We start from the raw sequence: 56,210 nt of genomic DNA, 5'->3' as shown, positions 1-56,210 counted from the left end.
ATGCCGCGAGTTCGGTCGAGCGCTCCTGCGCGGCGTGATTATGGCGCTTAGCTCCTCGATTTGCCGGCATGCGGTCTCCAACTCGGTTGCCTGGGCGTCGTAGGCATCGCCAAGTTGCTTATTGAGCGTTTCCGCCTCGGCCCGCTCGGCTTCCCACCCGGCTTGCGCAGCACGCAGCGATTCGTTTGCCGTGTCTTGGGCGGACTGCCACAAGGCGGCCAGCGCCTGGCTATGAAGCTGATGGACAGCATCCGGAACAGTGATCGCTACCGGCGCCGCCTGGGCAGTCTGAGCGCGTCGCCACTGCTTCATCGCGGTAGCGGCATCGTTCATGTTGACCTTGGACGCCTTACGGACCGCATCCACCGTAGGAAAGGAAATTCCCGGCCGGCCTGCTCATAGAGCGAGTCAGCGGCAGTGAAAATGCTGGTCGCGGGTGTCTTTGTTCAGATCCATGTTCGCGGCTCCTTCGGCATCAAATAATGCATAATAGCATCTGCTTATTCTTCTTCTTATTTTTGGCTCTATGTCGTTTCATGTGGAACGGACGTCGGCATACCTCGGCAGCCTGCGCACGCGCTAACCGAGAGAAGCGGCGTCGTGGGGCGTTGAGAGCGCTGTCAAGGGCGGGCGTAGCCCGGCGAAGCGAACCCTTTACTGCGTCCAAAACGCTCAAGGGCTTGGGGCTGGTTGCGGTTTTTCGCGGCCAGCACCCGGAGCCCATCCGGCGGAGGAGAACTTCACCCGCCCTCGGGGGCTAGTGGTGTGGGTGCCCGCAGGGCTCGGCAGAGGGCACCCGCCCCATCGGGGTCGGTTCCACACGAAACGACCTAAACCCTTATTTCTGGTTTACGAGGCTGAGTAGAACGGCGCGTCAGAACTTGGGGAAGAGCAACCCGGTTCACCATCTCGCGCATCCGAGCACAGTGAAATTTTGCGGTACCATCGGATGCGCTATTAACCCAATGGCAACCATGGTCTAATGTTTCGATTGCTTGTGCCAACGGGCTAGTCGACGCCGAATGGCAAATGCAAATCTATCGCCGACTGCAGAGCAAGCGTTTGGCATGTTTATCTTAGTACGTTGCCATTCCATTAAGCGTAAGATGCGTCCATCTGTTTAGGATAACCTCGCCACCTACCATGCTCAGTCCACCCCTCCGCCCCCGCGAACGCGATGCTCTCGTTCAAGCCTTGCGTGCAGGGGTGACCCCCCGGCTTGGTGCGCGGCATATCCAGGTGGGCAGAGACGCCGAGATGATCGCTCTCGACAAGGATCTAGATCGCGTCGCCGACGGCGGATCAGCGTTCCGTCTGGTGATCGGGGAATATGGTTCCGGCAAAACTTTCTTCCTCAATCTCATCCGCGGCGAAGCGATGGGGCGTCAGCTGGTGGTCGCCAACGCCGACCTGAACCCAGGCCGACGCCTGCAAGCCTCCGGTGGTGAAGCCCGAAGCCTGTACGCGGAGTTGATGAAGAACATGGCCACTCGCACCAAGCCCTTGGGCGGAGCGCTAACCACGGTTGTCGAAAAGTTCATCACCACCGCTTTGACTGAGGCACGAAAGACCAAAGTCAAGCCAGAAGACATCATCCACGAGCGGCTGGAAAACCTGACCGAGCTCGTCATGGGCTACGACTTCGCCATGGTAATCGCCGCCTATTGGCGCGCCTACGAACAGGACGATGACACCCTCAAGGCCAGTGCCATTCGTTGGTTGCGCGGCGAATTCAGTGCCAAGACCGACGCCAAGCAGGCCTTGGGCGTGCGTGAAATCATCGGTGATGCCGCGCTCTATGATCAACTCAAACTGCTGGCCCGCTTTTGTCGCTTGGCGGGTTACCAAGGCCTGCTCATCTGCCTTGACGAAATGGTCAATCTTTACAAACTCCCCAATCCAGTATCGCGCAACAACAACTACGAGCAGATTCTTCGTATCCTCAACGACCTGGAGCAAGGCAGCGCCGAGGGCCTCGGCTTCATTCTTGGCGGCACTCCGGAATTCCTCACCGACCCGCGGCGTGGCCTCTACAGCTACCCAGCCCTACAATCCCGCCTCACCGACAATCCTTTTGCACGGAACGGTTTGGTGGATCTCACCGGACCGGTGCTTCGTCTCGCCAATCTCACCCGGGATCAGTTCGTCGCACTGTTGGACAAAGTGAATGGCGTGTATCACAGCGGGCAAGATGATGTCGTGGCGCTTCCTGCCGAAGCGCTATCTGCTTTCATGAGCCATTGTGAGCAACGAATCGGCGATGCCACCTTTCGCACACCCCGCGACACGATCAAGGCGTTCGTTGGATTGCTGGCCGTTCTTGAGCAGAATGAAGCGATCGAGTGGAAGGACTTGGTCAGACAAGTGGAAGTGAAACACGACGAAGATGCTGGTAGCGATTTGAAAACGCTCATCATCTAATCGATTCAGAAGACCGAATCGTTGATTGGTGCGCCTGTTAACGTGGCGACGTAAAAAGACAGATTTCGTAGGGGAGTAGCATGAAACAAGCAGGACTTAACATCAGAAGACCTCAAGGCTGGGGAGAGTACGTCAACTTCCAGTTCACACCCTGGGGCTGAGCGATGCACAGAGCGCACTCTGCTAGTGACCAGATCCAAGGTGAACCTCTTCTACCTGTTGAGCCCCGCTTCGACACCGAGGGTATCGGGGCCGCCTGAACAACCCGATCGCCACCGACATCAATGACCAGATGGACCTCACGACGTGGTGGAGTTGAAGAAGTTGCCTGCTGCCCTTTCTCGAGTATTGTTGCGGGTTGACAATGGGCTCACGGCCTTGGCTACGCACTGGCCACCGAACTACAAAGAGGTAATGACCGAGCGGGCGCACGCTGCCCAGAAGCGGCTCCTTGGTGTGGTTCAAGAGGGGAACTAGTAACCATTGACTTCCCCCGATCGTTGGAAGTTGTGCCCCAACGCCAAAACTCCCAAGATTTCCCACGGAAAAGCACATCCGACACCGGAACAATAAGCCACATCCCTACAATACCCTCTCCCACGCAAGCCTTCGGCAACTTCGTCGACAACGGTGATGGCACGGTCACCGACTTACGCACCGGTTTAATGTGGACTAGGTTCGTGCTAGGACAGACTTGGAGTGGTTGTCAACCATTCGGAACTTGGCGCGACCATTCCTGGAGTGAAGCAGTTGCTATACGTCATTCATTTGCGGGGCATGACGACTGGCGATTGCCGACAGTTGACGAACTTTATGGGATCGTCGAACCAAATCACAGCCCTCCAGTCAATACGTTGGCATTTCCAAGCGTCATGCGCTTTTGTTGTTGGACCATGTCACCTCATGATGGTAATCCGCGAAACGCGTGGGCAGTCGATTTCAAGACTGGAGAACGTGTCTCCAGAGATCGTCGTGAATCTCACTTGATTCGTCTTGTAAGGCGTGGGCAGTCAGTGACGACGTCAGGATTGGTTGAGACGACGCCCTTACTGTTTAGAGGGCAAACCGAACTACCGACGAGGACCGTGATGACGGAGCGGATTGACTCGGTAATAGCCGCGTCAATCGAGAAACACGGAGTACCATTCGCGCTACAAGGTGCTGCCCGTGCCAGCACAATTGGCGGAGAGTTTTTTTTCCGCACCGTAGTTCTGTGTGGGTTGGAATGCGGGCTTTTCAGGCTTCCGGCCACGGAGACCGGAAGTTATCTGTAGCGACGCAAAATGATGTCGGCCCAGACGCACAATCAAGAGGGCTTTCTGACGCAAATTAGTTGAGACGGATAGCGACTCCAGACGCACATTCGGTGATTCTCAAACCACATTACGTGAGACGGACGCACATTGTTGAGACGCTCAACCGTGTTCGCGGCACAGACGGTCACGGCGGCGGGCTCACGAAATCTCGGTACCGAACGTCTGGATGAATTTCGCTTTTCGTACGCGGCTCGGGAGGCTCACCCCCGCCATTTCACAGGTGGGCTCGCCAAGAAAACGGTCGGTTTTCTGGTGGGCAGCAGGCGGCAGCTTTTTGCTCCGACGGGTCACCAGAAAACCCGTTGCTAAAATCAACACAAGATTGCATCCTATGCTCCTTGTTTCCTGACGGAGCGAAGAAGTGCTGCTAATCGGTTACGCCAGGGTATCGAAGTCCGATGGCTCCCAGACGGTAGCTCCGCAGCGCAATGCACTGCTTGTTGCGGGCGTCGACCCCGAGCGCATCTATGAAGACCTGGCTTCAGGGCGCAATGACGCGCGTCCTGGCTTGATCGCTTGCCTCAAGGCACTTCAGCCCGGTAACACGCTCGTCCTCTGGAAATTGGATCGCCTGGGGCGTGATCTTCGACACCTGGTCAACACCGCCGAAGACTTGCGCGTGCGGGGCATCGGCTTGAAGGTGCTGACCGGCGCCGGGGCGCAGATTGACACCACCACCGCCAATGGACGACTGGCCTTCGGCATCTTTGCAGCCTTCGCCGAATTCGAGCGCGAACTGATCGCCGAGCGCACCCAGGCGGGTCTCGCGGCGGCACGTGCTCGTGGGCGCTTGGGTGGGCGTCCGCGCAAGATGGATCGAGCAATGCTGACCATGGCGATGGCAGCCCTGTCGGATCCAAAGGCCGTTACTGCCGACGTCGCCAAGCGCTTGGGCATCACGACGACCACGCTTTACACCTACGTCAACGGTGATGGTTCACCGAAAGCCGCCGGTACTGTTTTGCTGCGCACCGGAACGGGCGACGAATCACCAGACACGGCATTCACTGTTCAGCGGAGCACATAGTGGACGCCGGCGTCGCCGTTCCGATGGAGGCGATCGTGGCCTTGCGCCGCAGATTAGCAGCCTTGCCGATACGACATCCGGAGCGCCTGGCGCTGATGGACTCGATGGCCAACCTGTACGCGGTCTCGCGCGCCACCTTGTATCGCCTTCTGCGTGGCGATCGGCGTCCGAAAGACGCGCACCGGGCAGATCGCGGCAAGCCGCGCATCATGCCGGCGGTGGAAATCGAACATTGGTGCGAGATCGTCGCTGCCCTGAAAGTTCGCACCACCAACAAAAAAGGGCGCTGCCTGTCGAATGCCCGGATTCTCGAACTGCTCGTTGAGTACGGTGTTGAGACGCCGGATGGACTCGAGAAGCTTCCGCCAGGTCGGCTGTCGGAATCCACGCTCAACCGACACCTACGACGGCTGGGCTATGACCGGGATCGCATGACGCGCGAGCCACCGGCCGTGCGCTTCCAGGCCGAATTTGCAAATGCGCTGTGGCACTTCGACATGAGTCCGTCAGACCTGAAGGAGCTGGAAACCCCACCGTGGCTCGATCCGGATCGGCAGGGTGCGCCTATGCTGATGCTGTTCAGTGTCGTCGACGATCGCTCGGGGGTGGCCTACCAGGAATACCGCTGCGTATACGGCGAGGATGTCGAGACGGGGCTGAGGTTTCTGTTCAACGCCATGTCAGCCAAGGAGGAAGCAGGAAATCCGTTGCAGGGCATCCCGAGCGCGATCCAACTGGACAACGGGCCGGTCGGTAAGTCGGCAGTGTTCCGCCGCGTGATGGAGTGCCTTGGCGTCGAGGTCATCCTGCATATGCCGCGCAATAGCGACGGTCGCCGCACCACGGCGCGCAGCAAGGGCAAGGTGGAGCGTCCCTTCCGGACGGTGAAGGAAGCGCACGAGACGCTGTATCACTTTCACAAGCCAGCGACCGAAGCGGAGGCCAATCGCTGGCTCGTCAACTACGTGATCAAGTACAACCATCGGGACCACCGCACCGAAGACCACAGCCGCCAGGAGGACTGGCTTACGCACCTTCCCGCGGATGGGCTACGGGCGATGTGTTCGTGGGAACGATTCTGCACCTTCGCCCGCGAGCCGGAGCGGCGTACCGTGGCGATCGACTGCCGCCTGACCGTCGCGGGCGTGACCTACGAGGTGGATGCCGAATTGGCCGGCGAGGAAGTCATCGTATGGTGGGGTTTGTTCGATCAGGAACTCTTCGCAGAACTGGGGGACGACCGCTACGGCCCGTTTCAGCCGGTCGGCGGGCCGATCCCGATCCATCGCTACCGCAAGCATCGCAAGAGTCGGCGTGAGCATCGTGCCGACCAGGTGGCGCAGTTGGCCGAGAAAATCAGCATCCCACGTGCTGCGGTGAGCGGAGAGAGCGACATTGTGGTGTGCGCCCCGCCGAGCGCCGCGCTCATGCCGCCGGCGAAGCCGTTCAACGGTCCGGACCCTTTCCACGAGCTGACCTTCCCCAATGCGGTAGCGGCTCGGCAGGCCATCGCCGAGGAGTTGCGCTTGCCGCTTGCGAAGCTCGGCGATGAGGACCGCGCCTTCATCACGCAACTACTCGCGGAAACCCTGTCACGGCCCGTCATTATTGCAACCATTCGCACCCGCTTCCCGGCGGGGCGCAAAGGAGGAATCGCCTGATGCTCACCGAAGTCATGCGGCACTACCACCTCAGGCGTCCGCCCGTGGATGTTGGATTCTTCGAAACCGACCATCACCAGCAAATGACTCGCGACCTGATAGCCGCGATCCAGGGAGGGCGTCTGATCGCGCTGACCGCCGTGATCGGCTCCGGCAAGACCGCGCTCGCGCGGCGCCTGCGCGACAGCCTCGATAAGGAGGGGCGCGTGATCGTGTCGCGCTCCTTGACCCTGGACAAGGCCAAAATCACCGTCCCCTTGCTGATTGCCGCACTGTTCTACGATCTGTCGACGGAGAAGACGGTCACGATATCGAGCCAGTCGGAGCGGCGCGAGCGGGATCTGCAAGAGCTATTCCGCAAGGTCAAGAAACCCGTCGCGCTGTTCGTCGATGACGCGCACGACCTGCACCCGAAAACCCTGACCGCCTTGAAACGCTTGCTTGAGCTGGTCGTGGACGGCGGCGGGCAGTTGGCGATCGTTCTGATCGGGCATCCCAAGCTCAAGAACGACCTGCGCCGCCCCAAGATGGAGGAGGTGGGAGATCGGACCACCATCTTCGAGTTTGGGGGTCTGCGCGACCGGCAGCGCGACTACATCGACTGGGCGATGAAAGCCTCGCTCGAAGAGGGCGTCGAGCCGGGCACAGTGCTGACCGACGACGCGGCCACCCTCCTGGCTGCAAGGCTCAAAACCCCGCTGCAGATCGGGCGGCACCTGGTGCGCGCTTTCGAAGCAGGCTTTGAAGCCGGTGTGAAACCAATCGACGCCGCCATCGTTGAGACGGTGCTGTCGAGGCGCATTGATGATCTGGAACCCCAACTGACGCGGCACGGGTACGACGTGCGCGCTTTATGCGAACAGTTCGAAGCGAAGCCGGTGGAGATCCGCGAACTGCTGCGCGGCACGCTGAATCCGCAGCGATCGACGGAACTAATCGAGGAGATGCGGGCAGTGGGACTGCCGCTGTGACCCTCCGCACCGCGAACGCGATTGAGCGTCTCAACAATGTGCGTCCGTCTCACGTAATGTGGTTTGAGAATCACCGAATGTGCGTCTGGAGTCGCTATCCGTCTCAACTAATTTGCGTCAGAAAGCCCCCTTGATTGTGCGTCTGGGCCGACATCATTTTGCGTCGCTACAGTTATCCAAATTCGGACCCAGAGATTAAGGCATTTCTCTCTTTGGTTTCGGAGAAGTCAAGCTCACTACGCAAAGCAGCTAGCAAGTACGTCCGTTATGCTTGGCTTGCCGCGCGTAACGGCCATATGGTTGAGCGGTGCACCACAGTTCTGGAGTTGGAACGGGCTGCGCAGCCCATGTCTGATCGGCTGTGCTCGATAGAGCAACCCATCAGCAGGTCAGCGAAGGAGCAAGCCGCTGACGACGAGCTGCTCGAATCAAGTTCGCGAGATTCGCAACAAAACATCGCAACGAAAGGCGGACGGATTACGCTCGCGTCTAGCGGGGCAGTTGCCCCTGAGCCTATATTCCTCCAAGTTGGCTTCGATCACGCGCAATCTGTTGTTCGCACCGCGGTAGAACTCCTGACAAGGCATCCGGAGCAATTCCCCCATGAGATGAGCGAACTCCGTGCCTTATTGGGCACGACGGGCAATGAACCGCTTGAGCCCACTACTCAGCCGGAACTGTGCTTGAACGAAGCGACTCCAACCAGCGCAGCCACACCAGCAATTAGAGTTGCTCGGTGGTTGGTGGACTTGGACTCGATCAGCGTCGCAGAATTCCGCTCCAAGCTCCTACCACTCGATTTGCTTCCTGCGGCCGTGATTGACGAAATCAATGAAAGAGCACTCGATTTGACCGGAGAGATCGCACTGGACCACATCGACGACGCCGTAGTGGTTTGCAGAAAGACGCTAACTGAATTAATACGCGCAGCGGAATAGCGCGTTCGTCGCCCCAAAACGTGGCCGTCACCGACTCGCCTGCGCTCAGTCTCCTTGCTCCACCACTACAGCGCTGGCTGTGGGAACAGGGCTGGTCTGGCTTGCGACCCGCGCAGGCGGAGGCGTTCGCTCCTATTCTCGAAGGTCGGCAGGATGTGGTGATTGCCGCCGCCACGGCCTCCGGAAAGACCGAAGCTGCTTTCCTGCCGCTACTCACGCGCTTGTGGAATTCCGACGGCCAAGGCGTGGTGCTGTATGTGGCGCCGATGAAGGCACTCATCAACGATCAGTACGAACGCCTGAGCCTCTTGTGCGAGCGTCTGGACTTGCCCGTGTATCCCTGGCATGGCGACATCGGGGAAGCACCACGGAAGCGCTTTGTGGTTGAGCCTCGTGGTGTGGTGTTGATTACGCCGGAGTCGCTGGAGTCCCTCTTCTTCCGTCGGGGTGCCGAACTGCGGCACTTGTTCGGCCTGCTGGAAGCGGTAGTTGTCGACGAACTGCATGGTTTCATTGGTTGCGAGCGTGGTCGGCAACTGCAATCCCTGCTACATCGCCTGGAGGAAGCCTTGGGGCGGCGGGTGCAGCGAATTGGTTTGTCTGCCACGCTGGGCGACATGGGTATGGCCGCGGATTTTCTCCGCCTGGGTGAAGCAGACGACATTTGCCTGATCGTCAGCGAAGCCGAAACAAAATCCCTACGGCTGCTGGTGACGGCCGTGACTCAACCACCGGACGGGAGCAACGCAGCCGACGCCGCCCACACCACGATCGCGGCGAGCCTGTTCAAGCGGCTGCGGGACGCCAATTACCTGATCTTTCCCAACAGCACGGGCATGGCCTTGACGCTCTCCGGAACTGACCCGTCTTTGCTCACCAAAGCTGACCCATCAAGCGTGACCCATTGAGCCCTGGTTGAGGTCCGCAGCGGCTCCCCGGAGCCGAACTTCGTAACTCCCCAAGCTTGGTTCGGCAGGCCACGCCCGTTGGCAACGCGGCAGCGCGCGTCGCTCCGCCTGCCCGACCTTCTGATCGCGCGGTCGAGCCCCTTCGCCAAGCTCGCCGCGTCAGTGCAGTCCGACCGCCGCCAGGTTGCGGTCAGGCCTCGCCAGATCTCCGGCAGCGCGACAGGAAGCCCGGCCAGGCCCATTCTTCCCGCACGACGTCGTGTGGGGAGAAACCGTCATGGAATTCCGACAGTGCGAGGCGTGTCATCAGCCGTTTCGGCCGCGTCCGCAGAACCCCGACCAATGCTTCTGTTCGGCCGCCGCCTGCCAGCGCGAACGGCGACGGCGTTGGCAGGCGGCCAAGCGGCAGAACGATCCCGACTATCGCGATAACCAGAAGCGTGCGCAGAAGGCCTGGGCGGAGCGTCACCCCGACTACTGGCGGGCGTATCGAGAGCAGCATCCGGAGTACGTCGCACGCAATCGGGCTCGGCAGCGGGAACGCGCGCCCACCCCGGCCGGCGTTGCAAAGATGGACGCGTCAAAGCCGGAAATCCCGCTGCGCTCAGGCACTTACCGTTTGTCACCGGTGGTGGACGCGTCGTTTGCAAAGATGGACGCGTGGATGGTCGAAATCACCGTTATTTCAGCCGCTTGCGCCTCGCCCTGAGGCCCCTGCCGCGGCTTGCAAAGAGAGGACTCGATCGCCTTGCGGCGGTCGCCTCGCTAGGCTGGATGCCATAGGAGGTCAAGCGCATGGATCACACGGCCGCTACGGCTCAGACTCTGGATTTGCACCGCCTGGAGTTGCGCTACGCCGATCTTCGCGTGCTGGATACGGCGGCGATCACGCGTCTGGCCCAATCGATCGCGGTCAATGGCCAGCTCGTCCCGTGCATCGCGGTCGCCGGCGAGGGCAACTCGGCGATCCTGCTCGACGGCTATCGACGCGTCGCCGCGTTACGGCAACTCGGCCGGGATACGGCCGAGGTCGAATGCTGGGACGGCGATCCGGTGCAAGGCCTGCTGGGCGTGTTGGCACGAACCCGCAGCCGCGCGTTTGCGCCGATCGAAGAAGCGCTGCTGCTGCGCGAACTGATCGCCAGCGGCCCCCTGAGCCAGCATGAAATCGCCCGCCGCTGCGGCCGCGACGTGAGCTGGGTCAGTCGCCGCCTGCAACTGGTGACGGTCCTCTCGGATGCGGTGTTGACGGCGGTACGCCAGGGAAAGGTCTCGACCTGGGCGGCGGTGCGGATTCTCGGCCCGTTGGCGCGCGCCAACAGCGCCCACGCCGAACAACTACTGGCCAGCCTGCGCACGACGCCGCTGACGACCCGGCAGCTGGCGACCTGGTTCGCGCACTATCAAGGCGCTTCGCGGACGGTGCGCGAGCGGATGGTCGAGGCCCCACAGCTGTTGCTCAATTCGCTGACCGCCAAAGCCGACGAGAAGAGCGCCGAGAGCCTGCGCGAGGGTCCGGAAGGCGAAGTCCTGGCCGACATCCGCATTCTCGACGCGGTGGGCGCCCGCTTGACTCGGCGGTTGTTCGCCCTGGCGCCCTCGCCAGCGGAGCTGCCGCCCGCCGTCACCGCCGCGGTCGGCGCTTTGCAATTGGCGCTGGCGTCTCTTCAGTGCCACCTGAGGAAGGTATGCCCCGATGAAATCGCCCGAAATTCATCAAGCCGTGCTGACATTGCATCAGCAAGGTCTGGCGCTGCGCGAGATCAGCCGGCTCTTGAAGCTCTCGCGTAACACCGTTCGCCGTATCCTGCGGTATCCGGCGGCTTCCCCGCCCGATACCGCAGAGGGCGCTCGGCCAGCCGCGTGCCCGGCGCCTGTCGCGTGCCCAGCGCCGGTTCGGCTTTGGCTGGTCTCGGCCTTCGAGCGCGCGCGCGGCAATGGGGTGCGGATCCAGGAGATGCTGGCCGCGGAGCTGGACCTTCGTCCGGGCTACAGCACGCTGACCCGCTGGATCCGCGATGCCGATCTGCGCACGCCGCCGAAACGCGCCGGCGAGTATTACTTCGCCCCAGGCCAGGAGATGCAGCACGACACCTCGCCGCATCGCGTGATCCTGGCCGGCAAGCCGCTGACGGCGCAATGCGCCTCACTGATCCTGGCGTATTCGCGGCGGCTCTTCGTTCAGTACTTTCCGCGTTTCACGCGTTTCGAAGCCAAGCAGTTCCTGCTCGAAGCTGTCCGTTTCATGGCCGGCAGCTGCCCGACCTGCGTCATCGACAATACCAGCGTGATCGTCGTCGCCGGGGCCGGCGACGAGGCCGTGTTCGCACCCGAGATGGTCGCTCTGGCGCGCACGCTGGGCTTCGCTTTCCGCGCGCACGCGGTGAACAAACCCGATCGCAAGGAGTGTGCTGCATATTGCACCTCATGCGGTATGTGCGGGGAAACTTCCCTCGCGGGTGGTTGATTTGCCTGTGGTTTTGCCTTGATGTTGATGCTTGATCGGCGTGTCAGAATCAGGCAGTTCGAAGAGGTAGCCGCCCCTGTCGTCATACTTGTGCGCTTTGAGCAGGCCGGCGCGGCGCCAGTATTTGAGGGTGTCCGAACAGATGTCGAGACGCTGTGCCATTTCATGCAGGGTCAGCAAGCCACGTGTCTGCAGGCGATCATGACGACTGGGGAGCGCATAGGCCATTCGGATGTGACGAACCATCAGGCGATGCAAGGGTTTGCCCTCGCCCGAGAGCAAGCCCTGGCCGTTGAGCAAGGCGGCGATTTCGCCGTCGGTATGATCTTCCAGGAGTCGGTCAATCTCGGCCACCACCTTGGCCGGTGTCTGGCGCAGCAGCCAGGCCGGCTTGGGCGGGGGAAGGTGTAGCGTGTGCGTCGCACCGCCGTGAAAGCGCACTTGCGCCCGGACCCCGCTCTCCTTGAGCAAGGTGACATCGGCAATCAGCAGGCGAGCCATGCGTTTGCGCTCCCGGTCAGCCGTATGGGGATCGTTCCACAGTCGCGGGAAGTCTTTCGCCAGCGCCAGGATGGCGGCGCGCTGCTGGTCGTCGAGCCCGGTCTCGCTCTCGCGCTGTTTGTCGTAGTGCTCCTGGGCCGCCGTCTGGTTGCGCAGCGCCTGGTTCCATTCCGCTTCCAGCGAGTCGGCGACCAGGCGGTTGTCGGGATCGCAGCGCATATACCGGCGGCGTGCCAGATCGGACTCGTAGCGTGCCCGTTCAACGGCTTGACGGCGCAAGCGGTCGCTTTCCTCGGAGCGACTCTCCAGTTCCTTCTGCACGGCCAGCGCCACCTCCAGGGTGACCGGGGTCACCGCCTCCACCAGCAAGCGGCCGATGGCCGCGTCGAGTTCGCCGCCCACGATCTGCTGACAGATAGGTTCGGCATGCGCGACACCGTGGTGCTGACAGAGATAATCCGGCACGCGCCGTGCGCCTTGCAGGTGATAGCGCACGGTCATGCGATCACCACACTTGGCGCAGATCAGCAATCCCTGTAGCAGCGCCGGCCCTTCACGCGGCGGGCCCCGATCACGCCCCGCGGCCGGCCCCTGGGTATTGTCACGCAGGATCTGGAGGTTCTGCTCGTACTCGTCCCAGGTGATGTACCCGGGGTGGGCGTCACGAATCAGCGCGATCCATTCTTCCGTCGGCAGCCGTTGATGCTGGCAAGAACCGTCGGGCCGTTTGCGTACGCGCGTGCGTCCAAAGCAAAAGGCGCCGGTATAACGCGGATGATGCAGAAGCCATAGCGCGCGCGAGTGTTCGAGATCAGTCCACAACAGCTCGCCGGTTTGGGGGCCGCGGTAAATCCGGTGCGGGAAGCTCAGCCCTTCGGCACGAAAGGCCTTGACCGTCGCCGTCGCCGAGCCGGTGCGCCGAAACGTCCGGAAGAACTGGCGCAGGCTTTCCTGAACACGGACATCGGGATCCAGACGGACGCGCCCGGCCGGATCGTAGTCAAAGCCAATCGGCAAGCGCATCTCCAGTTCGCCACGGCGTGCCTTGTTGAGGATGCCGCCGCGTAACCGGGCCCGCAAGACGTGCAGCTCGGCTTCGCTCATCGTTCCCTTCAGACCGAGCAGCAAGCGATCATTGAAGTGCGCCGGGTCGTACACCCCGTCCTCGTCCAGGATCAGCGTGTCGGCCAGCGCACAGATTTCCAGGAGGCGGTGCCAGTCGGTCGAATTGCGCGCCAGACGCGACACTTCCAGGCCCATGACGATTCCCGCCCGCCCCAGACCGACCTCGCTGACCAGATGCTGGAAACCTTCGCGATCCACTGCACTCGCGCCCGATTGCCCGAGATCAGAATCGATGACGATGACTTGATCGAGACGCCACCCCAGCGCCACGGCCCGCTCGCGCAAAGCATACTGGCGCTTGGTACTCTCGGTATTCTCGAGGACCTGGCGCAGTGTCGACTGGCGCACGTAGAGATAGGCATTTCTCTTGAGGTGTCGTGCCTGCACTTTCGCGTGTGTCTCACCCATCATGGCTGGCTCTCCCTTGCCATCGCCAGCGTCATGTTGGCGACGAGATGAATCAGGTTCTGCTCGATCCCCGCCGGTAAGCGCGACTCACTTGGCGAGGCGGCGGGGATCGGACGCGGGGCGGTCTCGTCCGCGCCGCGCATCCAGGCCGCCATCCCTTTGAACATCAGCAGCGCGCGCCCGTGCACACCGCGCCCGCACAACTCGACCACGTCTTGCCGCAAGGACTCGTAACGCTCGGCCAGCGTGTGGCCACCGATCACCGTAGCGGCTTTCATGGGTGTTTTTTTTTGCTCCGGGCCAGAGCCCGTTCCACGGTCCGCCGATGGACGGCCAGCCCGAAGTGCTGCGCGATCCTCTCGACCAGAACCTGGGCCTCCAGGCCTTCTTCCTGGGTGCGTGCCGTTTCGATGAAGGCCATCACCTCGGCGGTGATCTTGTGCGGTCCGTGCGGTCCCCGTTTAGCCGGCAGCAGCCCCGCCAGACCGGCCCGTTCGAAATCTGCCTGGACCTTGTAGAAAGTCGGCCGGGAGACCCCGAAGCGCGTCGCGATGTCGGCAATGCTCTGACCCTCGGTGCGTACCCGACGCAGCATCTCGTAACGCACCTGCACCAAATCCCGCGCATCGAAGAAATCGCTGCCGATGAAGGCGGCATCCTGCACGTCCTGCGCATGCGGATTCACGGTGCCGCTCTCTGCCAGCGCAAGGAGCTTGAGGTCGGGTTTGAAGGAGTGGGCCATGTGTAATTTAAATTATGTCAAACATTGCACGACGTCAAGGGATATTTGTGAGAATCTGACGATAACCCAAGGATTATTATCCACTATATGCCCGCCAATACGCCTTCTAGAGGCCGGACCACGAGCCTGGCCTCGTCAAACAAGGCATAATTGTCTTTACATCGACGGCATTATTTACTTGACACTTTCCGCGACCGCGGACGCGCCCTGAGGGCACCCTTGGCCTCGTTCTGGCGGGCAATCAGCGCCACGAGGTGCAAGAGGTGGTCGACGCGGAAGTGCGAGCGTCCGGCCGACACCCTCTCGAACGGATCTGGCGCAACCGCGTTGGTCCAGGCGGCCGTCAGGCGGCGTACCCGGCCACTGTCATCGTGAAAGTAGACGCGCTCCTCGCCCCAGGCATTGCGCCGCTCGATCAGAACGAACTCGCGTCCGAAGAGGGGGTGGAAGGGATGGGTGACCTGAAAGACTTCTTGCCCATCGACTGCATCACGTGCAGTCGGCTGCTCATTTGAAGGGGAGGATTGAAAGACCTTTTTCCTGGATCGAAGGCAATTTCCTGGCCGGCCGGACGTTCCGCGATTTCGCCGACCTGAACGCGCAGGTGCTGGCCTGGTGCGAGAACGTCGCCAATGCCAAACCGAAGCGCGCTCTGGGGGTGGCGCCAAGCGCCGCCTACGCCGTCGAGAGGCCTTGCCTGCAGCCGCTGCCGGCGGTGCTGCCGCCGGTCTATCAAGTCGTCGAGCGGGTGGTCGATCTGCAGGGCTTCGTGTCGCTTGAGACGAATCGCTATTCGGTGCCCGAGCGCTGGGTGGGCAAGGCGCTGAGCGTCTATCTGTATGCCACCGAGGTCAGGGTCTGCCGGGGTGAGCAACTGCTCGCCGTGCATGCCCGCCTGCTTGGCGTGCGCGATACGAAGCAGAAGCTCCCCGGGCATCACCCGACCCCGCAGCCGCGGCCGCGCACGCCGCCTCGCGAGGCGACATTGTTGCAGGGGCACGACCCGCTGCTCGATGCGTATGTCGCCGCGCTGGTCCGGCAGGCGCATGGCCGGGGGGTGCGACCGCTGCGCCGCTTGCTGGACTTCAAGCGGACCTATCCGAAGGAGCCTTTGCTGGCAGCCGTGGCACAGGCGCTGCAGTTCGGTCTGTTCGACATGGGTCGCCTGGAGCACATGATCCTGCAGCAGGTGGCGGGGGATTTCTTCAATCTCGACGATGGAGGTGATGATGCGTGAGCGTCTGAAGGCTTTGCTTGGGCAGATGCGCTGGTCGGGGATGGCGGCGGTGCTCGATGCGGAACTCGATTTGGCCGAGCGCCAGGGGACGCCGGTTCCGGAGGTGCTCTTCCGTCTGCTCGGCGCGGAAGACGCGGCCCGACGTGAGAAGAGTCTGGCTTATCGCCTGAGCCAGGCGCATTTGCCTTGGCCGTGGACCTTGCAGTCGTTTCCGTTTGCGCGGCAGCCGAGCGTGAACAAGGCGCAGGTGATGACGCTGGCCGGACTGGAATTCCTGCGCCGGGGCGAGAACGTGTTGTTGATCGGTCCGCCGGGGACCGGCAAGTCCGGGATCGCGCTGGGATTGCTCCGTGAAGCGTGTCTGAACGGTTATCGCGCACGCTTCTTCAACGCGCAGGCTTTGCTCGACGCCTTGTATGCCTCGCTTGCCGATCGCTCGACGGTGGGCCTGCTCAACCAGTTGTGCCGCATGCCGCTGATCGCCATCGATGAACTGGGCTACCTCAACCTGAAGCCGGAACAGGTCAACGCCTTCTTCCGCCTGATGGATCAGCGCTATAGCCTGGGGCTGTCAACGCTGATCACGACGAATCTCGATCTGCCCGACTGGTACGAGCTGTTTCAGAGGAAGCCGCTCGTCGATGCGCTGCTCGACCGACTTCAGCATCGTTGCATCATCCTGCGCTTGAGCGGACCTTCTCTGCGCAGCGAGCCAGGAAGCGCCCCGACGATCGCGACGGCGGCCTCGGTAGCGGCGGCGAAAGGCTCGGCGTCGAGGAGCATCGCCCCAACGAACGAGTCCGCGGCGTCCTGAAGGCGCGGCGGCGTGTGCACTGGATCGCTCGCCGGCGGCTGAGCTGCTCGCCCGCTCGCGCCCTGACCGCCGCCGGGAGGGTCACCATAATCAGTAGCTGAAACGGCGATCGGCGCGAATTCGATCCACGCAAACACCCGTCTCCAGGGCAGTAAGCCCGATACTGCCGCGCTTACTGCCACCCCTCAGTCTCGCGCCCCTCCGCGGCGTCAAGGGAGGCTTCGCCAGGCTGCAAAAAGCCGCAGCCTGCCCTTGACCCAGCTCCGAGGCCTCCCTGCCGCACGCGCCAAGCGCATCCATTTACCGTCAAAAAAATCCCCGTCGGACGGAGCGTGTCGCCGCGCCGCCGCGCCGCCACAAAACCTCATTCGATCACAGCCGGCATCGCGCAGATGGCCGACTCCTGCGCATCTCCTGGATCCGTTCTAGTGAGCGAAAAAGGGTCAGGTTTCGTGAGCGTCGAGGCGCTGGCGATTGTCACCAGCCTCCTGGTGGCCCTGCTGTTGCACCGCAAAATGGGTCAGCACGGAATCGAGGACGAGAAAGCATTGCGCAAGCAGGACCGGCGCCAGACCTCCGCGACCGACGGAACCGATCGCCCCGACTGGAGCACCCCGGTATTCCGCTACACCTCGAAGGTGAGCCGCCAGGTCCTGCGCTTCTTCAAGCACTGTTTTCACAAACCGGCCTCGCAGGCGCTTTATGAGGCCCAGCTGCGGCCATTGTTATTGGCATACCTATGAGGCAACCGGACACCGTTGCTCGAAAAGCTTGGGCCGAGGAGTCTGGATTACCGTGAAAGAACACCCTCCTGAAGGCGAGCGAATCTCTGGCACTTGATGCCATTGAGAGCAACAGGCGGGAAGAGTAGCTCAGGCGGCAGCGGGGATAAAACCGTGCTTCTTGAGCATCTTCAACCAGCGAGGGGCGTTGCGTGCAACAGATAGGGCTTCGAAGTCGGTTGCCGAGTCCCGGTAGTGCGTCTGTCGGCTGATCAACAGGAAGACCGTTTTGAGAATCTTGTGGGCGATGGCGACGATGGCGCGCTTATGCCCTCGTCGCAAGCGAAGCGCCTCGAACTTGGACTTGAAAGCACATCGCGTCCGACTGGCCGCGTGCGCGAACTGGCAAAGCAGGCGTCGGACCCAGGGGTTACCTTTTCGTATCCGTCCGGTCTTTCGCTTGCCGGCGGACTCGTTGTTGCCAGGACAAATGCCCACCCATGAGGCCAGTCGATCAACCGAGCCGAAGGCGCTCATGTCATTACCGATCTCGACCAGCAGCAAGGCGGCACCGACGGCGTCGATGCCGGGGATGGTCTGCATCAATGCCAGCGTGCTTCGGTAGGGTGTCAGTTGATCGAGCAGATACTGGTCGAAACGATCGATACGGCGTTCGAGCTCCTCGACGTGCGCGATCAATTCATGCAGCACGAAGCGGTGGTCGGCGGTGAGTTCGCCGTCGAGCGCGTCGAGCAGTTCCGTACGGTCGGCCTTGAGACGGTTGCCGGCGAGCATCAACACCTCGGCGGGAGAGTGCTCGGCGATCAGCGCCTTGACCATCGCCCGCCCGGCGACGCCGTGGATGTCGCTCACCACCACCGACAAACGAATGCCGCCGTCGGAGAGGATCTTGTGCACGCGGTTCTTCTCGCTCGAAAGGATGCCGACCAGCTGCTGGCGTTGTCGCCCGACGTGGCGCAAAGCCCGAAACTGTGCCGGCGGCACAAAGGACGCGCGTAGCATGCCGGCTCGCGCCAGCATCGCCAGCCACTGCGCATCCGCCCAGTCCGTCTTGCGGCCGGGTACGGTCTTCACGTGCCGCGCATTGACCACCGTCGCCACGATCCCGACCTGTTCCAGCGCCGCATGCGGACTCTTCCAGTAGATGCCGGTGCTCTCCATGACGACCATCTCGGCGCCGTGAGCGGCCACCCATTGCGCCATCGCCTGGCGGTCACGCTTGAAACCACCAAACTCGGCCAACTCGACACTCGTCTGGCCGGCCTCATCTTCCGTGATCGCACAGGCCGTGATCTTCGCCTGATGAACGTCCAGCCCGACGACACGCTTGTACAGTTTCGCCAGTTCCATCCGTTACTCCTTCCCCGTAAAGTCACGAACGGGTGGGAACGGCGCTTGACCGAAACAACCTGCAGGGTTGCCCCTGCGGCCTTTTTACCGTGCGCTCTCTACGAGGCAATCCGGGGTACGAGTCGGTTCAGCGGGTCACGTTAGGCATCGGGGTCCAACCACCATCTCATTGCTCGACCTCTGCCGTTTCCACCCACTCGTATTTTCTTTCATCATCCGGGGTGGCGCGAGCCGCCTCACGCAATGACCGTTAGGGCCGGACGTAACACTCCCGGCGAACGCTTTGCGCAGCAAACCGTCGTCTGGCAAGCGAAGCGCAGCAGGGATTGGCGACGACGGATCGATAAGCGCCGCCGGGTATCGACGCACGGGGTTTGAATGGGATTTGATCTGGGGTCCGGCCTTACGCAGACACCTTGATCTGGTATCGCCATCGCGGCGACACTTCCGAGAACGCGATCAAGGAACTGAGGGTCTATGTCGTTTCGTGTGGAACCGGCGACAACCGACCTGTGTGGCTGCGCAGACATGGCCACCCCGACCAGCGGCGTTGCGAGCGTTGAAGGCGCTGTCAAGGGCGGGCGAAGCCCGGCGAAGCGAACCCTTTACTGCGCCAGAAACGCTAGTAAGCTCAAGGGCTTGGGGCTGGTTGCGGTTTTTTCGCGGCCAGGCCTCGAGCCCGTCCGGCGGCGAGGACTTCCCCGCCCTCGGGGGCGGGGTCAGGGGTGGGGGCGCCCGAAGGGCTCGGCACAGGCATCGGCCCCGTTCCACACGAAACGACACAAACCCGGAACTGACGATTGGCTTCGGCATGGAGCGCATGCCCTGCGGACAGTTTGCCGCCAATGCCGCCTTCTTCCGCATCGGCGTCATCACCCACAAGCAGTTCGTCCTGTTCAAGCATGCCGCCCTCGACACCGCCGGGTAGCGCCACAACGTCGTTACCGTTCGCTGGCGTCTGTTTCATCGGCTGTACAAGGTTGTGCGCCATGCCGGCTCGTGGGTAGTGAAGGCTGCCGCAGAGACCGTCAAAACGATCCACAGCCTTCGTATCCGTAACTTCGCACAGGCCATGACAAGTCCTCCAGAGCAAGCGGCCATTCTTTCTCGATACGCCGGAAACATCGGCTCGGCCAGAATTCGCTTCAGCATGCCATGGGGCATCCTCGCGCCCAGCTTTTGACTGCTAAGCGACCTTCGGCACGCTCTGGCGCAGGCTAACTCGCGCCTTGCGGTGCTCCAGCGCAGGCCAGAGCCCCGGCATCAGGTCGGCAAGAATTCCTATCGCGGAATTTGGCTTTGCTCTCTCAATGACTTGCGAGCGATCCTGTGATAGAAACCAGACATACGTCTGGCGCGCCCAGGTTCTTCGCTGCCAACCCTGTTCGACTCGGCAAGAAAGATATGACCGAACATCATCCGTCAAGAAAGCATCCTTTCCTTTTTCCCGACGATTTCGGTCGCCAGCACACCGAGCTACTTTGCGGCAGTTACCAGCGGTTCACCGGCAAACCCCTGCTGGCACTCGCTGCAGGTGCGTGTTCAACGATCCTGTTCAACGCTTCGTTTGCGCTGGTTTCGCACGGCACCCAGGCGGATCCGGTTTTCAACTTCGCGAACCAGACCGCTCTCGAACTGTTCGAGATGACCTGGGACGACTTTACCGCCTTGCCGTCGAGGAAGTCCGCAGAAGCCGCGAACCGTGCCGAGCGTGCGCGGCTTCTGGCACGCGTTAGCCAGCATGGTTACATCGACGATTACGCAGGCGTACGAATTTCATCGTCCGGGCGGCGCTTCCTGATTGAAGACGCTGTCGTCTGGAACGTCATCGATGATCGCGGTGCTTACCATGGCCAAGCCGCGGTATTCGACAAATGGTCTTACCTGTAGAGGGCTACCGAGGTGAACAATCGAACAAGGATGCATAGCGAGCAAGGCGCTGCGGGCGGGAGCAGAGATGCGTGAGCGGGTGATTATCGACTTTGAAACCACCGGCCTGTCGCCACGGCTGGGCGACCGGGCGACCGAAGTCGCGGCGGTGGTGATCAATGAAACACGAATCGTCGACCGCTACCAGAGCCTGATGAACGCCGGGCGCAGCATTCCGCCCTTCATCGAGCAACTGACCGGCATCAGCAATGCGATGATCCGCAAGGCGCCGGCGGCCGAGACGGTGATGCGGCAGTTGTTCGCCTTCGTCGGCGGGCGCCCGCTGGTGGCCCACAACGCGTCTTTCGACCACGCCTTCCTGGCCGCCGAACTCGAGCGCATTGGCGAATCGCCTGTCGGCGGACTCCTCTGTTCAATGAAAGTAGCGCGCCGAATCTATCCCGAAGCGGACAATCACCGCCTGGTAACGCTGGTCCGCCACGCCGGCATCGCGGTCACCGGCCAATACCACCGCGCGCTCGCCGACGCCGAAATGACCGCCCTGCTGTGGTTGCGGATGGAGCACAAGCTGCAGCGCGACTTCGCCCTGCCCGAGGTGTCGCTGGAACTGATGCAGCGCATCCAGAGCGCCCCGTGCAAGAGTCTCGGCAGGTGCGTAGATGCTTTCAAGCGACGCGCCTGTGCGGCGTAACCGCCGCGCGCGTGCACAGCCGGCGTGATCGTCACCGGGCGAGCGTGTCTGGACGCCGCCGACGACGACGTTCGCCGCGCGATCGCGAGCGTGCTCGCGAACCGGCGAGCGATTTTCCCCGCGTTCGTCGAGGGCATCCGACCGCTGGGCGAAGCCGAACTACCGGAGGCGCAGCAAGCGCTGCTGCGATTTCAGGCAACGAACATCGACAATGGCGGCTGGCAAGCGACGATGAGCGGGCTGATTCACGAACTCGAGGCGGTCATTCGCAACGCCGAGTCGCGCCGAGCAGCAAGACACAAGACAAGCCCCCGAAGCCGTTGCGACCCGCGTACGCGACGAGCAGCGGTCAACCGAAGCATCGCAGTCAGGAGGACCATGAAAATTGCCGTGATGGGTGCCGGCGCCGTCGGCTGTTACTACGGAGGAATGCTGGCCCGCGCCGGCCACGCAGTGGTCTTGATCGGCCGTCCGCAGCACGTGGCCGCGATCTATCGCGATGGCCTGTTCATGGATACGCAGTCATTCCATGAGTACGTGCCGGTTCAGGCCAGTACCGACGCCGCCGCCGTAGCCGGCGCCAAGCTGGTGCTCTGCTGCGTCAAATCCACCGATACCGAGAGCGCCGCAGCGGCGATGGCACCGCAGCTTGACCCTGACGCCGTCGTCCTGAGCCTGCAGAACGGCGTTGATAATGCCGAACGCTTGCAAGCGCTGCTGCGCTGCGACGTCGCACCGGCGGTGGTCTACGTCGCCACCGAGATGGTTGGGCCAGGCAGGCTCAAGCACCATGGACGAGGCGAACTGGTCATTGCAGCCTCGGCACGCGGCGACGACCTGGCGAAGCTGTTTGCCGAGGCCGCGGTGCCGGTACAGGTTTCCGACAACGTCGTCGGTGCGCTATGGGCCAAACTGATCGTCAATTGTGCCTATAACGCCCTGTCGGCAATCAGCCAGCTGCCGTATGGTCGCCTGGTGCAGGGGCTGGAGGTCGAGCCGCTGATGCGCGACGTCGTGCACGAATGCCTCGCGGTCGCCCAGGCTGCCGGGATCACCGTCGCTCCCGACATCTGGCAAGCCGTGCAGCGCATCGCGCACACAATGCCTGGGCAGCTGTCGTCAACCGCGCAGGACCTGGCGCGCCAAAAGCCCAGCGAGATCGATCATCTCAACGGCTACGTCCTCCGCCAGGGCCAAGCGCTGGGCATCCCGACGCCCGCCAATCGTGCGCTGTACGCGCTGGTCAAGCTACTCGAATCGCGGTAGCGCGTCGAAAGCACTTGCCGTGCTATCACTGACCGCGCGAAGCGGCGCGGCCGCCGCACCGTCGCCCGAGCAGGTCAATCACCCCCTTATCCTTGTTGCGGCGCGCCACATAATTAAAGTTTTAGCTTAAGTCATAGCTAACGTGCACTCGCTATTTCGCATGTTGCGATGCAATATGAAATCTGACGTCCTGAAAGACAGGGCGCCGAGGGCAAATCGAAGATCCTGAGTCGCGGCGCTTTGCCATCTTGGCCGCGAACCGAATGTCTGCAAACCTGGGAGGAAGGAAAATGACAACGATGACCATCGAGAAATCCCGCAAGGCACCGACGCCGGCGCTTCGGGTCCCACCCGAACGCATCGGGCTGGGTTTTCAGGGTGGCAGTTTTCTCGCTGGCGCGCTCAGCACGGGAGTCGTCAAGGCCTTGATCGAGCGCCAGATCTTCGACCGGATCGGCGCCTTCTCGGGCACCTCGGCCGGCGCGCTGGTCGCCGCGATGTGCTGGAAACACCAGCTCGCCGGCACGGTGAATGAGCTTCCAGAGCAACTCAAACAACAGTGGCTGGCGAATGCGACCGGCGTCATTCCAAACCAGCAGACCGGCGATTTCCTGAAGCTCCTCGACCGCCAGTGGTCGCTCAACCCGTTCTACTTCCACCTGTGGAAGGAGCTGATGTTCGTTCCCAAACTGCACCAGGCTTTCGAGCGCTGGGTGGCGGACTATGTCCAGCCCAAGGAGTGTATGCAACTACTCTACGAGCGCTACGTGCAGGAGCAGCTGGCACAGTCACTCGACGACTGGCGCGACCGATCCAGGAGCGCTTTCAATAACGATGAACGACGCACACGTCTGCTGGTCAGCACCACCGAGATCCATCGCGGCGAAATCGTCGTGATCGATGACGAGGATCTTTTCGACGCCTTGCTGGAAGCCTTCGAGATCGCACTGAGCGAACGACTCAACAATATGGAGCGTGAGCAGGCGATCGCCGGCGCGCGCAGCAGGGCAATCGAGGTAGGCGCCGAGTACATGAGCAAAGCGCTGATGGCGTCGGGCTCACTCGACGACCTGAACGGAATGACGAGAATAGAGGAGATCCAAGGCCTCAAGAATATCAAGCACAAGGGCCACTACCTCGACGGCGCCTGGGCCGAAAATCCGCCGATGAAGGAGCTGATCGACTCGCGTATCGACGAGATCTGGATGGTCGAGGTGTTCCCGAAGAAGTGCGAAAGCGAACCCGAGACACACGAGGCTCGCCAGGACCGCAAAGAGGAACTCTGGCAGAACGCGCTCGTTGAGCAGCAGTTGTACTTCATCCGCAAGGTCAATCTCTGGCTGCAGTCGGAACGGCTGCTCGATGATGGCCGTCTGCAAGACCTGCGGCAGAAACTGATAGAGCGCTTGAACGGCGGTGACGTCGCACTGCTCGAAGCGTTCAACAACGGCGTCGCGCATCCGGACTATTTCGCGACCGCCGAAGCGAAGGCCGCCGAAATGACCAAGGTCTATCGGCCGGTGACGACCCGCTGCATACATTTGCCGACGGAGCTGCAGCCGCTGACCGCCGGAGCGCGGATCGTCAATTCGCCAAGCTACCTGGTCGACAAGATGGACGTCGGCTACGCCAGCGCGTTGCGCTTCGTGAGCGATCTTCCTTACACGCTGCCGACGCCGTGAGGCTTTGCCAGTAAAGCGTCCGGGCGCCTGGCAGTGGGCACCCTGGCACTGCGCGCGCCGAGGCCGACGCCACGGCGCGATCAGTATCGACCAGCGCCTACAGCACTGCGCTAGACTCTGTGCTCAAGCGACGCGACCAGGGATTGGCCAATGAGGAGTACGCGTCGCGACGGCGCGCCTCCGTCCAAACGGCACAAGCTGCGATCGATCTGGAACCCTTGAATGCCGCGCCCCCGTCAGCTTGCCAACACGCCGTGAAGGAACGCCCCCTTCTGGAGGACTGCGCAACGACGCACGAACGCCGCGAACATCCCGGAACGTCATCGCCACCCAGACCGGCAGGCGCAACGGTGATCCTGGTGCACGGCCTGTGGACACCGGCGGCCATTTTTGCCGTGCATAGCCATTGGCTGAAGCAGGCGGGCTACCGGACGCTACGCTTTGCCTACCCGAGCGTCCGCGCCACCTTGTCTGAGAACGCCACGCGGCTGCGCAGCCTCATCGCGGCGACCAGCGCCCCCGAGATTCATCTGGTCGGCCACAGCCTCGGCGGCCTGATCATTCTCGAGATGCTGGCGCACGACCCGGATCCACGCCTACGCCGCGCGGTCCTGCTCGGCACACCGTGCCGCGACAGCCATTGCGCGCGGCGACTGGCCAGCGTGGTGGGGATGAGCGCGCTGCTTGGGCGCTCGATCATGGAATGGCTATCGCGCGGGCCGCTGGCCGCTGCCGCGCCGCAATCACCGCAAGTGGGCGTGCTGGCGGGAACTCGCAGCGTCGGCCTGGGCCGCGTCGTGCCGGGTTTGCCACGGCCCAACGACGGCGTCGTGGCGCTGGCGGAAACACGATTAGCCGGTGCCGCCGATCTCGTCGCCCTGCCGGTCGCACACTCGGAGATGCTCGCTTCCCGAGCTTGTGGCGTGCAAGTGGCGTCGTTCCTGGCGTCCGGTCGTTTTCTCCATGCTCAGCAGGCCTAGAACTCCTTTCTGGCGGACACCGTTGGCGCTGCTGGCGGCGATGTCGCTGGCCCTGGTGGTGACCGTGACCGGCTGCAGCAACGTCAGCTATTACGCACAGGCGATCAGCGGCCACCTGGCGGTAATGCGCGCCGCGCAACCGATCGACCAAGTCATTGACGATCCGGCCAGCGATCCGGCGCTCAAGGAGAAGCTGGCGGACGTACAGGCGATACGCAATTTTGCCAGCCTTGCGCTGGCGCTACCCGACAACGGCAGCTATCGCCGCTACGCCGACCTCGGACGCCCCTACGTGGTGTGGAATGTCTTCGCTGCACCGGAGTTTTCTCTGCAAGCCAGGTCGTGGTGCCTGTTGATGGTTGGCTGCGTTAACTACCGCGGCTACTACGATCGGCACGATGCCGAAAGGCTGGCCGCACAACTGCGCCAGGACGGCTATGACACTTATGTCGCCGGCGTACCGGCCTACTCGACCCTTGGCTATTTCGATGACCCGGTGCTGAACACTTTCCTGCGCCTCGGGACGCTCGAAGTGGCGCGCACGGTGTTTCACGAGCTGGCACACCAGCAGATCTTCGTGGCCGGCGACACGTCGTTCAACGAGTCCTTCGCCACCGCTGTCGAGGACGAAGGGATGCGGCGCTGGTTGGCGACGAACGCAACGCCCGAGGCGCGCGCCGCCTTCACGGCGCAGAAGCGACGCAAGACAGAATTGATGGCCCTGCTACACGACTACCGCCAGCAGTTCGTTGCGCGCTATGGAGCCGCCCGCTCGAGCAGCGAGCAACGCGACGCCAAGGCCGAGCTGCTCGCGGCGCTGCGGCGCGACTACGCCGTGCTAAAAGTCAGCTGGGGAGCTTACGCCGGCTACGATCAGTTCTTTGGCGACGACCTGAACAACGCCAAGCTTGCCTCGCTCTCTCTTTACAGCGAGCTGGTACCGGCGTTCGCGGCACTGCTCGAACAGCAGAATCATGACTTGCCACTCTTTTATCGACGCGTCGCCGCGCTGGCGGCGCTCGACAAGGACGCCAGGCGCGATGCCCTACAGCAGATTGTCGCCGCCGCCGCTGAATCCCGGTACGGCGCCGACGACCAGGCCGAAGGCGCCTTGATCCTTGCCAGAAGCGGCTGCGGTGCCTGTCAGCCAGACCCGTCGTCAAGCCGACGAGCATTGCCGCCGCCTGCCGGCACGGTGGGCGACAGGCGTTGAGGCACGGCCGTGCCACGCTCGGTGCCGGCACCAGCAGAGAGCCTGTACCATGCCTAGCCATGCACGACCAAACCGATTACTACCACACCATCCAGCTGCGTCCCAGTTGGCGAATGCGCGCGCTGAACGCACTGCTGCGCCGGATGACTGCCATCGCGTTTACCGAGCACTGCTGGCGCAGGGCTTTAATCCCCGCAGCATCGTGTTCGCCGGCGATTCCGCCGGCGGCAATCTGGCGCTGGTGACCATCCACCGGGCAAGACGGCCGGCGAGGCGCTGCCGAGCTGCGCGGTCTTGCTCTCGCCAGCACTCGACTGCACGATGACCAGCCCGAGCATGGCCGACTATGACGGCCAGGACCCGATTCTCCATTTGCGGACGCTGCTGGTCCTGCGGCGCTGCTACGTGCAATCGCCGCACCAGTACGTCGATCCCGAAGTGTCGCCGCTGTTCGCCGATTTCCGCGGCTTTCCACCGCTATTGCTGCAAGCCGGCAGCAGCGAAATGCTGCGCGACGAAGCGGTTCGCGCAGCCGACAAGGCGCATGCGGCAGGCGTCGATGTCGAGCTCGAAATCTGGCCCGAGGTGCCACACGCGTTTCAGATTGCGCACTTTCTTCCCGAAGCCGGCTTGGCGGTCGACCACATCGCGCGCTTCGTGCGTCAGCGCACCGGCTGGACCACTCGCTCTTGACGCTACCGGGAGGCAAGCGCAGCTGGCCGACGCACCACGAGACCCGCATCGTCGAAGACCGGCTGCGCTGCTTCGGCGAACCATCGCTCAAAAAGCAGTCCTGTCGCAGCGGCACGTCTCTGAGTTAAATGAAATTTCTCTGGAATTCTGCGCGTTTCATTCCTATACTCTCTGAATAACAAGAAACGCCATGACCTTTCCAGAGGAGACTTGTAATGGAGATTGGCTCTTCCCCGTTCTTACCCGAGGCTTTAATGGTCGATTTTCCAGAAATCGACGCCCAGCACGAAGAAATTTTCACCCGTATCGAATCGCTCAAGACCGCCTGCTTCGAAAGTTCTTATGTACCGATTGAAGCTTTCCACGGTTTGCTCGAACTTTTCGAGCAGCATTTTGCGACCGAAGAGCGACTCGCCGGCGAAGCAGGGCTGGACTTTACCGACCACGCCAAGATTCACGCGAGCACCTTGCGCGTGTTATGGAAGGCCTTCGGCGACGTCCTCAATGGCGGCAACGACGCGCATGCCTTCCTGCGTTACGCCGAGTACTGGTTCGAACGTCACATCAGTGAAGACGACCGGCTTTTCGTGCAAGCCCTGCAGTCCAGTCACTTCGCGCATCCAGCCATGCCCTGGCCGGCCGCCAACCACTCTTTCTCGGCGCGCGTCTGATTGAATGATCGCCGCCGGTCGGCGATCGCTATCGGTCGTGACCACTCGAGACGCGTCACGACCGTTTTCCTCCACTTGTAGTGCGCATTCCGCAGCTTTTACCGTTCCACGCCGGAATCGTTCGACGGGCTGGACGCACGCGCCGTGTATTCCCCGTCTCCCGCACGGCGCTTCACCTGCAACGTGGGGAAGAGCTTTGGTGAATCGCTGACGCGACCTTCATCTTAATGTCCCAGATCTATCTGGCGGGGCCCGCGTCCACCGTCCCAGAAGCGAAGCGTACCGTCGGCCGATTGGGCAATCGTTGTTCCGTTGCCGGCGGCGACAGTGACCACGCCTTCGGCGATCTTCGTCGGCTCGACGGCAAAACCCCTGCCCCACACCCACAGCGAGTCGTCGGCGAGAATTGCCGCCGAATGCGATTCGCCGGTGGCTATTCCCTTGACGCCGCCGAGAATGACGCCCCAGGAAGTGGCCTTGTCGCCCAGACCGTGTGTAGACAGCGGTCCATGGATATTGCCACCGGTCCCGAACACTTGCCCGCCCTTGTCGAGATACAAGGCATGACCGGTATGCGCTCTGACAGCCAGCGCCTGTGCGGCCGTCTTGACGAATTCGCTGGTCGCCGCCAGGCGGCCGTCGCCATATTGACCCCGATTGGCGGCACCACGAACGTAGAGATCGCCGGCCTGATTGATGTAGTAGTCCGTGCCGTCGCCAACGGCGGCAGCGATGACCTTTTCGGCGATCTTTCGTGGCGGCTCGCGGCCGGCACCCTGCCACAGCGTGCCGCTCCGATTGATCGCCAACCACCCCGAGCTGCCGGCAGCGAAGCTCACCACGTCGCGCATCAACAAGGTGGCGTTGGCCGACGAGCCCCACCAGTACAGCAGCGTGCGGTCCTTGCGCAGGGCGTAGTAGGCGTCTTTGCCGACGCCGACCTGAACGGCATCGGCAATCATCGCCGTCGGCCGGCCGTTGCCCCTCCAGCCGTAAGCCGTGCCGCCAACGATCGCCATATGCTGGTCGTAATACGACGCGAGACCTGCTCCAGAGCTGTCGGCGACGGCGTTATGGCCGCTACCGAGCAGCGCCAACAGGACCAGCGGCAACGTCAGCCGCGTCCGACCGGAAACGCGTATGGCTGGCAGCGCCTTGTTCGTGCATGCATGCATGGCTTTCTCCGATTCTTCTGAATGCCAGAACCAGACAACCCCGCCAGCCGGCGCTACAGCCGATCGCACCACAGGCGAGCGGCACTGGCCGAGTGCGGGAACGGAATTCGTTCCATCAGATAACAAAGGCAGTCCTGCCGCACGGCACGTGCATCGAGAGTCAGCATCGCCGGCGTTGACGCCCGCCGGAGACTGATCGTGCCGTCGCCGCAGGCGAAAAACTCATCGGTCACATCACGTTGGCTCTCATCGCGGACGTCGAGCGGCAAAGCCGCGCGCGTGCGCCCGAAGACCGTTCCGGGATCGAGCTGCCGGAAGTTCATATGATCGAGCCGCGGGTCGAAGTCAATGTCGGCCAGCGCATCGCCAAATCCGAACGATACCGCTGCCGGTATGCGCACGGTAGCCACCGTGTGATAGAGGTCGATGTCATGCTCATGCACATCGTGTGAAGGGAACTGCGCCAGATGCAGGCAGGCGTCGATGAAGTTCGCCGCGTGCTCCTCGTTCGCCGGCTTGCCGGCCTTGCCGCATTCCAGCGTAAGCGATGGGCAAAGTGGTGAAAACGCCGTCGTTTGTGAGCCCGCCAGGCCGCGGAACCAGACCACCGTACGCGAGAACAGCAAGGCCAGGTGGAGGACAGACTGATCAAGGCTATTGACCACGCAATAGAGTGGATTGATGCCGGTGTTATTGTGGATATCGATGCTGGCGAAGAGCCCACGGGCCTGCATGATGCGATGCACCTCGCTCATCGCCACGTGCTCGGGCGCCGTTCCGTGCAGTTCGGTACCGGGCCAGACGCGATTGTAGTCGGGTTGATGATCGAGCCGCCGCAAGCCCACGCGGGCCGCCGCGACATTGCCGACCAGCAGCGACAAGGCCCGCGGCAGCTGCCGATCGGTGTAGTTTCGCAAGACCCTCTGCATCGCTACCACGCCGCTGTCTTCATTGCCGTGCAGAAGGACAGAGACGAGCAATGGCGCCTCGCGTCGTCCAGGGAGATGAATCAGCGTCGGGCCGGAGAACAGCCGGTGGAGTTCGCGAGCCGGCGTGTGCAGAAAGCTATCCGGCAGGGTTTCGAGTACGGTCAACATAAAGGGAGGGCTTATATCGGCCACTCATGCACAGGCGTGAGACGGCTCTGATGGTCAAGGTAATCGGCTGTGAGCCGGAAGAAATCCTGGTATTTCGCGTAGTGTGCCAGTTGCCAGGCGGCACCGTTCTGGCGGCTTCGCAGACGTTCGCTGAGCACCTCGACGTAGCGCTCGATGTCGGCGGACGCCAGACCGAGTTCGACCAGACCTTCGCGCGCCAGCGGCAAGAGTTCGCGCAGCAGCAGTTCAGCGACGTTTTCACGGCGGCCGTTCGACCACTGCAACTGTGCCTCCAGACCATAACGTGCCGCACGATAGAAATTATCGCACGCTACCGCGAACGGCAACTGCGCTTCAGGCGCGATCGCCTGCCTGGCAAGCATCCGCACGGCACCATAATAGAAGGCCGCGTTGGCCATCATGTCGATGACGCTGGGACCGGCGGGCATGACACGCTGCTCGACCCGCAAGTGCGGCACAGCGTCCCGATCGAAGCCGATCAGCAGTCGATTCCAGCGCCAGATGGTGCCGTTGTGCAAACGCAGATGCGCGTAGGAGTGCACCGGGCCCGGTTCGTTGAAGGGCAGCAGCACCGGATACGACGACAGGTTTTCGGCGAAACACTCGGTCGGATCACTGCCCAGGTAGCCCGAGCCGAAGGTGACACGCGTGTGTTCGGCATGGCCGGGCTCGCAGCAGGCGACGGTCTGCTCGAACAAGGGGATCCGCGTTTCGTGCCACAGCGCGCGCCCGAACAGGAAGGGCGAATTGGCGGCCAGAGCAAGCAGCGGTGCAGAGAGAATCAGCGACGCGTTGTAAGTGCGGGCGACCTCGCTGGCCGGCGTCTGCAGGTGCACCTGAAACGACGTCGTCGCCGCCTCGAGCATCACATCGGCATGGGTCAGGGAGATCCTGTCGATGCCGGCGATGTCGAGCGCCAATGGCCGGCCGCCGCGCATGCGCAGGATCTGCTCGTTGAGCGCCGCGTAACGCTTGAACGGCGACATGCTGGCCAGCGACAGGTCGCGTTCGCGCAGCGTCGGCAGCGTGCCGATGGCGATGATCGACGCCCCGAGGTCGGCGGCCACGCGTCGGCACTGTTGCCAGGTAGCGGTGAGTTCGCTTTCGAGCTGCGACAGTGCTGTAGCGCGCAATTCCTGCGGCGTGCCGTTGATTTCGACGTTGAACATCGACAACTCGGGGACCACCAACGGGCTGTCCATCCGTTCCAGAAACGACACATTGCGCGGCACCGGGAAAAAGTGCTCATCGATCAGCCAGGCCTCGAGCTCGAAGCCCGCGACGACGCCGACACTGGCGAATTCGCCGTTCGCGTAAGCGTCGCGTGCGTGCTGCGTTTCCAGCTCGAGGCGCTGGCTGAAACCGGCAAAATCTTCCGCCGTGAAGCCGTCGCTGCCAATCTCCTTGCCCATCGGCCACCCCCTCAAAGTGCGCTACGCAACGCTCCGTTCGCTAGCCGAGCCGGATTCATCGTCGCCTGCCGTCGATCACGTTCGCTCTCGTCGCCACGACGGCGGCAAGCGCTGCTTATTCCTGCCGAGCGCCAATAGTCGCTTCGCTATCCCTGCGAAGACGGGCGATTTGGCAGTCGCGAACGAGACTTTGGCGGTCATGCCGGCAAGACTCGAGCCGCTTTCGTCGTCACCTTCGCATGGCCATTGCTGGCCTAATGCCGGTACACGTGAACTGGCTCCATCTCGGCCGGCACATAGTGCGTCAGCAGGCGCTCACCCGGCAACCAGTCGTGCACCAGATAGCCCCCCGGTTCGAGCGTATAGGCCAGCGGCCCGTCCTGCAACGCGATCTGGTGCGCCGGTGATGGGGCGATCCTGGCTGGCCGGCCAGCGAAGCTGCTGCTGACAAAGCGGTGTACGTGCCCGCAAAGAAGCGCCTCAACCCGCTCGTGCGCCGCCAACCATTGCGCCAGGAAATCTTCACCGCGACAGCGTATGGCGTCCATGCCAGCGATACCGACGTCGAAAGGTGGCTGGTGCTGCGCGAGCAACACCGGCCTGTTCGCCGGGCACGCGGCATCGAGCCAGGCCACCTGTGGCGCCGCCACTTCACCCCACTCCTTACCGGGAACCACCGTGTCGAGCAGCAACAATGTGCCATTGCCGAGATCGAGCCGCTGACAGCACAGCACGTCGTCACTCCAGGCCTGCTCCGGAAAGACCTCGCGCAAGCCGGCGCGACGATCGTGATTGCCAGGCAACAGCGCGTAGGGAAAGGGCAGCGCAGCGAGCCGACTGCGCAATAGCTGGTACTCTTCACAGGTACCGTTGCTGACCAGATCGCCGGTAATCAGCAGCAATTCCGGCGGCGCTGTCGCCAGAACGCGTCGCAGTGCCCGGTCGAGCGCCACCAGCGTATCGACCGATCCGTAGAGCGGTTCGCTGCACAGATGAAGATCTGAAAGTTGAACGATTTTCATTGCCGGAGCTTAGCAAAAAAACTGATCGCGCCGCATAAAACGTAGACAGCGAATTCTCGCTTCTCGCCTCCGTTTCAGCCCGGAAACCCTGCCATGCGCTACTGTCGTGGCTCGCTTTGGCAGGCGGTCGAACAGCAGCCATTTGCCGCCGTGCGCCATGATCGCAGGCCTGCCTCGTAGCCTGCTTATCGCCGCTAGCGACTACGCCGCGCCGCGGAAGTCGCTTGCACCCGTCGGCCGCGGATTGGCTGCGCGTCTTGCGGAAGCTTTCGGCCACTCGGACCGCGTACTACTGAGCCTGCCGCCTGTTTGAGCCGCAGGTCGAGAGGGCGACGGCAAGTTTGTCTCGGCGATACTGATCAGGGGGTAGCGGGTGCCGGAAAAAGCTGGCAAATATCGCTTGATTGCCCCGCTAAGCTCTTCGCATCTCCCTCACCGCCGGCCTGCAGGGCAGCCAATAGCCGGCGCGTCGATGCGACCCCGGAATGCCGCGACGCGACTACGGCCGGGATGCCAGGCGACGCGACCACCACGCAAGGCTCAGCGGATCTGCGCCAATGCCGTCGAGAACCGATCTTTGTTCATGACGAAGCGAGCACTTTCCGCGTTGGCGAACTTTGTTGCGGCGTCGAGGTTGACCGGCTGGCCGACTTGCACGACACCGACCATGCCCATTCTGAGGTGCGCCTCGCATCCGTAGAGGTAGATACCCTCCTTCGCCAGCCTGATCCGTGTCTCCTTGTCGTACCCGCTCTTCCACGCTTCAGCGCCATCGGGAACGAGCAAGCTTTCGGTCGTATGTCCCTTGCTCGACGGGCTGAACACCAGCGTGTCTCCGACCCTGGCTTTGACGAAAACCGGTTCGAAGGCCAACGGACCCTCCGGCGACGCGTCGACCATCCGGATCACGATGTCTTCGGCATGCGCGCCGGCAACCCCAAGCGCACAGAACAGGGCCAGCACGCGAGCGACTGCCTGCACGCGCGCCATTCCCCGCCCCGAGCATCGGCCGAGGCAAGTTCAGATTTCCTGATCTCGGAGGAAACCGGGTTGGCACTTCAGACAAGAGTGAAGGTCATTCTTGCCCCGGTTTCCGGATGCGGAAAATCTTGCAGGGTGAGTTCCTCGAGGAGCGCGGCGATAGCGCGATCATGAGCTGGGCTGGCCATCCGGTGAATTTTGATGGTCAGGGTGTTGGCTAGCGCGTTCGGTTCGATGTCAGCGGAAGAAACGAACAATTCGCGAATGAGCGCACGTGCGTCGTCCTCCTTCTTCAAGTGGCGGCGCAATAGCGCCACCATGGCGGTCTCGGCCCGGTAGGCGACCATTTTCACGGTATCGCAGAGCATCTTGTTCAGCGGCGGCAGTTGGGTCGGTCGCTCGGCCTCGGGCAGACTGTCGATCGTCACCTTTCGGGGGCTTGCCTTGCGCGCCGCGCAAAGTCGCTTGAGCTCCTCCTGAACGGCCTGCAGTGCTTCGACAGACTCGGCGTTTTTCTGGATTTCGCCACCGTCGTTCAAGGCCGTCCTGGCGATTGCGGCCTGCAGTTTTCTTTCGCTCTGGCGGGTTTGCCTGACGGCCTTGTCGAGTTCCCGCCAGCGGGGGTTAACGACCTGGTGAGTGCCGGGAAGAGATTCGTCTCCGTACTCGATAAGCCCATCAATATCATAATGTTCCATCATGTACGCGAAGTAGTTTTCCTGGCACCAACGGGCGAACATCCGCCCAGCGATGGTGGTGTTTCCGAGTTGCCGGGCGGTCGTGATCACGGCTGTTTGATGTCCCGTCTGGGTCAGCCGACGAACTTCGCTCACGGCCAGGCTGCCATCGCCTGTGCCGAGTCGGGTTTCGCGCATGGCGAGTTTCATCCCGGTGCTGCCGCCTGCCGGCAGATGGACTTCCTGTTCCTGAAACACCTCTTCGGACCAGAGGTCCTTGACGTTCTTGCGGTAGGTCAGTGCGCCGATGCGCTGTTTCCAGAGTCTGCCGAGGAGACTCTGGGTGGCCCCTTCCCGATCGAAGACCATGACAAACCGGTGCAGGGTCGGGTCGGCGTCCAGTTCGGCCGGCGTCGGCTGTCCCGGGACAATCTCCAGCAGTTGGGGGACGATGTCCTTGAGCAGGGTCTCGGCGAGTCCGTCATTGAGCGGCTGCGAAACCACAAAGAACGGGCGACCCAGGGCATCGTTAACCCAGTAGTCGGTGGTGCCCCGCAGGCACAGGCGTTCGCGCGAGACGTAGCGCTTCGACAGCCTGGCCTGCTCGCCGTGATACACCCGAACATGACCATCGACATACAGGTAACCCGCTTCTTCTGGCTCACTTTCCATCCAGAGCTTCGCGAGATCCCGCATCCAGGCTGCCGGGTCACCCGTCTTGGCCAGCAGATGGACCTTTTCCCGCAGGGTGCGGACTTCCGGTACCCGGTCCAGGCCGATGACTTTGCCGAGTTCTCCGGGCGAGGTTTGTCGCAGATGTTCCGGCCGCTTGATTCGCCCCAGGGCCATGAAGCCGAGGACGAGAAGGATGTGCAAGGCGCTGTAGAATCCCCGGGGCAGCTTGAGATGGCGATCCAGGCCGGTCAGTAGCCCGTTCGCGCACAAGGCCGGCAAGCCGGCCAACAGCCCCCCCATCGCCACATCGTGGCTCGCTTCGAAGCGCGTCGTCGCACCGGTCGCCAATCCCAGCGCCGTTTGGATCCGCTCGTCGGCGCGCGTGCAGGCGGTGCCCATCCCCGCGGCGGCTTCCGCATCCGCCCGGCTGCGCTCACTCTTGGTGCTCGCCGCTTCCAACTCCCCTGCCTCTTGCGGCAAGGCGGCCAACTGCGGCACGCCCTGGCGCCGGATCGCCTTGCGCAGCGTCGACTCCTGGACGCCCACCTGCCGTGCCACTTCGGCAGGACGCTTTCCCTCGCTCAACAGCCGCGCGCATTCGGCACTCTTGTCCGGCGTCATGATCCGCGGCCGGCTCGCCGCCGCCGGTCGAAAGAAAGACGATGGCCCGGCTTTGCGGCTTTGTCCCACCCAGTTCATCAGCGTGCGGTGCGGGATGCACAGCGGTGGCCTTTCCAGTTCGACCGCCTTGACGTGCCCGTTCTCCATCAGGCTGGTCAGAGCGAACCTGCGGCCAGCGTCGTCTCCTACGGGGTGCGAGAAGTAATTGTCTCCCCCAACAAAGTAGATCGCTTGGCCATCCTTCTCCAGAATCGCCAACCCTTCTCCCACTTTCTGCGCACCATCCGGAAACCCTGGAAGCCACGATTGCCTCAACGTCTGCTCCTCCTTGCACTCCTAGTGTCTAATTGCATTATTAACCGGTAGTAACTATCATGCTTCTCCATTGCTTCGTGGTGGAGGAGATGTGGTGGGACGTGTGGCGGTGGCGCTGTCTTGCACAGCGGAGGTGAAGGAGGAATTGGAGCGTATGTCACGGAGTCGCAGTGGCGAGGTTCGCTTGGCCGAGCGAGCGAGAATCGTGCTGGGTTGTTTGGAGGGTCTGCGAAACGACGAGGTTGCCCGCGCAGTTGGCGTACGTGCGAACACGGTGGGGCTGTGGCGTCGGCGCTTTGCCGAGCATGGTTTGTCGGGCTTGCGTGATGCTGCGCGGCCGGGCAAGCCGGCGAAGTACGGGCAGGATCTGCGTGACCGCATTCTGGCGCAACTCGAACGGACACCGCCGGAAGGTATGGCAAGTTGGGATGGTGGTTCGCTGGCGAAGGCGCTGGAAGTATCGGACGATGCCGTGTGGCGCGTGTTGCGTCGGGAGGGCATCCAGCTGCAGCGGCATCGCTCCTGGTGCGTGAGCACGGACCCAGAGTTCGCCGCCAAAGCAGCGGATGTCATCGGGTTGTACCTTAACCCACCTGAAAACGCGCTGGTCCTGAGCGTCGACGAGAAACCCTCGATCCAGGCTCTGGAGCGTCGGCGCGGCTATGTCCAAACCAGTAGCGGAAAGGTGGTTCAGGGACTGAAAAGCACCTACAAACGCCATGGCACGGTCAACCTGTTCGCCGCCCTCGAAGTGGCCACCGGCGTCATTCGAGGCAAGACTACCCTAACCAAGAAGCGCGCTGATTTCCAGGCCTTCATGGAGGAGACCATCGCTGATGAACCCGTCGACCGTGAGATCCACGTCATCTTGGACAACCTCAACACGCACAAGAAAAACGACGAGTGGCTCGCCGCTCACCCCAACGTCACCTTTCACTTCACGCCCACCAGCGCCAGTTGGCTAAACCAAGTGGAGATTTGGTTCGGCATCTTCCAGCGCAAGACCCTGAGAAACGCCAGCTTCTCGAGCCTGGATCAACTCGTTGCCGCCATTCACAGCTTCACCGCGGCTTACAACCAGAACGCCGCCCCATTCGCCTGGCGAAAGCGAGAGGTCAAGGGCGCGCAGCTGCGGAATACTATCGTTAATCTATGCAATTAAACACTAGCGAAGCTTGGTTTATGCCATAAGAAAATCATGGCCGTCAAAATAAAGTGCCACGTGCAATTCCGGAATTCTACCTACATTCCCGGCCGGGATCAGGAAATCTGAAGTTGGCCGAGCGGCCGATTGCCGCGCCGTCGCACGGAGCACGCGATGGTCACTCCCCTGCAGCATCTTCTCATTCATGGCGTTCACCTCTGGTTATCACGTAGTAATGCTTGATCAGACAGCGCGTCGCGGCCAAGGTTACGGCCTGCGCGGCCGGACAGAGCAGGCCTCCGGTCGCCTTTGGTCGCATTCGCCGAATTCGCGCGGACGCCAATCAATGCCACTGCCCGCGTAACGCCGGGTGACGAACGAACGGCTGCGCGGCGGTCGCAGCCCGAGACGTGCGAAGGTCCTGACCCGCCAAAGCCACCCCTTAGGCGATCTCGCACGCCTCCTCGAAACTCAACCGCGGGCCGCGCGGATACAGCGCCGCCGGGTTACCAACGCCGAGGTTGCAAAGAAAATTGGCCTGGTAGCGACCGTCCGGGAAGAACGCGGCGTTGACCTTGCCGGCGTCAAAGCCGGACATCGGGCCGCAATCGAGGCCGATAGCGCGTGCCGCCAGGATCAGATACGCGCCCTGCAGGGTGGCGTTACGAAAAGCCGTGCTGGTCGCCAGTTCGGCGTTGCCGGCGAACGTCGGCCGCGCGTCGTAGGCCTTGAACTGCGTCGGCAGGTGCTCGTAGAAGCGCGTGTCGGTGGCGATGATCACCGTTGCCGGAGCGACCAGGGTCTTGTCGAGGTTGCCGGGCGACAGCGCCGGCGCGAGCTTTTCCTTGCCTTCGCCGGTGGTCACGAAAACCAGCCGTGCCGGCTGGCAGTTCATCGACGTCGGGCCCCACTTCATGAGGTTGTAGAGGCGACGCAGCGTCGCTTCGGGGATCGGCTCCGGTGCGAAGCCGTTGTGGGTGCGCGCCTCGACGAAAAGCTGATCGAGCGCTTCGGTGCTCAAAGCTGGCATGGGTTCTCCTTGGCGGAATGCGGCAGTGCTTGCCGGGTTGGCTGTGGGCAGTCCTATACGTTCTTGTGGCTACCGTCACAAAGGGGCGCTTTGGCGCTGTGTTTGCAGCCACAGAAATAGACGGTAGCCGACTCTTCAGCCTGGTACTCGCGCGGTGTAAAGGCGCCGCCCTTGTGGCTGCCATCGCAGAACGGCTGCTTCTTGCTCTGACCACAGGCGCACCACCAGTAAGTCTTGCCGGCTTCGACGTCTACGGCGTAGGGTGATTTCTGGGCGATGTTCGGGGTGTTCGCGTTCATGTTTTTCTCCGGATTGTTGCCGCTCATCAAGGGTGGTGAGCGCGCTTTGCTGCCGACCGATTCGCGGACTCGGCCCGCGCAGCCGCCTACTCCTTGATAGCTTCGACGGCGATACTCAGGTTTACCTCGTCACTGACCTGCGGGCTGTGCTTGCCGGCGTTGAATTCGGAACGTTTGATCGTCGCGACGGCGTTGGCGCCGATGGCGTCCTTCTTGACGAGCGGGTGCGGCATCGCCTGGAACGACGTAATGGTCAGCGTCACCGGCTTGGTAATCCCCTTGATCGTCAGCTTGCCATCGACGGATACGGGCTGGTCGCCTGCGAATTTCACGGCGCTGGATTTATAGGTGATCGTCGGGTACTTCGCGGTATCGAGGAAGTCTTCGCCCTGGATGTGCTCGTTGAATAACGAATAACCGGTATCGACCGACTTGGCGTCGATCGTGATGTTAACCGAACCGGTCCGTGCAGCGCGATCGATGACGATCGTACCGGCGGTCTTGTTGAAGCGTTGCACCTGCTTGGAAAAGCCGAAGTGACTGTATTCGAAACGCGGATAGGTATGGTTCGGATCGACCTTGTACTTCTCTGGCGCGGCGAACGCTGACGCTGCCAACACACTGCCAAGTAGCATGGGGACAATGAGGGCGATTTGCTTCTGCATGCGATGGCTCCTTGAGGTGAGGTGACGTTTGCTGGCGATGGGGCCTTACTTGCCGCCCGCTGCGGCGGCGGCGACGATGTGAAACCGGATCTGCACGTCGTTGGCGACCGTGCTGAGGTCGGACCAGATGCCGTCACCGAGCGCAAAGTCGAGACGCTTGAGGACGAAAGTGCCGTCGAAGACGCCATTGCCCCCGGCTTGGCGGAAAGTAAATGGCGCGCTGACCTGCTGCGTCTTGCCCTTGATCGTCAGCTTACCCGTCAGTTCGTATTGGTCGCCACCGAGCGGGCGGATCGCCGACGAAACGAAAGTGGCGGTGGGATAGGCCTTGACGTTGAACCAGGGCTTGCCGACGACCTCGCCGTCAGCATCAAGAGACCCGGCGTCGACACTCGCCAGGTCGAGTTCGAGCTTGGCGGTGGCGGCAGCCGGCCTGGTCGGATCGAAGGCCAGCGTCGCGGCGAACTTCCTGAAGTGACCGTCTACGGGGACTCCCATCTGCCGCGAAACAAACTGCAGCGTACTCTGCTCGGCGAGAAATTGCTTGAATTCGACCGCCTGGGCGCTGCCGCTGGCCAGCAAAATCGCCGCCAGGGTGAGACGAAGTGGTTTCATCGCGTTCTCCTATGCTCTCGATATTGGCATGCGCTGTTCAGCGATTCCGGCGCAGCGGCAGCATCCTCGCCAGCAGATCGTCGCGGTCCAGAAGCTGATGCTTCAGCGCCGCGGCGACGTGTGCGACGACCAGCGCCGCCAGCCCGTAGTTGAGGAAGCCGTGTACGCTCTCCAGCAGTTCGCCGAGTGGCTTGTCCTTGCTCAGTAAGTCAGGCAAGGGCACAACGCCGAAATAGACGGTCTGAAATCCCTTCGCCGAACTCATCAACCAGCCGCTGAGCGGGATCGCGACCATCAACAGGTACGCCAGGTGATGCACGCCATGCGCGGCGAGCTTCTGCCAGCGCGGCATCACCGCCGGCAAGGCCGGCGGCGGGTGGCCGACGCGCCAGGCCAGGCGCAGCAGAACCAGCAGGAAAGCGCTGACGCCGGCCCATTTGTGCCACGAATAGAGCTTCAGTTTGTCCGGTGACAGCGGCAGATCGCTCATATAGAGGCCCAGGCCGAACAAGCCGATCAGCAGCACCGCCATCAGCCAGTGCAGAGCCATTGCCGGGTAGGTGTAACGCGTTTCAGACATTCGCTTCTCCGCACGGTTGGGTTTGTTGGCTGCCTTCGCCAGGCCAGAAATCGTAGCTGTCAATCGCCAGGACACCCGCATCGAAGCCAACGTGCAGCCGCTCTGGCCGGTAATCGGCGCCAGCGGCACCGAGCGCAACGTATGGGCAGCAAATGTACTGCGGTTGGGTGCTCACTGGCAGCATACGGCGCCTGCTGCCGATAGCCAAGCAGTGAGCGCTCGTCGTCAGCAGCGATTCTTACCACATCCACTCGGGGAACTCGCTCTCGTCGGTGGACGCTTCGCCGCCACCGGCAAGCGCGCCGCGGAAGTCGCCCAGGTCGTGGGTGATGTTGCCCGAAGCCAGCAGCAGCGCGTCTTCGGCGATCCGCAGCACCCCGGCGAACTCGCCGAGCGTGAGTGTCTGCTCGACCTGCCGAGGCGCCAGGAGGGCTGGCGGTTTCTGGTCGACGGCGTCATGGCGGATTTCCCGGTACGGGGCCGGCTGCGCGCCAATAACGGCGACGCGCTGCTCGAGGCGGCGATTCGTCGGCTGGGCACCTCGGTGCAGCCAGGCATCATCGCTGCCGCGGCGATCGACGCCGGTTCGGTCGCCGCGATCCTGCACGATTTTCCGATGCCCGAACCTGATATCTGCGCGCTCCTGCCCGGCGATCGCCATGTAGCACAGCGGGTGCGGATGCTGGTCGATGATCTCGCCGAACGAATCGGCCAGCGCCCCTACCGGGAAGCCCGCCAACGGTGACCGTCAGAGCTGCTCGGGCACCACCATGCCGCAGGCCAGAGCATCCGCCGGGCAGCGCTCAGGCCGCCGCCTGCCGGGTAACGCCGCCGACGCGCAGCGCGGTCAGGATCGACACGCTCCACAACGCGGCAATGCCGACCAGCACCGCCGCGAAGCGACCGCTGTCCATCAGGCCGCCGAACACCAGCGGCGCCAGCGCCAGCCCGCTGTCGAGGCCGGAGTAGACGAAACCATAGACGCGACCGTAAGCCGCCTGGCCGAAACGCGAGGTCGCCGCGCGGCGTACCAGCAGGTCGCGCGACGGACCGGCGATACCGGTACAGTAGCCGATGGCAACCATCAGCGGCAGAACGCTCCAGGCTGGCAAGGGCAGCAGCGCCAGCGCGACGGTGAGTAGCGCGGCGGCGCCGAGTGCAGCGGCGATCAGGCGTTCGTGTTCGCCCTTCTGCGCCAAAAAGCCGCCGGTCAGGATGCCGCCGGCGCCGCCCACCAGATACGCCGACAGCGCGCTGGCGCCAGCCGCCAACGACAAGCCGTGCAGATTCTGCAGGATCGGCGTCGCGAAGTTCTGGATACCGCCGAAAGCGGTGGTGATCAGCAGGAAGAAGAGAAAGCACATCCACACCGCCGGCGAGCGCAGGAAGGCCAGGCGCGAGCCCGCCGGCGTGCCGCTCTCCCCGGCGGCAGCCACGCTGCCCGGCGGGTCGGCGAGCGTCCGCCGACGCCAGAAAAGCAGCGCCAGTGCCAGCGCGGCGATTCCGGCGGCAGCCAGAGCCGCGACCCGCCAGCCGGCGGTCGCGGCAATGCCGGTCATGAACACCGGCGCCAGCGCCCAGCCGAGGTTGCCCGAGAGACCATGGATCGAAAAGGCGTGCCCCAGCCGCGGCGGCGATACCTGGCGATTGAGTACCGTGAAGTCGGCTGGATGGAAAACGCTGTTGCCCAGCCCGGCCAGCGCGGCGACCAGCGTCAGGCCGAAATAGTCGTCGACCATCGACAGCAGCAGCGCCGCGGCCAGGAAACAGCCGATACCGGCGCCAAGCACCCTGGCCGCGCCGAAGCGGTCGACGAGGAAACCAGCGACCGCCTGACCGATCGCCGAAACGACGAAGAAAATCGTCATCGTCGCGCCGATACCGGTGAAACTCAGCCCGAAATCGCGCATCAGCCACGGAAACAGCGGTGGCAGCAGCAAGTGAAAGAAATGCGATACGCCATGCACGAAACCGATCAGCGAAATCACTTCGAGATCGTGGCCCTTTTCGGGCAGGGACGCGACCGCGGTAGTCATGGGGGATGTTCCGGAGCGGGAAGTCGGAGTCTAGCGGCTTCTCGCTCGCACGGCGTGAGCGTGCGACAAAATAGCGCCTGACGACGAGTCGGGTGGACGTCCGCAGCGACACGTTCGATACTACGTTCCTGCCGCAAGCTCGCTGTGACGCTGTGCGGCCTTTCCGGAGTCTCGATGCCGCTACCGCTTTTCCGCCACGGCCGCCCCTCGCTGCCACTTGTGCATCGTGCCGTGAGCACGGCCGCTTTCCGCGCCGACAGCGGTGACCACTCGCCGCCTTCAAGGAGTCGCGTTCGATGATCCGCCGACTGTTCCTCGCGCTGATCGTCATGGCCCTCGCGCCGCTCGCTGACGCACAGCTGGCCTTGCCCAAGCAGCTGTCCGAAGCGCTCAAACCAGCGGCCGATAACGCGGCGCCCAGTGGCAAAGCTGGCGGCAACGCGACCGGCGAAGCTACCGACCCGCGCGCCCAGGCGGCAGCGCTACTGGCCGATGCACGCCGACAACTAGAAGAGGAGCAGCTGAAGAACGCCGGAGCCGATCCGGAAGACCTGCAGGCGACCGCACGCCAGCGCCAGCTCGATCGCCTGGTGATGCTCTACGGTGAACGCCTGAAGCTGCTCGACGAAGTCCAAAGCCTGCAGGACTCGCCCATCGAAACGGCGAATCAAAAGGCGCTGATGGCGGCGTTGGCCGGCCCGCCGCCCTACTCTGCCTTACGCGTCGATGCTCTGCGCGATGAACACGACTCGCTGAAGGAGCAACTGAAGAGCCTGGCTGCGGCAGAACGTGCGCTGCTCGACCAGCAGGCCGGCCTGCTCGATACGCGGCGGCAGGCCAGCGAGGCTTTCCGCCTGGCCGACGACCGACTGGCGCGTGCCAAAGGGCGCGAGCAAGTCGAAAAAGACCGGCGCAGCCGCGACTTCGCCGAACTGCGGCGGCAACAGGCCGAAGCCGAGTTGAGCGTTCTGAGCCTCGCGCTCGACGAAGGCCATCTGAAACAATCCAGGCTGCAGTCACTCGGTGCAGAAATGCAGCGTCTGCTGGACCGCGTGCTGCCCGAGCAAACGCTCAGCAAGGAAGACTTCGAGCAACAGCAGGCGCAGTTGCGCAAAACACTGGCCAAGGTGAACGCCGAAATCGATCGAATGGTCGTCGACAACGGCAAACGCACCGCCGAGCGCGCCCGCCTGTTGCAGCTACCCCAGAGCCCCGACGCGAGTGGCGCCAGAGCACGGCGCTTGCAGCTTCTTGACGAACAGTTGGAAACGGATCGGCTGACACTGATGACGCTGACCTGGCTGCAAGGGATGATGCAGGTCGCTGGCGACTCGTGGGGACAGCGCTTCGTCGCTTTCAGCTCCGACGATGCGGCAACGCGTCAGGCGGTCATCACAACGCTGGCCCAGACCAGCCGCGACCTCGCCAGCCGCAAGGACCTGTTCCGTGAACTGCAGGAAGCGGCGCGCATGGACGTCAGACAACAAGAGGCGCGGCTTGACGGCGCCGTCCTCGATGCGGCGACTGCGGCGCAGGAGTCGGCGATTCTGGAGGCCCTGAGGAAGCGCGTGCAGACTTACCAGCGCGTCGAAATCGCCGGCAGCCGGCTCGATCGTCAGCTCAAGCGCTGGCTTGGTGATTTCGGATTCGACGCCAAGGCCGGCAGCGTAGACAACTGGAAACTCGGCGCGCTGCAGGCGGTGCATGCACTCAAAAGCGTCTGGGACTTCGAGATGTTTGCGGTCGAGGATTCGACGGTCGTCGACGGCAAGACGGTGACCATTGCGCACGGGGTCACCGTCGGCAAGAGCGTCGGCGGGTTTCTCCTTTTCATCTTGGGCTATTGGCTGTTTTCGATGCTCTCCGGGCGACTGCAGCGGCTGATGGTCGGTCGCTTCGGGGTCGAAGAGCAGGTGGCCAGTGTCATTCGTCGCTGGGCGATGATCGCGCTGGCGGTGGTGCTGGTGATCTTCATCCTCAATCTGGCGCGCATCCCGTTGACCGTTTTCGCGTTCATGGGTGGCGCCCTGGCGATCGGCGTCGGTTTCGGCACCCAGACGATCATCAAGAACGTCATCAGCGGCATCATCGTCCTGTTCGAACGCAAGATCCGCGTTGGCGACATCATCGCCCTGAACGGCGTCACCGGCTACGTCACGCAGGTTGACCTGCGGGCGTCGACGGTGCGCGGCTTTGATGGCGTCGAAGCGCTGATACCGAACTCCAGCTTCCTCGAAAACCAGGTGGTCAACTGGACCTATTCGAACACTCGCATCCGGCGCGAGATCAGGATCGGCGTCGCCTACGGGTCGCCGGTGCACGACGCGGCCGACATCATCAGCGGCTGCGCCGACGATCACGGACAGGTCCTGCGCGACCCCAAACCGGAGGTCTTCTTCGAGGACTTCGGCGACAATGCGCTGCTGCTGGTGCTCGTCTTCTGGGTCGAGCTGGGGCCGAATCTGATGGGACGCCGGGTTGACAGCGACCTGCGCCACGCCATGGACAAGCGCCTGGCCGCCGCCGGGATCACGATTCCGTTCCCGCAGCGTGACGTCCACCTCGACGTAAGGCAGCCCTTACCGGTGCGTTTCACGTCCCCCGCAGAGCACGGCAACTGACGCTGCTAACCACCAGTACCACCACTCGCCGGCAACACCAGACAAACACGCCACACAGGAGGCAACGCGATGAACGAAAAACTGCTGGAACGTATCGACCGCCCCGGTCCCAAAAAGATCCTCGCCTGCGATGGCGGCGGCATCCTTGGCCTGATCAGCGTCGAAATCCTGGCCAGACTCGAGGCTGAGCTGCGTGCAAAACTCGGCCGACCCGAGCTGGTGCTCGCCGATTACTTCGACTTCGTTTGCGGCACCAGTACCGGCGCGATGGTCGCCGGCTGTATTTCGGCCGGCATGTCCACCGACAAGATCCGCACGTTCTACGTCGACAGCGGCCAGCAGATGTTCGACAAGGCGTCGCTGCTCAAGCGCCTGAAGTACAACTACAACGACGAGCCGCTGGCCAGGACGCTGCGGCGCGAATTCGACCAGGCGCTGACGCACGCCGCGACGCAGGCCGAGCCGCACGCGACGCTCGGCGACGCCAACCTGCGCACGCTGCTGATGATGGTCATGCGCAACGCGACCACCGACTCGCCGTGGCCGGTTTCCAACAATCCGCGGGCAAAATACAACCAGCCCGGTCGCCCGGACTGCAACCTGCGCCTGCCGCTATGGCAACTGCTGCGGGCGAGCACCGCGGCGCCGACGTTCTTCCCGCCCGAGGTGGTCACTTTTGCGCCGGCAACGCCGGACGAATACCAGTTCATCTTCGTCGATGGCGGCGTCACGACGTACAACAATCCCGCCTTCCTGGCTTTCGAGATGGTCACCGCCGCCCCTTACCACGTCGGCTGGCCGACCGGCACCGACAATCTGCTGATCGTCTCGGTCGGCACCGGCAGCGCCGCCAGCGCCCGGCCAGACCTCAAAGCCCACGACCTGTGGCTGCTCGACAACGCCAAAAACCTGCCCGGCGCGCTGATGAACGCGGCTTCTGCCGGCTGGGACATGGCCTGCCGGACGCTTGGCGAATGCCGCTTCGGGCCGCTCATCGACCGCGAAGTCGGCGACATGGTGATCGCCCCTGGCGGAGCGTCAAACGCCAGCGTCGACAAGCAGTTCGTCTACCTGCGCTACGACCCGGACATCAGCCAGACCGGCATCGACGCACTCGGTCTGGCCGCGATCGACGCCCGCAAGGTGCAGGTCCTCGACTCGGTCGGCAGCATTCCGGAAATCCAGCGCATCGGCCAGGCGTATGCCGCCGGCAGCGTCTCGATCGACCACCTGCGGGGCTTTGCGTGAGCGCCAAGACCTGCTTCGTCGTCCAGGGCTTCGGCAAGAAGACCGACTACACCGACGGTCGCGTCCTCGACCTTGACGCGTCGTACGCGATCATCAAGGAAGCGGTCGAAGCCGCCGGCGTCGAATGCATCCGCGCCGACGAGATTGCGCACAACGGAATGATCGACGTGCGGATGTACGAGATGCTGCTGCAGGCCGATCTGGTCATCGCCGACCTGTCCACCTACAACGTCAACGCCGCTTTCGAACTCGGCGTACGCTATGGCCTGCGCCCCGGCGCGACGATCATCGTCGCCGAATCGGAGTTCAAGTACCCGTTCGACGTCGGCCACATCGCCATCCTGTCGTACAAGCACCTCGGCGAAGACCTCGGCGCACGCGAGGCCAAACGCTTTTCCGAGGCACTGCGTGAAGCCGTTCGCAGTGCGCTCGCCCGGCAGGACACCGACAGCCCGGTTTATACCTTGCTGCCGTACCTGCAACCACCGCAGCGCCGCGACGCGGCGAAGTTAGTCATACGCTGCGGTAGCACCGCTGATTTCCGATCCGACAATGCACCGCAGCCTCCCAGCGCCAAGGCCTTGCTCGAGCAGGCGCTGGCGGCGATCAATCCAGCGGCCGGTGTGGACAGCGATTTCCCGCGCGCGGTGGAACTGCTGCTCGAGGTCCGCAAGCAACGCAAGAATGACGCCTTCGTCGTCCAGCAACTGGCGCTGGCGACGTACAAATCGAAGCGGCCCAGCGCCGAGGCGGCGCTCCTCGAAGCCCGCCGGATCCTGCAAGAGCTCAAGCCGGCGACGACCAACGACCCCGAGACCCTCGGCCTGTGGGGAGCGGTGCACAAGCGGCTGTGGGACGAGCGATCGCGTCCGGCGGACCTCGAAGAAGCCATTGACAGTTACGGCCGCGGCTTTCACCTCAAGCAGGACTGGTACAACGGCATCAACCTGGCCTTCCTGCTCGACGTCCGCGCCAAGCAGTCGCTAACCGCCGGCGAGGACGACGAGGCGCTTACCGACGCAGTGCTCGCCAGGCGCACCCGCCGCGAAGTCGTTCGCCTGGCAACGCCACTGGCGGAAGTCGAGGGTGACGATCCGCAACACCGCTTCTGGGTGTTGGCGACACTCTGGGAAGCCGCACTGGGCCTTGGCGATACGGCCGCGATGGCGCGCTGGGAAAGCGCCGCGAAGGCGCTGGCGGTGCCGCAATGGATGGACGACACACGCCGCAAGCAGGGTCGCGCGCTGCAAGAGTTGCTGGCCGACTACGACCGTCTACGGTCGCAGTAGCCCGCGCGCACGAGTTCAGTCACGCTGGCCGCCGTCGGCGAGCAGCTGCTCGAGCACGTACGGCAGGATGCCGCCAGACCAGTAGTACTTGATCTCGACCGGCGTGTCGATGCGGCACAGCAGCGGCCGCTCGAGGCACTCGCCGTCGGCGCGCTCGATCACCAGCGTCAGGCTGTGCATCGGTGCCAGGTCGGCGCCAATGCCGCGGATCGCCAAGGTCTCGTCGCCACGCAATTGCAGCGCATCGGCCGAGTCGTCGGCCATGAACTGCAGCGGCAAGACACCCATGCCGACCAGGTTGGCACGGTGGATACGCTCGAAGCTGCGCGCGATCACCGCCCGCACGCCGAGTAGCCGCGTGCCCTTGGCGGCCCAGTCGCGCGACGAGCCGGTGCCGTATTCCTCGCCAGCGACGACGATCGTCGGCGTGCCACGTTCGAGATACGCCATGGCCGCGGCGTAGACCGTCGTCTGCTCGCCGTCGAGCAGCGTGTAGCCGCCCTCGGGCTGGCGCCCCTGCGCATCAATCGGCAACATCAGATTGCGGATGCGGACGTTGGCGAAGGTGCCGCGCACCATCACCTCGTGATGACCACGGCGCGCGCCATAGGAATTGAAATCGGCGCGCGCGACGCCCTGCTCCCTGAGCCAGCTGCCCGCCGGCGTCGTCTCGGCGAACGAACCCGCCGGCGAGATGTGGTCGGTGGTCACCGAATCGCCGAGCAGCAGCAGCAAGCGCGCGCCGCTGATATCGCCGGCCGGCTGCGCCGGCAACTCGAAGAACGGCGGCCGCGCAATGTAAGTAGACGGCGGCCAGTCATAGACCTCGCCAGTGCGTGCCTTGATCACGTTCCACAGGTCCTGGTCGGCGCTGACGTCGGCGTAGCGGCGGCGGTAGAGCTCCGGATCGAGCGCGAACGGCAGTAGCGCGTCGATTTCGTCCGACGTCGGCCAGACTTCGCGCAGATAGACCGGCTGCCCGTCGCTACCAAGACCCAGCGCTTCGCTATTGAGATCGACGTTGACCCGGCCGGCGATGGCGAAGGCGACCACCAGCGGCGGTGACGCCAGGTAATTGGCGCGCAGGTTGGGATGGATGCGCGCCTCGAAGTTGCGGTTGCCCGAGAGCACCGCTGCAGCGACCAGCTGATTCTCGGTAATCGCCTTGTTGAACGCCGGGTCGAGGTCACCGGCGTTGCCGATGCACGTCGTGCAACCGTAGCCGGCGAGCGCGAAGCCGAGTTCGGCGAGCGGTGACAGCAAGCCGGCCTTCTCGAGGTAATCGGTCACCACGCGGGAGCCGGGAGCCAGCGAAGTCTTGATGTGCGGCTCGACGCGCAGGCCCCTGGCGACGGCTTTCCTGGCCAACAGACCGGCGGCGATCATCACCGCCGGGTTGCTGGTGTTGGTGCACGAAGTGATCGCCGCAATCAGCACGTCGCCGTGACCAAGATCGACGCCCGCGCGTTCGGTTGGGTAGCGCTGACTCAGCGCCGCGGCTGGACGGGCGAAGCCGTCGTTGGCCTCGACCGCACTGAACAGCGTATTGAAGACGCTGGCCATCTCGGGCAATTCGACGCGATCCTGCGGCCGCTTGGGGCCGGCCAGCGACGGCACGATGGTCGACAAATCGAGACGCACGCTACGCGAGTAGTCGATTTGCCCGCCATGCGGAATGCCGAACAGTCCCTGCGCACGAAAGTAGGCCTCGAACAGCTCGCAGTCGGCCTCGCTGTGGCCAGTAGTACGCAGGTAATTGACGGTCTTGTGGTCGACCGGGAAGAAACCCATCGTCGCCCCGTATTCCGGGGCCATGTTGGCCAGCGTCGCGCGGTCGGTTACGGTCAGCGTGCTCGCGCCTTCGCCGTAGTACTCGACAAAGGTGCCGACCACTTTCTGGTGGCGCAGCAACTCGGTCACCGTCAACACCAGGTCGGTGGCGGTGACGCCCTCGCGCAGACGCCCGACGAGTTCGACGCCAACGACGTCCGGGGTCAGGAAATAGACCGGCTGGCCGAGCATCGCCGCCTCGGCCTCGATGCCACCGACGCCCCAGCCGACGACGCCAACGGCGTTGATCATCGTCGTATGCGAGTCGGTACCGACCAGCGTGTCGGGAAAACACACGCGCCCGCCGGGCGTCTGCTGCTGGCGTACGCCGCCGAAGAGGTGCTCGAGGTTGACCTGATGGACGATGCCGACGCCCGGCGGCACGACGCGAAAGGTGTCGAATGCCTGCATGCCCCATTTCATGAACTGGTAGCGCTCGGCGTTGCGCTCGAACTCCTTGCTCATGTTCTGCTGCAAAGCCTGCGGCGTGCCGTAGTGGTCGACCTGCACCGAGTGGTCAACGACCAGATCGACCGGCACCAGCGGCTCGATGCGGCGCGCCTCGCGACCACGCGCCTGGGCCGCGTGCCGCATCGCCGCCAGGTCGCAGAGTAGCGGTACGCCGGTGAAGTCCTGCAGCACGACGCGTGCGACGACGAAGGGGATCTCCTCGCTGCGCGGCGCACTTGGCTGCCACTGCGCCAGTTCAAGGATATGCCGTTCGCTAACGCGCTGACCATCGCAGTGACGCAACAGCGCTTCGAGGACGATACGCAGCGAAACCGGCAGGCGGGCGACATTGCCGATCTCGGCAGCGGCCAGCGCCGGCAGCGAATAGAACAGCGCCTCAGGCTGACCGGGAGGATTGAAGCGCGATAGCGTATTGAACGGCGAGTGCGGCATGGAAGACCTCCGGGTGAAGGGGTGCGGCAGCCAACAGTTGAGCAGACATCTGACAGCGACAAGGTTCCCGCGTTGGCGGAGGAGCACGATGCGGCACACCGCGACCCGTTGCCGACGACGACTGACCGGCAACACCGTCACTATAGACGCTAATCAACAGACTCCGCGGCTTGCTCGACGACGCGCCGCCGCGGCTTGACGTCGTGCCACGGCAGCGACAGGCGAGCGAGCGGCGTCTGCTTTGCCGCTCGCTCGCCCGACAAGGGCGCGGCTGGCGAGCCGCTTTATGTATAGAATTCGGCAGAGTCAGGAGTAAATCAGCCTGCTTACCTCTCACCACCCACGCCAAGGAGACACACATGGCAGCAAAGACGATTCTGATGCTCACCGGAGATTTTACCGAGGACTACGAAACCATGGTGCCGTTCCAGGCCCTGCAGATGGTCGGCCATACGGTGCACGCGGTATGCCCCGGCAAGCACGGCGGCGAGCAGGTGCGTACCGCGGTGCACGATTTCGAGGGCGACCAGACGTATAGCGAAAAACCCGGTCACAATTTCACGCTCAATGCCGATTTCGCCGACGTGCGTGGGGAAGACTACGACGCGCTGGTGATCCCCGGCGGTCGCGCACCCGAATACCTGCGGCTCAACCCGGCGGTAATCGCCATCGTCCAGCACTTCGCCAGCGCCGGCAAACCGATCGCCGCGATCTGCCACGGCGCGCAACTGCTGGCGGCAGCAGGCGTACTTTCGGGACGCGTGTGCAGCGCCTATCCGGCGTGCGGGCCGGAGGTGCAGGCGGCCGGCGGCACGTACGCGGACATCCCGATCGACCAGGCGCAGGTGGACGGCAATCTGGTCACCGCGCCCGCCTGGCCCGCCCACCCCGACTGGCTGGCAAAGTTCCTGCAGGTTCTCGGGACGCGCATCGAGCCCTGAGGGCAGCCCAGCGACGGCGCCGACAACGCCCATGCGATCGGCGGGCCGGCTACCTGCCTACCGCAGGGGCTTCAGGAGCGACGACAAGCCATTGTGGTCGAGCTCGTGCATCAGCGCCAGAAGCTGCCCCAGCTTGCCCGACGGAAAACCCTCACGGGCGAACCAGTTCAGGTAATTGCCGGGCAAGTCGGCCAGCAGCCGGCCCTTGTACTTGCCGTAGGGCATGCTGGTGCTGACCAGCAGTTGCAGATCGTCGGCGTTCATCGGCTCAGCTCCTGCCGCTGTTCGTCGACGCCTGCTGGCGCCGACGGCGCCCGCGTGCCAACGGCGACAGCAGCGAGAATCGCCTTCAGCAGACGCCAGGAATAGCCCACCGAAGCGATCTCGACGGCTTCACCGGGCGCATGCGCGCCGCGTATGCTCGGTCCAAAGGAGAGCATGTCGAGACCCGGATATTTGGCAGCGATGAGGCCGCACTCGAGACCGGCGTGGATCACCTGCATCCTGGATTCTTCGCCAAACTCACGGCGGTAGACCGACTGGCAGAGCGCCAGCAGCGGCGAAGCAGGATTCGGCGCCCAGCCCGGATAAGCGCCGGCCTTCTCGGCGACGGTGCCCGACAGGGCAAAGAGGCTGACGATCTCGTCGGCCAGCGCGCTGCTGCCACTCTCGAGCAGTGAGCGAACCATGAAGTTGCAGCCGCCGCCTTTTGCCGTGAGCGCGACCATGCCGAGGTTGTTCGACGTTTCGACGACGCCGGCGACGCTCGGGCTCCAACGCCGAACGCCGTGCGGCGCGGCGTGCAGCGACGCCAGCCAGACGGCCTGATCGGCCGCCGACAACACCCGCTCGGCCGATGCCGGCGCGCCATGCAAGCACAGTCGCTCATCGACGCCCGGCAACTCGTCGCGCAGCAGCGACTGCCACGCCGCCAGACTGGCCGCCAGGCGATCGCCGTCGGCGGCCGGCACGGCAACCGTCGCCGACGCCTCCCTGGGCAGCGAATTACGCGCCGAGCCGCCGTTCAGATCGACCAGGCGCAGCGCGAAATGGCTCTCCAGGTCGCGCAAGACGCGCACCAGCAGCTTGATCGCGTTGCCGCGTTGCTGGTGAATGTCGACGCCGGAATGACCGCCACGCAGGCCTTGTAAATCGATTCGCCAAACCTTGAAAGCGGTGGGCAAGGGCTCGGCCATGCCATCGCGGTGCACATTGACGTCGAGCCCGCCAGCGCAACCGAGGAAAAATTCGCCCCATTCCTCGGTATCGAGGTTGAGCAGCAGGCGACCCTGCAGCAGGCCCGCCGGCAGGCCGCGCGCGCCACCCATGCCGGCTTCCTCGTCGACCGTCAGCAGGGCTTCGATCGGTCCGTGCGTCAGCGACGCGTCTTCGAGCAGCGCCAGGATCAAGGCCACGCCAATGCCGTTGTCGGCACCGAGCGTCGTTGCATCGGCGACCAGCCAGTCGTCGCGACGAAGCGGTCGAATCGGATCACGGGAAAAATCGTGCGCCGCCGCCGGGCCCTTGGTGCATGCCTGCTGGCAGACCATGTCCAGATGCGCCTGCAGAACGACGCCGGGCGCCGTTGCCATGCCGGCACTGGCCGCTTTACGGAGCAGGAGATTGCCGGCGACATCGACCGTCGCCGCCAAGCCGCGGGCGAGTGCCCACTGCCGGAGGTGATCGCGCAAGCGCGCTTCTGCTTTGGACTGGCGGGGGATCCGACAGAGCGTCGCAAAATGCGCCCAGACAGCTGCCGGTTGCAGGTCGGAAAAGACGGCGTCAAGAGTGGCTGGCGGCATGTTCTTCATTGCGCTCCTGTGCGGTGGTCGATGGTCGGCGGCGTGCGGCGAGCAGCATACGCCTTACTGGCCCGCCGCTCCAGAATGCGTACCTGCGGTGCTGCACGCGCCGCCAGCAGCGCCGCAGTTAAACGGGTAGTACCATGCCGGCTGCGCGCCATCGCGCAGCGCTGATCACCGGGAGACGGCAACGATGCTGATCTGGCTGAAGAACTACCGACGTGACTTGTTGGCCGGTGATATCGGTGCCGGCATCATCGTCGCCATGATGCTGATTCCGCAGGGAATGGCCTACGCCATCGTCGCCGGCCTGCCGCCGGTGACCGGGCTCTACGCCAGCATCCTGCCGCCGATCGCTTATGCGCTATTCGGCAGCAGCATGGTGCAGTCGGTTGGGCCGATGGCCATTACCTCGCTGATGATCAGCACCTCACTGGCGCCCTTGGCGCCGCCCGGCTCGGCGCTGAGCGTCGTCCTGGCCGCCCAGATGGCGCTGATCGCCGGCGCCCTGCTGTTCGTCAGCGGCATCTTCCGCCTCGGCTTCGTCGCCAGTTTTCTCAGCCGCCCGGTGATGAGCGGTTTCACCACCGGTGCCGCCCTGCTGATTACCGGCGGCCAGCTCGAGCCGCTCGTCGGCGGTCCGCTGGCGGCGATGCATGGACCGAGCACGATCATCGGCCTGACTTCGCTGCTCGCGCTGTGGCTGGCGAAACAATATCTGAGCAAGGGCCTCAGCGCTCTCGGGTTATCGACCAGACTGGCCGAGACGCTCGCCAAGCTGGCGCCGGTGTTCGTTCTGGTCGTCGCGACGACAGCGGTCGCACTCCTCGACCTGACGCAGGTGGGTGTCAAGATCGTCGGCGAGATTCCGGCCGGCATGCCGGCGATCACCCTGCTGGTTTCCGGCGAGCACTGGCGGCCGCTGTTCATGCCCGCGCTGCTGATCGCCTTCATGATCTTTCTCTCGAGCCAGGCCGCGGCGCAATCGCTCGCGCACCGCCGCGGCGAACGGATCATCACCAACCACGAACTGCTCGGACTGGGCGCCGCCAACCTGGCCAGCGCGGTGTCGGGTGGCTTTCCGGTCACCGGCAGTATTTCGCGGTCGGCCGTGAATTACACGGCCGGCGCCAACACGCCGCTGGCCAGCGTGATTTCGGCGGCATTGATCGTGCTGGCGTTGTCGGTGCCGACCAGCTGGGTGTCCTGGTTGCCGCTGCCGGCGCTGGCCGCGACGATCATTCTGGCGGTGCTCGGGATGATCGATTTCAGCACCTTGAAAGACTCCTGGCGCTACGACCGCGGCGACGCCGCGGCCTTGCTGGCGACCACCGCCGGGGTGTTGCTGGTCGGCGTCGAACAAGGCGTGATACTCGGCGTCGTGCTGTCGCTGGCGACCGTCATCTGGCGCGCCAGCCGGCCGCATATCGCGGTCATCGGCCGTATCCCCGGCAGCGAGCACTTCCGTAATGTCGAACGGCATCAGGTCGAAACGCTCTCCGACGTCCTCGCCGTGCGCGTCGACGCCGACCTCTTTTTCGGCAACGTCGATGCGGTGGTCAGCCACCTCGAGCTGCTGCTCAAGGCGCGCACCGCTGCTCACCGGCCAACCCGGCACGTGCTGCTGGTGATGTCAGCCGTCAGCCTGATCGATACCACCGGCCTCTACGCCTTGCGCGAGATCAACGACAGCCTCCGGGCAGAACAGATCACGCTCCACCTGGCCGAGGTCAAGGGGCCGGTAATGGATCGCCTGCAGCACAGCGACCTGGTCGGCAAGCAACTGAGTGGGCAGATATTTCTCAGTACCGCCGACGCCTTCCGCGCCTTGCAGGGTGAGGATTCGTGGTCGATCTGAAGCCTGCAGCGCGCGACGTGGCGGGCCTTGAGGCGACCAGGAAAAGCCGTCGCGGCTACCGCCACCACCGCGTGTAAGGGTCGGCACGATCCGCAGCTCGGACCGGCGGGATTTCAGCCGCCGCTAGCGGTGCCCAGCAACGCGGCCCGCCAACGCTCGAGCTTGCTGGCGAAGGCCAGCGTATACGCCGGGCTGCTCGACGGCAGGAGCCGCGTTTCGTAGCCCTGCGCCAGGAACCAGGCGCTAGCCCTGGCTGCGGTCTGGCCATTGAAGCAGACGCGTTGCAGTCGTGGCGCCTGGCTTGGCAAGCTCGCGAAGTCGTTGAGCTCGGGCGACTCGATCGCCGAGTCGAGCGCTCCTTGCCGCCGACAGCGGCGATAGACGTCCCAGACGCCGAGCTGATGATCCAGCAGGCGACGCTGCCGGGCGGCGTAGTCCAGTTCGCGCAGGGGCTCGTCGAGCAGCTCGCCGAGCAAGCGCCAGAATTGATTCTGACGGTGCCCGTAGTATTGCTGCGCCGCCAGCGAGGCCGGCGACGGGAAGCTGCCGAGAATCAGCGTTCTGACCTCGGCATCGAAAATCGGCGGCAGGCCCAGCAGAATTTCGGGTCTGCCGCCGCTCACTAGCTGCCGCTGCCGGCCGACAGGGCCAGCATCAGGTCGTTGATCCGCTTGACGAAACCAGCCGGGTCTTCGAGCGAGCCGCCTTCGGCCAGAATTCCCTGCTCGAGCAGCAGGTTGGCCCAGTCGTCGAAGCGCGTTTCTTCGTACTTGAGGCGCTGCACCGCCGGGTGCCTGGGGTTGATCTCGAGGATCGGCTTGCTCGCCGGCGCCTGCTGGCCGGCTGCTTTGAGGATGCGCTGCAGGTTGCCGCCAAGGTCGTACTCGTCGGCGACCAGGCACGACGGCGAATCGGTCAGGCGATGCGTGACGCGAACGTCCTTGACCTTGTCGCCGAGCGTGTTCTTGATCTTCTCGAGCAACTCCTTGTACTCGTCGGCGGCCTTCTCGGCCTCTTCCTTCTCGGCGCTATCCTCGAGCTTGCCGAGGTCCAGCCCGCCCTTGGCCACCGACTGCAGGGGCTTGCCGTCGAACTCGGTGAGGTGACTGGTGACCCACTCGTCGACGCGATCGGAGAGCAGCAGGACTTCGATGCCTTTCTTGCGGAAAATCTCGAGGTGCGGGCTGTTCTTGGCGGCGGTGAAGGTCTCTGCGGTGACGTAGTAGATCTTTTCCTGCCCCTCTTTCATCCGCGCCACGTAGGCGGCCAGCGAAACGTTCTCCTCGGTGGTGTCGGCGTGCGTCGAAGCGAAGCGCAGCAGCTTGCCGATACGGTCCTTGTTGGCAAAGTCCTCGCCAACGCCCTCCTTGAGGACCTTGCCGAACTCCTTCCAGAAGGTCGTGTACTTCTCCTGGTCGGCGGCTTCCTCGCTGCCGGCGAAGCCTTCGAGCAAGCCGAGGACGCGCTTGACGCAACCACCACGAATCGCCTCGATGTCGCGCGACTGCTGCAGGATCTCGCGCGAGACGTTCAGCGGCAGGTCGTTGGAGTCGACGATGCCGCGTACGAAGCGCAGGTACAGCGGCATCAGCTGCTCGGCGTCGTCCATGATGAAGACGCGCCGGACGTAGAGCTTGA

At 63.4% G+C, this 56,210-nt stretch carries 51 protein-coding genes and 2 pseudogenes (1 of these 53 cut by a window edge); 29 read left to right on the top strand and 24 right to left on the bottom strand.

Translation table 11 applies throughout. From position 1 onward, the window contains the following. A pseudogene (locus QZ656_RS09825) lies at positions 1-456 on the bottom strand (DNA-binding protein); the annotation flags it as partial. A 687-nt stretch (positions 457-1,143) separates the two neighbouring features. Here QZ656_RS09825 and QZ656_RS09820 point away from each other — a divergent pair. From QZ656_RS09820 to QZ656_RS09780, 10 genes are all read left to right on the top strand, one after another. Further along, positions 1,144-2,421, top strand: coding sequence for an ATP-binding protein (locus tag QZ656_RS09820; RefSeq protein ID WP_291993202.1), 1,278 nt, complete (start codon positions 1,144-1,146; stop codon positions 2,419-2,421). Between the two features lie 509 nt (positions 2,422-2,930). Next, the gene (locus QZ656_RS24100) at positions 2,931-3,695 is read left to right on the top strand and encodes a DUF1566 domain-containing protein (RefSeq protein ID WP_366522137.1); all 765 of its coding nucleotides are present in this window, start codon (positions 2,931-2,933) and stop codon (positions 3,693-3,695) included. Positions 3,696-4,101: 406 nt separating this feature from the next. Further along, positions 4,102-4,764, top strand: a complete 663-nt coding sequence (locus QZ656_RS09815; protein ID WP_291993236.1) for a recombinase family protein — start codon at positions 4,102-4,104, stop codon at positions 4,762-4,764. Positions 4,765-4,787: 23 nt separating this feature from the next. Then, a complete protein-coding gene (locus QZ656_RS09810; protein ID WP_291993235.1) occupies positions 4,788-6,425 on the top strand; it encodes an IS481 family transposase in 1,638 nt (545 codons plus the stop codon). Beyond that, complete coding sequence (locus QZ656_RS09805) at positions 6,425-7,396, top strand: AAA family ATPase (RefSeq protein ID WP_169068491.1); 972 nt, start codon at positions 6,425-6,427, stop codon at positions 7,394-7,396. The genes QZ656_RS09810 and QZ656_RS09805 overlap by 1 nt, the downstream gene beginning before the upstream one ends. A 347-nt stretch (positions 7,397-7,743) precedes the next feature. Then, positions 7,744-8,334, top strand: a complete 591-nt coding sequence (locus tag QZ656_RS09800) for a hypothetical protein (RefSeq protein WP_291993201.1) — start codon at positions 7,744-7,746, stop codon at positions 8,332-8,334. 20 nt (positions 8,335-8,354) lie between these two features. Then, the gene (locus tag QZ656_RS09795) at positions 8,355-9,242 is read left to right on the top strand and encodes a DEAD/DEAH box helicase (RefSeq protein WP_291993200.1); all 888 of its coding nucleotides are present in this window, start codon (positions 8,355-8,357) and stop codon (positions 9,240-9,242) included. Between the two features lie 277 nt (positions 9,243-9,519). Further along, entirely contained in the window at positions 9,520-9,951 is a 432-nt protein-coding gene (locus QZ656_RS09790) for a hypothetical protein (protein WP_291991690.1), read from the top strand. A gap of 86 nt (positions 9,952-10,037) precedes the next feature. Beyond that, positions 10,038-11,033: a ParB/RepB/Spo0J family partition protein gene (locus QZ656_RS09785; protein WP_291993199.1), complete on the top strand. Its 996-nt coding sequence runs from the start codon at positions 10,038-10,040 to the stop codon at positions 11,031-11,033. 166 nt (positions 11,034-11,199) lie between these two features. Beyond that, positions 11,200-11,709, top strand: coding sequence for a hypothetical protein (locus tag QZ656_RS09780; protein ID WP_291993198.1), 510 nt, complete (start codon positions 11,200-11,202; stop codon positions 11,707-11,709). Here QZ656_RS09780 and QZ656_RS09775 read toward each other — a convergent pair. The 4 genes from QZ656_RS09775 to QZ656_RS09760 form a co-directional block, all read right to left on the bottom strand. Next, positions 11,668-13,746, bottom strand: a complete 2,079-nt coding sequence (locus QZ656_RS09775) for a recombinase family protein (RefSeq protein ID WP_291993197.1) — start codon at positions 13,744-13,746, stop codon at positions 11,668-11,670. The two genes, QZ656_RS09780 and QZ656_RS09775, sit on opposite strands and share 42 nt — an antisense overlap. Further along, positions 13,743-14,021 (bottom strand): hypothetical protein, encoded by a 279-nt coding sequence (locus tag QZ656_RS09770; protein WP_291993196.1) that lies wholly within the window; start codon positions 14,019-14,021, stop codon positions 13,743-13,745. The genes QZ656_RS09775 and QZ656_RS09770 overlap by 4 nt, the downstream gene beginning before the upstream one ends. Continuing rightward, positions 14,018-14,485: a helix-turn-helix domain-containing protein gene (locus QZ656_RS09765; RefSeq protein WP_291993195.1), complete on the bottom strand. Its 468-nt coding sequence runs from the start codon at positions 14,483-14,485 to the stop codon at positions 14,018-14,020. Before QZ656_RS09765 ends, QZ656_RS09770 begins: the two co-directional genes overlap by 4 nt. A 170-nt stretch (positions 14,486-14,655) precedes the next feature. Further along, the gene (locus tag QZ656_RS09760; RefSeq protein ID WP_291993194.1) at positions 14,656-15,153 is read right to left on the bottom strand and encodes a DUF5372 family protein; all 498 of its coding nucleotides are present in this window, start codon (positions 15,151-15,153) and stop codon (positions 14,656-14,658) included. Between QZ656_RS09760 and QZ656_RS09755 the strand changes: the two genes are divergently transcribed. The 3 genes from QZ656_RS09755 to QZ656_RS09745 all read left to right on the top strand — a co-directional run bounded on the left by QZ656_RS09755 (position 15,045) and on the right by QZ656_RS09745 (position 17,279). After that, entirely contained in the window at positions 15,045-15,722 is a 678-nt protein-coding gene (locus QZ656_RS09755) for a hypothetical protein (RefSeq protein WP_291993234.1), read from the top strand. The genes QZ656_RS09760 and QZ656_RS09755 overlap by 109 nt on opposite strands. Beyond that, positions 15,715-16,536 (top strand): IS21-like element helper ATPase IstB, encoded by an 822-nt coding sequence (istB, locus tag QZ656_RS09750; RefSeq protein ID WP_291993031.1) that lies wholly within the window; start codon positions 15,715-15,717, stop codon positions 16,534-16,536. The genes QZ656_RS09755 and istB overlap by 8 nt, the downstream gene beginning before the upstream one ends. Before the next feature lie 332 nt (positions 16,537-16,868). Further along, positions 16,869-17,279 (top strand): hypothetical protein, encoded by a 411-nt coding sequence (locus QZ656_RS09745; protein WP_291993193.1) that lies wholly within the window; start codon positions 16,869-16,871, stop codon positions 17,277-17,279. A gap of 129 nt (positions 17,280-17,408) precedes the next feature. Here the strand turns inward: QZ656_RS09745 and QZ656_RS09740 are convergent, their stop codons facing one another. Further along, positions 17,409-18,629 carry an IS110 family transposase gene (locus QZ656_RS09740; RefSeq protein WP_291991569.1) on the bottom strand — a complete coding sequence of 407 codons (1,221 nt, stop codon included), beginning with the start codon at positions 18,627-18,629 and terminating at the stop codon, positions 17,409-17,411. Between the two features lie 1,404 nt (positions 18,630-20,033). Here QZ656_RS09740 and QZ656_RS09735 point away from each other — a divergent pair. The 9 genes and pseudogenes from QZ656_RS09735 to QZ656_RS09695 all read left to right on the top strand — a co-directional run bounded on the left by QZ656_RS09735 (position 20,034) and on the right by QZ656_RS09695 (position 27,715). Next, positions 20,034-20,519, top strand: coding sequence for an MEKHLA domain-containing protein (locus QZ656_RS09735; protein ID WP_291993192.1), 486 nt, complete (start codon positions 20,034-20,036; stop codon positions 20,517-20,519). A 67-nt stretch (positions 20,520-20,586) separates the two neighbouring features. Further along, entirely contained in the window at positions 20,587-21,210 is a 624-nt protein-coding gene (locus tag QZ656_RS09730) for a 3'-5' exonuclease (protein ID WP_291993191.1), read from the top strand. 378 nt (positions 21,211-21,588) lie between these two features. Then, positions 21,589-22,476 (top strand): 2-dehydropantoate 2-reductase, encoded by an 888-nt coding sequence (locus QZ656_RS09725; RefSeq protein ID WP_291993233.1) that lies wholly within the window; start codon positions 21,589-21,591, stop codon positions 22,474-22,476. A 290-nt stretch (positions 22,477-22,766) separates the two neighbouring features. Next, complete coding sequence (locus tag QZ656_RS09720; RefSeq protein ID WP_291993190.1) at positions 22,767-24,158, top strand: patatin-like phospholipase family protein; 1,392 nt, start codon at positions 22,767-22,769, stop codon at positions 24,156-24,158. A gap of 254 nt (positions 24,159-24,412) precedes the next feature. After that, positions 24,413-25,138, top strand: coding sequence for an alpha/beta hydrolase (locus QZ656_RS09715; protein ID WP_291993189.1), 726 nt, complete (start codon positions 24,413-24,415; stop codon positions 25,136-25,138). Then, entirely contained in the window at positions 25,122-26,351 is a 1,230-nt protein-coding gene (locus QZ656_RS09710) for an aminopeptidase (protein ID WP_291993188.1), read from the top strand. The genes QZ656_RS09715 and QZ656_RS09710 overlap by 17 nt, the downstream gene beginning before the upstream one ends. Positions 26,352-26,410: 59 nt before the next feature. Then, positions 26,411-26,596 carry a hypothetical protein gene (locus QZ656_RS09705; protein ID WP_291993187.1) on the top strand — a complete coding sequence of 62 codons (186 nt, stop codon included), beginning with the start codon at positions 26,411-26,413 and terminating at the stop codon, positions 26,594-26,596. Beyond that, positions 26,521-27,044, top strand: a pseudogene (locus tag QZ656_RS09700) (alpha/beta hydrolase fold domain-containing protein). The gene QZ656_RS09705 and the pseudogene QZ656_RS09700 overlap by 76 nt, the downstream one beginning before the upstream one ends. A 215-nt stretch (positions 27,045-27,259) precedes the next feature. Continuing rightward, positions 27,260-27,715 carry a hemerythrin family protein gene (locus QZ656_RS09695; RefSeq protein ID WP_291993186.1) on the top strand — a complete coding sequence of 152 codons (456 nt, stop codon included), beginning with the start codon at positions 27,260-27,262 and terminating at the stop codon, positions 27,713-27,715. Positions 27,716-27,939: 224 nt separating this feature from the next. Here the strand turns inward: QZ656_RS09695 and QZ656_RS09690 are convergent, their stop codons facing one another. From QZ656_RS09690 to QZ656_RS09665, 6 genes are all read right to left on the bottom strand, one after another. Then, a complete protein-coding gene (locus QZ656_RS09690) occupies positions 27,940-28,890 on the bottom strand; it encodes a hypothetical protein (protein ID WP_291993185.1) in 951 nt (316 codons plus the stop codon). Between the two features lie 53 nt (positions 28,891-28,943). Continuing rightward, positions 28,944-29,987 (bottom strand): M14 family metallopeptidase, encoded by a 1,044-nt coding sequence (locus QZ656_RS09685; RefSeq protein ID WP_291993184.1) that lies wholly within the window; start codon positions 29,985-29,987, stop codon positions 28,944-28,946. An 11-nt stretch (positions 29,988-29,998) separates the two neighbouring features. Next, on the bottom strand, positions 29,999-31,420 hold the full coding sequence (locus QZ656_RS09680; RefSeq protein WP_291993183.1) for a glutamate-cysteine ligase family protein: 1,422 nt from the start codon (positions 31,418-31,420) through the stop codon (positions 29,999-30,001). A gap of 254 nt (positions 31,421-31,674) precedes the next feature. Then, complete coding sequence (locus QZ656_RS09675; RefSeq protein WP_291993182.1) at positions 31,675-32,442, bottom strand: phosphodiesterase; 768 nt, start codon at positions 32,440-32,442, stop codon at positions 31,675-31,677. A 540-nt stretch (positions 32,443-32,982) separates the two neighbouring features. Continuing rightward, the gene (locus QZ656_RS09670; RefSeq protein ID WP_291993181.1) at positions 32,983-33,432 is read right to left on the bottom strand and encodes a plastocyanin/azurin family copper-binding protein; all 450 of its coding nucleotides are present in this window, start codon (positions 33,430-33,432) and stop codon (positions 32,983-32,985) included. A 68-nt stretch (positions 33,433-33,500) separates the two neighbouring features. After that, on the bottom strand, positions 33,501-35,654 hold the full coding sequence (locus tag QZ656_RS09665) for a helix-turn-helix domain-containing protein (protein ID WP_291991531.1): 2,154 nt from the start codon (positions 35,652-35,654) through the stop codon (positions 33,501-33,503). A 151-nt stretch (positions 35,655-35,805) separates the two neighbouring features. Here QZ656_RS09665 and QZ656_RS09660 point away from each other — a divergent pair, with 151 nt between their 5' ends. Then, on the top strand, positions 35,806-36,873 hold the full coding sequence (locus tag QZ656_RS09660) for an IS630 family transposase (protein WP_291991544.1): 1,068 nt from the start codon (positions 35,806-35,808) through the stop codon (positions 36,871-36,873). 18 nt (positions 36,874-36,891) lie between these two features. Here QZ656_RS09660 and QZ656_RS09655 read toward each other — a convergent pair whose 3' ends face one another. The 6 genes from QZ656_RS09655 to QZ656_RS09630 form a co-directional block, all read right to left on the bottom strand. Further along, the gene (locus tag QZ656_RS09655; RefSeq protein WP_291993180.1) at positions 36,892-37,062 is read right to left on the bottom strand and encodes a hypothetical protein; all 171 of its coding nucleotides are present in this window, start codon (positions 37,060-37,062) and stop codon (positions 36,892-36,894) included. A 235-nt stretch (positions 37,063-37,297) separates the two neighbouring features. Then, positions 37,298-37,885: a malonic semialdehyde reductase gene (locus QZ656_RS09650; RefSeq protein WP_291993179.1), complete on the bottom strand. Its 588-nt coding sequence runs from the start codon at positions 37,883-37,885 to the stop codon at positions 37,298-37,300. A gap of 53 nt (positions 37,886-37,938) precedes the next feature. After that, on the bottom strand, positions 37,939-38,184 hold the full coding sequence (locus QZ656_RS09645) for a CDGSH iron-sulfur domain-containing protein (protein WP_291993178.1): 246 nt from the start codon (positions 38,182-38,184) through the stop codon (positions 37,939-37,941). 86 nt (positions 38,185-38,270) lie between these two features. After that, entirely contained in the window at positions 38,271-38,849 is a 579-nt protein-coding gene (locus QZ656_RS09640; protein ID WP_291993177.1) for a YceI family protein, read from the bottom strand. A 45-nt stretch (positions 38,850-38,894) separates the two neighbouring features. Then, complete coding sequence (locus QZ656_RS09635) at positions 38,895-39,464, bottom strand: YceI family protein (protein WP_291993176.1); 570 nt, start codon at positions 39,462-39,464, stop codon at positions 38,895-38,897. Between the two features lie 37 nt (positions 39,465-39,501). Then, entirely contained in the window at positions 39,502-40,044 is a 543-nt protein-coding gene (locus QZ656_RS09630) for a cytochrome b (protein ID WP_291993175.1), read from the bottom strand. A gap of 91 nt (positions 40,045-40,135) precedes the next feature. Between QZ656_RS09630 and QZ656_RS24095 the strand changes: the two genes are divergently transcribed. Further along, positions 40,136-40,789 carry a LysR substrate-binding domain-containing protein gene (locus tag QZ656_RS24095; protein ID WP_366522140.1) on the top strand — a complete coding sequence of 218 codons (654 nt, stop codon included), beginning with the start codon at positions 40,136-40,138 and terminating at the stop codon, positions 40,787-40,789. A 58-nt stretch (positions 40,790-40,847) separates the two neighbouring features. On the opposite strand, the gene QZ656_RS09620 is transcribed toward QZ656_RS24095, so the two are convergent. Then, entirely contained in the window at positions 40,848-42,080 is a 1,233-nt protein-coding gene (locus tag QZ656_RS09620) for an MFS transporter (protein WP_291993173.1), read from the bottom strand. 296 nt (positions 42,081-42,376) lie between these two features. Between QZ656_RS09620 and QZ656_RS09615 the strand changes: the two genes are divergently transcribed. The 3 genes from QZ656_RS09615 to QZ656_RS09605 all read left to right on the top strand — a co-directional run bounded on the left by QZ656_RS09615 (position 42,377) and on the right by QZ656_RS09605 (position 47,238). Beyond that, a complete protein-coding gene (locus QZ656_RS09615) occupies positions 42,377-44,701 on the top strand; it encodes a mechanosensitive ion channel domain-containing protein (RefSeq protein WP_291993172.1) in 2,325 nt (774 codons plus the stop codon). Between the two features lie 69 nt (positions 44,702-44,770). After that, on the top strand, positions 44,771-45,949 hold the full coding sequence (locus tag QZ656_RS09610) for a patatin-like phospholipase family protein (protein ID WP_291993171.1): 1,179 nt from the start codon (positions 44,771-44,773) through the stop codon (positions 45,947-45,949). Next, positions 45,946-47,238, top strand: a complete 1,293-nt coding sequence (locus QZ656_RS09605; RefSeq protein ID WP_291993170.1) for a TRAFs-binding domain-containing protein — start codon at positions 45,946-45,948, stop codon at positions 47,236-47,238. Before QZ656_RS09610 ends, QZ656_RS09605 begins: the two co-directional genes overlap by 4 nt. Before the next feature lie 15 nt (positions 47,239-47,253). Here the strand turns inward: QZ656_RS09605 and acnA are convergent, their stop codons facing one another. Continuing rightward, entirely contained in the window at positions 47,254-49,971 is a 2,718-nt protein-coding gene (acnA, locus tag QZ656_RS09600) for an aconitate hydratase AcnA (protein WP_291993169.1), read from the bottom strand. Positions 49,972-50,330: 359 nt separating this feature from the next. On the opposite strand from acnA, the gene QZ656_RS09595 reads away from it, so the two are divergent. Then, positions 50,331-50,912: a DJ-1/PfpI family protein gene (locus QZ656_RS09595; RefSeq protein WP_291993168.1), complete on the top strand. Its 582-nt coding sequence runs from the start codon at positions 50,331-50,333 to the stop codon at positions 50,910-50,912. Between the two features lie 57 nt (positions 50,913-50,969). On the opposite strand, the gene QZ656_RS09590 is transcribed toward QZ656_RS09595, so the two are convergent. Both QZ656_RS09590 and QZ656_RS09585 read right to left on the bottom strand, forming a co-directional pair. Then, positions 50,970-51,176, bottom strand: a complete 207-nt coding sequence (locus tag QZ656_RS09590; protein WP_291993167.1) for a DUF3820 family protein — start codon at positions 51,174-51,176, stop codon at positions 50,970-50,972. Next, positions 51,173-52,723, bottom strand: coding sequence for an aminoacyl-histidine dipeptidase (locus QZ656_RS09585; RefSeq protein ID WP_291993166.1), 1,551 nt, complete (start codon positions 52,721-52,723; stop codon positions 51,173-51,175). Before QZ656_RS09585 ends, QZ656_RS09590 begins: the two co-directional genes overlap by 4 nt. A 184-nt stretch (positions 52,724-52,907) precedes the next feature. Between QZ656_RS09585 and QZ656_RS09580 the strand changes: the two genes are divergently transcribed. Next, complete coding sequence (locus QZ656_RS09580) at positions 52,908-54,572, top strand: SulP family inorganic anion transporter (RefSeq protein WP_291993165.1); 1,665 nt, start codon at positions 52,908-52,910, stop codon at positions 54,570-54,572. Positions 54,573-54,685: 113 nt separating this feature from the next. On the opposite strand, the gene QZ656_RS09575 is transcribed toward QZ656_RS09580, so the two are convergent. Further along, the gene (locus QZ656_RS09575; RefSeq protein WP_291993164.1) at positions 54,686-55,195 is read right to left on the bottom strand and encodes a DNA-deoxyinosine glycosylase; all 510 of its coding nucleotides are present in this window, start codon (positions 55,193-55,195) and stop codon (positions 54,686-54,688) included. Then, positions 55,195-56,210: the 3' portion of a molecular chaperone HtpG gene (gene htpG, locus QZ656_RS09570; RefSeq protein ID WP_291993163.1), read on the bottom strand. It continues 904 nt past the right edge of the window; the window shows 1,016 of its 1,920 coding nt (coding positions 905-1,920); its start codon lies off the right edge, out of view — the gene reads right to left on this strand; its stop codon occupies positions 55,195-55,197. The genes QZ656_RS09575 and htpG overlap by 1 nt, the downstream gene beginning before the upstream one ends.

This window comes from Candidatus Accumulibacter sp. ACC003 (assembly GCF_907163085.1).
Lineage (GTDB): Bacteria > Pseudomonadota > Gammaproteobacteria > Burkholderiales > Rhodocyclaceae > Accumulibacter.
This window is presented reverse-complemented; position numbering and strand designations above follow the sequence as displayed.

What these genes read in the sequence shown, in the direction of transcription:
- QZ656_RS09785 (WP_291993199.1), top strand. Translation starts at nt 10,038, where the DNA reads ATGGATCACACGGCCGCTACGGCTCAGACTCTGGATTTGCACCGCCTG.
- QZ656_RS09775 (WP_291993197.1), bottom strand. Translation starts at nt 13,746, where the DNA reads ATGATGGGTGAGACACACGCGAAAGTGCAGGCACGACACCTCAAGAGA.
- QZ656_RS09615 (WP_291993172.1), top strand. Translation starts at nt 42,377, where the DNA reads ATGATCCGCCGACTGTTCCTCGCGCTGATCGTCATGGCCCTCGCGCCG.
- QZ656_RS09770 (WP_291993196.1), bottom strand. Translation starts at nt 14,021, where the DNA reads ATGAAAGCCGCTACGGTGATCGGTGGCCACACGCTGGCCGAGCGTTAC.
- QZ656_RS09580 (WP_291993165.1), top strand. Translation starts at nt 52,908, where the DNA reads ATGCTGATCTGGCTGAAGAACTACCGACGTGACTTGTTGGCCGGTGAT.
- QZ656_RS09670 (WP_291993181.1), bottom strand. Translation starts at nt 33,432, where the DNA reads ATGGCGCGCGTGCAGGCAGTCGCTCGCGTGCTGGCCCTGTTCTGTGCG.
- QZ656_RS09685 (WP_291993184.1), bottom strand. Translation starts at nt 29,987, where the DNA reads ATGTTGACCGTACTCGAAACCCTGCCGGATAGCTTTCTGCACACGCCG.
- QZ656_RS09610 (WP_291993171.1), top strand. Translation starts at nt 44,771, where the DNA reads ATGAACGAAAAACTGCTGGAACGTATCGACCGCCCCGGTCCCAAAAAG.
- QZ656_RS09765 (WP_291993195.1), bottom strand. Translation starts at nt 14,485, where the DNA reads ATGGCCCACTCCTTCAAACCCGACCTCAAGCTCCTTGCGCTGGCAGAG.
- QZ656_RS09590 (WP_291993167.1), bottom strand. Translation starts at nt 51,176, where the DNA reads ATGAACGCCGACGATCTGCAACTGCTGGTCAGCACCAGCATGCCCTAC.
- QZ656_RS09740 (WP_291991569.1), bottom strand. Translation starts at nt 18,629, where the DNA reads ATGGAACTGGCGAAACTGTACAAGCGTGTCGTCGGGCTGGACGTTCAT.
- QZ656_RS09630 (WP_291993175.1), bottom strand. Translation starts at nt 40,044, where the DNA reads ATGTCTGAAACGCGTTACACCTACCCGGCAATGGCTCTGCACTGGCTG.
- QZ656_RS09645 (WP_291993178.1), bottom strand. Translation starts at nt 38,184, where the DNA reads ATGAACGCGAACACCCCGAACATCGCCCAGAAATCACCCTACGCCGTA.
- QZ656_RS09690 (WP_291993185.1), bottom strand. Translation starts at nt 28,890, where the DNA reads ATGCATGCATGCACGAACAAGGCGCTGCCAGCCATACGCGTTTCCGGT.
- QZ656_RS09640 (WP_291993177.1), bottom strand. Translation starts at nt 38,849, where the DNA reads ATGCAGAAGCAAATCGCCCTCATTGTCCCCATGCTACTTGGCAGTGTG.
- QZ656_RS09620 (WP_291993173.1), bottom strand. Translation starts at nt 42,080, where the DNA reads ATGACTACCGCGGTCGCGTCCCTGCCCGAAAAGGGCCACGATCTCGAA.
- QZ656_RS09820 (WP_291993202.1), top strand. Translation starts at nt 1,144, where the DNA reads ATGCTCAGTCCACCCCTCCGCCCCCGCGAACGCGATGCTCTCGTTCAA.
- QZ656_RS09680 (WP_291993183.1), bottom strand. Translation starts at nt 31,420, where the DNA reads ATGGGCAAGGAGATTGGCAGCGACGGCTTCACGGCGGAAGATTTTGCC.
- QZ656_RS09725 (WP_291993233.1), top strand. Translation starts at nt 21,589, where the DNA reads ATGAAAATTGCCGTGATGGGTGCCGGCGCCGTCGGCTGTTACTACGGA.
- QZ656_RS09710 (WP_291993188.1), top strand. Translation starts at nt 25,122, where the DNA reads ATGCTCAGCAGGCCTAGAACTCCTTTCTGGCGGACACCGTTGGCGCTG.
- QZ656_RS09595 (WP_291993168.1), top strand. Translation starts at nt 50,331, where the DNA reads ATGGCAGCAAAGACGATTCTGATGCTCACCGGAGATTTTACCGAGGAC.
- QZ656_RS09735 (WP_291993192.1), top strand. Translation starts at nt 20,034, where the DNA reads ATGACCGAACATCATCCGTCAAGAAAGCATCCTTTCCTTTTTCCCGAC.
- QZ656_RS09695 (WP_291993186.1), top strand. Translation starts at nt 27,260, where the DNA reads ATGGAGATTGGCTCTTCCCCGTTCTTACCCGAGGCTTTAATGGTCGAT.
- acnA (WP_291993169.1), bottom strand. Translation starts at nt 49,971, where the DNA reads ATGCCGCACTCGCCGTTCAATACGCTATCGCGCTTCAATCCTCCCGGT.
- QZ656_RS09585 (WP_291993166.1), bottom strand. Translation starts at nt 52,723, where the DNA reads ATGAAGAACATGCCGCCAGCCACTCTTGACGCCGTCTTTTCCGACCTG.
- QZ656_RS09655 (WP_291993180.1), bottom strand. Translation starts at nt 37,062, where the DNA reads ATGAATGAGAAGATGCTGCAGGGGAGTGACCATCGCGTGCTCCGTGCG.
- QZ656_RS09790 (WP_291991690.1), top strand. Translation starts at nt 9,520, where the DNA reads ATGGAATTCCGACAGTGCGAGGCGTGTCATCAGCCGTTTCGGCCGCGT.
- QZ656_RS09810 (WP_291993235.1), top strand. Translation starts at nt 4,788, where the DNA reads ATGGAGGCGATCGTGGCCTTGCGCCGCAGATTAGCAGCCTTGCCGATA.
- istB (WP_291993031.1), top strand. Translation starts at nt 15,715, where the DNA reads ATGCGTGAGCGTCTGAAGGCTTTGCTTGGGCAGATGCGCTGGTCGGGG.
- QZ656_RS09675 (WP_291993182.1), bottom strand. Translation starts at nt 32,442, where the DNA reads ATGAAAATCGTTCAACTTTCAGATCTTCATCTGTGCAGCGAACCGCTC.
- QZ656_RS09805 (WP_169068491.1), top strand. Translation starts at nt 6,425, where the DNA reads ATGCTCACCGAAGTCATGCGGCACTACCACCTCAGGCGTCCGCCCGTG.
- QZ656_RS09650 (WP_291993179.1), bottom strand. Translation starts at nt 37,885, where the DNA reads ATGCCAGCTTTGAGCACCGAAGCGCTCGATCAGCTTTTCGTCGAGGCG.
- QZ656_RS09730 (WP_291993191.1), top strand. Translation starts at nt 20,587, where the DNA reads ATGCGTGAGCGGGTGATTATCGACTTTGAAACCACCGGCCTGTCGCCA.
- QZ656_RS09720 (WP_291993190.1), top strand. Translation starts at nt 22,767, where the DNA reads ATGACAACGATGACCATCGAGAAATCCCGCAAGGCACCGACGCCGGCG.
- QZ656_RS09705 (WP_291993187.1), top strand. Translation starts at nt 26,411, where the DNA reads ATGCACGACCAAACCGATTACTACCACACCATCCAGCTGCGTCCCAGT.
- QZ656_RS09800 (WP_291993201.1), top strand. Translation starts at nt 7,744, where the DNA reads ATGTCTGATCGGCTGTGCTCGATAGAGCAACCCATCAGCAGGTCAGCG.
- QZ656_RS09780 (WP_291993198.1), top strand. Translation starts at nt 11,200, where the DNA reads ATGCTGGCCGCGGAGCTGGACCTTCGTCCGGGCTACAGCACGCTGACC.
- QZ656_RS09635 (WP_291993176.1), bottom strand. Translation starts at nt 39,464, where the DNA reads ATGAAACCACTTCGTCTCACCCTGGCGGCGATTTTGCTGGCCAGCGGC.